The following is a 57,671-nucleotide window of genomic DNA, read 5'->3' on the forward strand; positions in this document are numbered from 1 at the left end:
TCCATCATCGCATTATCTGCGCATGTTGCTTTGCGAGACATGCTTTGGAAAATCTTGTTCTGCTTTCATGTTTTCACCCATTGGTTATGTTGATAGTGCCAACCTTGATCGGAATGAATTGTGGTACGATAGTCAGCTCGCTCTTGAATAACTGGGAGTGCTTGTTTCAGTGAATTCATCATGAAATCAAGTGTTGGGCGTTTAGACATACTAAATCCAATGATTTCACCGTTATATACATCAAGAAGCGGGCTCAAATACAACTTTTCATTATTTATACATTTGAATTCCGTTACGTCTGTCACCACTTTTTGAAGGGCATAGGGTGTAGTGAAACGACGATTCAAACGATTTTTGGCTACTTTTCCAACGGTCCCTTTATACGATTGATAGCGTGATTTCCGCATGAATTTCTCGCATTTCAAGTTCAATTTCCGCATGAGACGCTGTACCTTCTTATGATTAATCATGTAACCTTGCCCTTTCAATTCCGCATGAATTCTGCGGTAGCCATATCGACCTTCATGTTTCTCAAATACCTCTATAATCAACGTCTTCCAAGCTTTATCTGGATCTTCTTGATGCATTTGTTTGATGTGATAGTGATAAGTCGCTTCCGGCATGTCTACACGCTTTAACACATCTTTTAATCGGAATTCTTCTTCTTTGAGTTCAAAGGCAATCGCTGCTTGTGCTTTTCGAGAAAGGCATCCGGGTTCTCTCGAAAAGCCTTCAACTTGTTTAAATAGGCGACCTCTAGACGAAGCAGTTCATTTTCGCGTTCTAACTGCTCCTCACGTGACATTTCTTTTTGAGTTGGTGTAGCTTGTGGTTTTTTAGACATAGATGGGCGCCCCTTTGCTTTTTCTTGCAGGCCCTCTACCCCTTCTTTTAGAAATTTATCGTTCCAATTGGCGATTAAACTCGGATTGTTTAGCTTAAATTGAATCGCCGTCTCTTGATAAGAAGCACCTGTTTGTTTTATAAAGTGTAATACATCCACTTTGAATTGAACAGAATAAATCGCCTTCTTTTTCTTAACAGATAATCCTTTACGACCAAATTCCTTGTAAGCACGTACCCAACGTCTAACTTGAGACTCTGCACCAATCTGGTATTTCTTCGCCATTAATGGATAACCCAAAGTACCTTGAAGATACTCGAGTACCACCTTCAATTTAAATTCTTCACTGTATTTCGCCATTAAAAAACACCCCAAACAAGCTTCTTTTATTATTGCTATCTTTGCATGATTCGATATAAAAATGCGACAAATTGTGCTCTTGTGACAGGCTCATTCGGATGGAAGTTACCTTTATCGCCTAATGCAATACCTTCACGCTCTAACACTGCAATATAGCCCGCACTCCAATGCTTACTATCTACATCTGCAAATGAACTTGTGCCTTCTGGAGTTAAACCGAGCACTCCTACAAGCACTTTTGCTAATTGTGCTCTTGTCATATTTTCTGCTGGGAGGAACGCACCATTTGACCCATCTACAATGCCTGCTTGTTGTAATGTCGCAATCGCCTTATAGTAAGGATGATTTTTCGGTACATCTGAGAAATCCTCAGCGGTTCTTACGGTTTCAAGGGAAAAGGCTCTTGTTAGTAACACTGCCACATGCATACGGCTAATTGGTGTATTCGGACGGAAAGACCCATCCTCATAGCCTTGAATAATGCCATTCGCTGCCAGTTCCTCTATCATTTCTTTTGCCCAATGACTTTCCACATCACGAAATGTCACGATTGGCTTTGGTGATGGCGGTTCTTGTGGTTGCTTCGGCTCTTCCATAGGAAATGCTATCCATTTGGCATAAAGTGTTATGCTCTCCTTAACAAGTGTATCTTCCGCCCAAGGCTTTGTCAGTGCTTCATCCTCATACCAACCGGCAAAACGATAACCCTCTCTTGTTGGGGTAGGTAAGTCACTTATTTTTGTATTATAAGCAAGTTCAAATGGCGCAAGTACTGTACCACCATTTGTACGCAATGTGATTTGGACAGAGGCTGGTGCTGAATTATCATTGTCGTTTGATATTGGCGGTGGATTTATGTTACCTCCTGTTGATGGCATAGCAGTAAATTTGATTGTAGCACTAATCGCGGCGCTTATATTGCCCGCTTTATCCCGAAAGCGTACATAGACCGTCTTCATACCATTTCCTACTGTCAGATTCCAATTGTACGTTGATGCGATATTTTCCCATGCAGATGACCATGTAGCAGCTTCATTTGATACTTGCATTGCTTCTGTATCCGCACTGACTCCCGCAAACGATAATGTGACATTTCTATCCTTTGTCAATTCATCTCCATCATTAATTGTAAAGCTTCCCGTTGGCGCTTCCGTATCCAGCTTGATTGTAGCATTAACCGCACTACTGATATTGCCTGCGCCATCTCGGAAACGTACATAAACCGTTCTAGCTCCATCTTCTTGTAAAATACGCCAATTATAACTTGGTTCAATAACCTCCCATGTGGAGGGCCAAGTATCCACCCCATTCGATATTTGCATTGCTTCTACGTCTGAGCTGACTCCCGTAAATGATAGTGTGACATCTATCTCCGTTGTCCATTCATCTCCGCCATTAATTACAACGGTTCCTACCGGTGCTTCCGTATCCAGTTTAATCGTTTGATTTATAACATTACTTATATTTCCTGCTTCATCTTTGAAGCGGACATACACTGTTTTTACACCATCTCCTGCTGAAAAATTCCAGTTGTATGTTGATGTACTATTTTCCCATATAGCTGGCCAGATACCAGCCTCATTTGATATTTGCATTGCTTCTACGTCTGAGCTGACTCCCGTAAATGATAATGTGACATCTGTCTTCGTTGTCCATTCATCTCCGTCATTAATTACAACGGTTCCTATCGGTGCTTCCGTATCCAGCTTAATTGTTTGATTTATAACATTACTTATATTTCCTGCTTCATCTTTGAAGCGAACATACACCGTCTTTACACCATCTCCTGCTGAAAGCTTCCAATTGTACGTTGATGCGATATTTGCCCATGCAGATGACCATGTAGCAGCTTCATTTGATACTTGCATTGCTTCTACGTCTGGGCTGACTTCCGTAAATGATAGCGTTACATTCTTATCTGTTACCCACTCGTCTCCATCGTTAATTGTAAAATTACCTATTGGTGCTTCTGTATCTAACTTAATTGCAGCACCAATCGTAGTACCGATATTGCCTGCCTTATCACGAAAACGCACATATACCGTCTTATCACCGTCCCCTGTTGAAAGGTTCCAGTTATATACCGGCGCAATTGGCGTCCAGACTGCTGTGCTCCAGTCTCCATTCAGATTCGACACTTGGAATTCAGCAATACCATCACTAAGATTGTCGAAGGCAAGCTCTACTGCCGTTCCTGTCGCCCATACAGCACCGTTATTGATTGTTACTGTTCCAGTCGGCGCTGCTGTTAGAAGCTTTATCGAATCGTTTACGACGCCGCTAATATTGCCGGCTTGGTCTTTAAAGCGGACATATACCGTTTTTTCGCCGTCACCCGGCGTTAGGGTCCAGCCTACCGTTGCCGCTTTCGGCAACCAGCCGCTATGATCATCGAAATCCGCCGGATCATTGGAGATTTGCATTTCATGAGTATCCGAACTCAAGCCCGATAACATTAAAGTGACATTAACATTGTTCGTCCACTGATTCCCATTATTGATCGTAAGCACCCCGTCCGGTGCCGTCTGGTCAATCGTAAACGAAACAGTCGTTGTATTACCGGCACCGTCTGTAACAATGAGCGTATAATTCCCTTCTGTTGTGACTAGAGTACCAGAAACTACAAAGGCGCCGTTCAATGTTGCTATCCCTTCATTGAAGCTGAAAGCTACCGCCCTATTATAGATTCCGCCGTTTGTTACCCCGTCTACTTGAGGTGGAGTGGTATCCAAAACAATGCTTGCACTGACTGCTGTGCTTATATTGCCTGCAGCATCACGATATTCTACATATACGGTTTTAGTTCCTTCCCCGCCGGAAAGTGTCCAGCCTTTAGATGTTGAATAGGTTTCCCATGTACCCAAACCCGCAGGCTGGTTCTCATTACGCAACCGCATATGCGTAATACCAGATACGCTGTCGCTAGCCGATAACGTAAGGCTAACATTAGCATTTGCTGTCTGCAAAGCGCCTTCCGCAATCCTGATTGTACCAGAAGGGTTCGTCTTATCCAGACCAATCATATCGCTGATTGTGTCTGAACTAATATTGCCCGCCGCATCTCTGAACTGGACATACACAGTATTTTGGCCTTCTTGATTGGCAATATTCCAAGAGGCTGATGAGTTGAATGTTTGCCATGCTCCCCATGACAGAGGATCAAGCGGATTATTTGAGAAACGCATTTCTCTCAAGCCGCTCCCTGAGTCAGACGCCGTCAGACTCAGTCTAACCGTTGGGGAATTAGTCCATAATGCCCCCCTCATTAATTTGCACTGTTCCTGTCGGCGCAGATCTATCCAAATAGACGGACGTACTATAAACAGCCGAAATTCCACCCCGATTGTCCTTCAGTTGCATGTAAATAGTCTTGTTACCATCTCCAGGCGTTAGTATGAACGACTTAAAGTTTGCGAAATTCTCCCATACAGACGGCCAATTTTCTAGATTTTCTGTGAATCTCATAGCTGTCACATTATCACCCACATCAGGGTCAGCGGCAGTAATATCAAGTATAACAAAAGGTTCAATCGTGTATGCGCCTTCCCTAACACGTATCGTTCCAGTTGGCGGCTCGTTGTCTGAATAAGTAACAATCAGCTTAGGATGAAGCGTTGCGTTCGCGTGCTCAGCTGAATAAATAGAAAATCGCCCATTAAGTGGATTTGACTCGTTTCCAATTGCAACGAGCGTAATATCTCGGTCTGTGCTATCAGTATACGCCTTGACGAGGTCAGTCACATCTCTTGATATTTTGCCTCCCGGCGGTACCACTGGAAGACCGCTGTTAGAATCTGTCGGAGCTATGTAACGTACTGAAGTAGCCCCTTCTTCAACTACAGGGAAGATATTTAACCGTCCGCTAGTATTGGTGAAATTATTGTTGGGAGAACCATACACATCAACATATAGAGGATATCCCGAATTCACTCCCTCGACATCTTGAACATGCAACTCCAAAGTAGCAGCAGCGACCTCCTTCCCCTCATCTAACTTGAAACGGAAGGCCGCTCTACTTCTTGTATTCAAAGAATAAGGAGCTTCATTTGTCATGCCGATGTATAATCTACCATATTGGTCATTGTCATACACACCATCCGCAGTGCTTCCCTCGAATGTCATAACATCCGCCTCTGGCAAATGTGTTACTACATTATTCAATCCATTAGCCATTGTTTGCAGCATTGGTGGAGCAATGCGAATTGTATACTTTTGTATGTTACTTGCGCCCACTAGACGAAACCATAGCAAATGCTCCCCAATATCTTCTACCATAAATAGTTTTGCTACATCAAAAGGCTGCCATGTTTGCCCGTCCTGTGAAAATTCTACTTTAGCACTGTCTGCGGAAGTCGCTGTGACTTGAATAGCTACAGGGCTTGTCGCTATATCTCCTTCTACATACGGCTTGCCATCTGTGCTCATCGTAACCTGTAGTATAGAGGTGGTACTTACCGCCATAACTGGTAAACTACTAAATACAGTTTGCACTAGCAATACAACAATGGCGATGAGTACTAATGTCTGCTTATTTTTTTGTTGCATACCACTTCTCCTCCTTCATTTGATTTCGTTATCTCATAAATAGACTATAAAGACACAAGGTTAAAATTAGGTTAAAAAAACAAAAAGATTATCCCGTATTAATAATTTTTTGTATAGAAGGTGAAGCATCACCATTTTAAATCTTGAAGCTAATAGCTACGGGCTCTTAGCTTCATTTTATTTGCTGCATTACTATAATCTTAATTAATAGCAGTCCCCTACTCCTTATGGTAGACTTAGTTCAATCGAATAATCAGAAGGACGGACTATATATGACACAACAAACGAATAAATCCGCGCTCTACATATTAATGTTTAGCTTGTTTATTACAATGGGTGGTATTGGAATTATTATTCCTGTAATGCCCGATTATTTATTGCTTTTTGGCGTTGGTGGACAAGCGCTTGGTTTTCTTATTGCAGGCTTTGCACTAGCGCAGTTTTTATTTTCGCCAATTGCTGGCGATTTATCTGACCGCCATGGACGCAAAATGTTTATTATTGCAGGGCTTATTATATATGGCTGTGCGCAAATTTTCTTCGGTTTAGCAACAGATGTTTGGATGCTATTTGTAGCGCGTTTCTTAGCTGGACTTGGTGCCGCTTTAATTATGGCTCCAACTATGGCCTATGTTGCTGATATTACGACAGTAGAAGAACGAGGAAAAGGCATGGGCATGCTAGGTGCTGCAATGTCGCTCGGCTTCACAATAGGTCCAGGGATTGGTGGCTTTTTGGCGAAGGTTAATTTGCACTTTCCCTTTTATATTGCTGGAGGCTTTGCGATAGCTACTGCACTTATTTCTTACTTTGTTTTACCAAATGTAGCTGCACAGGTTAGACAACAGGTGAAAAAAGATAATTTATTCAAGCAATTAGCAAATTCCGTGAAAATGCCTTACTTTGTGATTTTAATTGTTATTTTCACATTTAGCTTTGGCATTGCGAATTTCCAAGCAACAATGGCTGTTTATTTAGGCTATAAATTCCACTATACCCCAACAGATATTGCAATTGTCTTAACAGTTGGTGGCTTCGCAGGCGTTATTTTGCAAATGTTTGTTATCGATAAACTATTTAAACGCTTCGGTGAAATGAAAGTAATTTTTGTTAATTTACTCGTTGCTGCACTGACGATGTTCTTAATGATTTATATTAGTAGCTTCTTTGTCATTTTAACGGTAGCTACTCTTTTCTCAATTGCGACGACATTTATTCGTCCAGCTGTAAATACACTTGTATCGAAGCTTGCTGGCGATGGTCAAGGCTATGCAGCAGGTATGAATAATGCCTACATGAGCTTAGGAAATATGGTTGGTCCTGCGCTTGCAGGTACTTTATTTGATTGGAATATGGATGCACCTTATATATTCGGAACAATTATTTTACTAGCGTGCTTGCTTTTAGCATATACATGGACAGCGCGCAAAGCCTCGCATTTAATGCATGCGAGTGAATAAATATTAAAGGAAGATGATGAATTATTGAAAGCGAAAAAAGTAATGCAGCAGTGCGAGCAATGTGGCGAAACTTTTACAATTGATTTTGCTACAGCCAATTTATCTGTCCAGATTGCTCGCATTCATGGAAAAACTATTGAAAATCGTTTATTTATAGAGGCTTGCCCTAACTGTGGAAAAGTGCATACAGTAACGAGTGATGATCCAAAGGAATGGGGCAATCGCAAAATTCCTTCACCAAAAAAGCTTATGTACGGCTTAACATTTAGTTGTCTGTTTGTTTTTCTTGGTATCATCGCTGCGCTCTTCTTTGCAGGGAGAGGCATTGCTGTACTTTGGAGCTGGCTATTTCAATAAGGAGGCTGTAACATGATTGATCCATTATTCCATACGAAACAAACATTTTTTGCCAAAGATACTACATTTATAAATGATAATAGCAATGATTTTTTCAATTCTTTAATGGATGCCTTTGATGCACGTGATTACAAGCAGCAAAAAACACAATCAGAGGCGATGTTCAATTTATTTTCACATGCAGGCTCTGTTGCGCTTGGTAAAGGGCTTTTATCAGGGACGAAAATACCAGAAGGCATTCACTCGTTTCTTGATACAAACAATAAAAATGGCGCTACAGCCGAAAGCTTTTTACAAGCAAAAATGTACAATCATCTACTGCAATCATTATCTGCTGCGAAAGGTCATTTAGAAAAACAAATAAATGCCTATCAAAAGAGCAGCAATGTGTCAAAAGAGCAATTACAAAAAATGCAAGGGAATATCACGCTTGTTGATCAATATCTTATGACAAAAAAGAATCAGCTTTCTATCAAGGGAGATAATAATATCCGATGAAGAAAATTTATTGTATCGCCATTTTATTCGTTTCAATTTTGTTAGTTGGCTGTAGCAGTCAAACAGCTAACGATGAAGCAGTAGAATTAACAATTTCCGCTGCCGCTAGCTTACAAGATGCTTTAGAGGAATTAACAGCGACATATACAAATGAGCATCCGAATGTGACAATCACCTATAATTTTGGTGGCTCTGGTACATTGCAGCAACAAATATTACAGGGCGCACCTGTCGATTTATTTTTCTCAGCAGCAGAAAATAAATTTGATGAGCTAGTAGATGAAGGCTTTATTGACCAAAAGCAAGGCACAAAATTACTTGCGAATGAACTAGTATTAGTCGTTCCAGCAAACAATACTAAAAACATTCAATCTTTCAAGGAATTAAAAAATGCAGAAAAGATTGCGCTTGGTACACCAGATAATGTTCCAGCTGGTCAATATGGAATGGAAGTATTACAAAACCTAGAATTGTGGCATGAACTAGAAGCTAAAGTCGTTTATACAAAAGATGTACGACAGGTGCTGACATATGTAGAAACAGAAAATGTTGATGCGGGCTTAGTTTATAAAACAGATGCGCTTATTTCAGATAAAGTTGAAATTGTCGCAACTGCTGCTAGCGACACACATACACCGATTATTTATCCAGTAGGCATTTTAAAGGATAGTAAGCAAACAACGGATGCCACAGATTTTTATGAGTTTTTACAAAGCGATGCAGCTATGGAGATCTTTGAAAAGTATGGCTTTAACAAGGGGCAGTAAGTAATGAGCATGGACTTTTGGTCGCCACTTAAGCTTTCCGTGGAGGTTGCCTTAGTTTCTAGCATCATCGTTTTGCTTATCGGCACTTTGTTAGGAAGATGGATGGCAAGACGTCATTTCTGTGGAAAATTATTTGTAGAAACTTTGCTGCTCTTACCATTAGTCTTGCCACCTACTGTTGTTGGCTTTTTATTAATTATCCTTTTCGGTAAAAATAGTGTACTAGGTAGCGCCATTATTTGGCTTTTCAATCAGCCAATTATGTTCACATGGTGGGCAGCGGTTCTTGCTTCAACTGTCGTTGCTTTTCCACTGATGTATCAATCAGCTAAACTAGGCTTTGAGTCAATTGATCAAGATATTGAAGATGCTGCACGTGTAGCTGGTGCCAGCGAAAGACAAGTTTTTTTCTATATAGCTATCCCTCTTGCTTTCAAAGCCCTTGTAGCAGGCATCATATTAAGCTTTGCAAGGGCCTTAGGTGAATTCGGCGCAACATTAATGTTCGCTGGTAACTTACCTGGCAAAACACAAACTGCACCAATTGCAATTTATATGGCCATTGGCTCTAACAATATGCCACTTGCATGGGCATGGGTAGCCTCTATGGTCGGGATTTCGTTTCTGATGCTGGCAGGTGTACATTTAATAAGAGCAAACGATTCATGATGAATTGTTTGCTCTTTTGAGCTTTGGGGATTTATTTGCGAATTTAATTCTCATCCCCCACTGATTGGCGGGATAAAGGCTACTGTGTCCTGTGGTTGAATAATCGTTGTATCTAAAGCGAACTCCTCGTTTACTGCAACCATCACTTGCTGCAAGGAAATATTCGGGTAATTGCTTGCCATCCATTGCTTCAGCTCACCTACCGTACATTGTGGTAAATCAACTGTTAGCTGGGGTTGCCCAATTACTTCTTGTAAATGAGCAAATAATAAAATATTCATCGTACCTAGTCCTCCTTGTTTAATGAGGGCATGCCTGTTGGATAAGGAATGTTTTCCAATTGATCGCCTATCCATTCTGTGCCATCTTCCCAGTGCTCTTTTTTCCAAATCGGCACAATCTGTTTAATACGGTCAATGGCATATTCGTTTGCTTCATATGCGGTTTTACGATGTGGTGAGGACACTGCAATGACAACCGCAATATCAGAAATGGCTAAATGCCCGATGCGATGACTAATGGCAATTTGTGCATCTCCCCAGCGCTCCTGTACCTCTTTCGCGATTTGCTCAAACATTTTAAGTGCCATCGGTGTGTAGGCTTGATACTCTAAATGTAACGTTTTTTTGCCCGCAGTCATTTCTCTTACAGTGCCAATAAAAACAGTAATCGCCCCTGCATTACGGCTGACTACTTTTCCCCTTACCTGTTCCACATCAATCGGCTTATCGGTAATTTCAAACATCAATCTTTCCTCATTTCTGTCATTAAAAAATCAATATATTGTGCAGTTTCATTAATTGAAAAAATGGGATAGTCCACTGCCAGTTGCTTATGCCAATAAATCACACAGACAATATTGGATAGCTGCTGCAATAGCACTTCATCTGCCTCTGTGCGTAACAGGACAACTTTTGGATAATGCGCCTTTTTATAGCCTTCAATCAACAAGCAATCTATAGGGAAAGCATCATAAATTGCCACAATATCTGCTAGCTCCCAGCATTGTTGTTGTATGCTTAGTCGCAAAGTCCCTGCCCCTTCGACAGCGGTTATAGTAGCACCAGCCGCTTCATGACGCGCACTATCCTTCATCTTATCTACTTGTGGCGCGCCGCCATGTCCATGATGCTTAATCGTTGCGACACGAAGCCCTTGCTTTGTTGCACTACTAATGAGCTGCTCCATCAATGTTGTTTTTCCGCTATTTTGATAGCCTACAATCTGTAGGATTTTTCGATGCTGTCCCAAGGCCATTCACTTCCTTGCGTATCTTCTAATAATAAAACGACCACTTGCATTCCTTTCTCATAGCCACGCGAACCGCCTGGCAGCACAATAAAGGCATTAGCTCCTTCTAGTGAAGATACGGCACTTGATTTATCAAAGCCACAAGGTACAGCTACTAGTTGCCCATTTTGGAAGGAAACCATTGCACGTACAAAGCGCGTAAATGGGTTCGGCTTTGGAAAATCAGCACCTAATACCGCCTGCTCACGTCGTAAATGAGGCCGTGGATTGTGAAAGGCTGTGCGAATAATCGGGCGTGCAAATAGCTCAAAGCCGACATAACAAGCAGATGGATTGCCTGATAAACCGTATAGTAGCTGTCCATCACGCATTGCCACTGTCGTCACACTGCCTGGGCGCATTGCTACTTTATTAAACAACACCTCTGCGCCAATTGCCTCATAAATCGCTGGTAAATAATCATAATCACCAACAGATACACCGCCCGTAGTAATCAATATATCTACTTCCTGTAAAGCCTCTTGCACAGCTTGAATGCATAGCTCCAAATTATCGCTTAATTGTCCAAAATATTTTGCCGTTGCTCCTGCGCGTTCTATTTGCGCCATCACCATATACGCATTGCTATTGCGAATTTTACCAGCTTGCAATGCTTCATCTGGCTCTAATAATTCACTGCCAGTTGCAATCACACCGATAATTGGCTTTTTAAAAACCATTACATGAGGATAACCGAATGTAGCTAATAAGGCCACAACACCTGGATTAATATACTGCCCTTTTGTGATTAAAATAGCATCCTTTTGAATATCTTCGCCTTTGTAAGAAATATTAGTACCTGCTTGTATTTGTCGTTTCAGCGACATATAGGCTTGCCCATTTTGCTCAAAGCTTTGTGTAATTTCGAGCATGACAACAGCATCACAGCCCTGTGGAATCATGGCCCCTGTCATAATGCGTACTGCTTGTCGCTCACCGACGATGCCATCATAAACATAGCCTGCACCAATCTCACCTACAACTTGGAAAATAGCGGGCTTTTCAGCATTCGCTCCCTCACTATCCATCGAGCGTATTGCATAGCCATCATAAGGAGAGCGGTCAAAGGCAGGGACATCTTGGTCAGCCGCAATATCTTCTGCTAAAAAACGTCCATAAGCTTGCTGTAATGGAATCGTTTCTGTTCGTGCTTGATACGCATAATTCATGACACGTTGCACAGCCTCTGCTACTGCAATCGGCTTTCTTTGTTCTATCATATGGAACACTCCTTTATCCTAAAAAACGATAGTAAATGCTTTTCGCTTGTTGAATGTCTTGCACACCATGAATGACAACTCGCCCATCTTGAAACAGTACAAAGCGATAATCTGTTGTTTGACAGGAAAGCAAATATGGATTTTGCTGGATATCTCCATGATGTTGAAGTTTTTCTGCGAGTTGCTGCAAGTCATAGTGAATTCGTTGGGACGGACGAATTTGCACAGCATCGCGGCCACATAATACTTCCAGCTTTGTTTGATTTTCATAGGATAAATATGGATATGTTGGATTTGTGCCACAGGATGGGCAATCGTGCTTCCTTACTTTATCCACATTGATTTCATAATGCTGGTTTTGCCAAACATCAAACGTTAAATAGCTTTTGCGTAAAGCTGTCATATTGCCTACTAAAATCTTTAATATCTCTGCCACTTGATAGGCTGCTACGATTTGCACTGTTGGGCTAATAATACCAACTGTATCACAAGTTGCCCCTGTATTTGGTATAACGGATAATAAGCAATGTAAGCAAGGTGTAACGCTTGGTATAATCGTATAGGTAGCACCATAGCTGCCAACACAAGAGCCATACACCCACGGTATTTGATGCTTTTGCGCAAGGTCATTCAGGAAAAAGCGAATATCGAAATTATCTGTTGCATCCATTATGACATCTACGCCATCCAACAATGCTACAAACTGCTCTGTATGTGCATCTACAATATGTACATCAATCAGCACATCGCGATTAATTTGCTGTAAGCGTTGCTGCGCTGCAATCACTTTCGGTATTTTATTACAAGCGTCTTGCTCTGTATAAAGCTGCTGCCTTTGCAAATTGCTCCATTCTACATAATCACGGTCAACTAATGTCAGCTTACCAATGCCCGCACGTACAAGTGCTTCTGCACTCGCACTACCTAACGCGCCAACACCAACAATCAGCACATGCTTTTGCTGGAGCTGCTGTTGCCCAAGTTGTCCAATGGGCTGAAATAATTGTTGTCTTGAATATCTATCTTGCATGGCACTTTTGCCTTTCTGTTTAGATTTTGATTATAATAAGCTTTAAAAAGGAGAATTAATATGACACATCCAACACATCAACATCTTGCTATACACGCTGCTGTTTTAACAGTAAGCGATACACGTACAGTAGTAGATGATAAGAGTGGGCAACGTATTCAAGCATTGCTTGAGGACGCCACCTTCTCCTTAGCAGACTATCAAATTGTACAAGATGAGCCTGCTGAAATTGCTCGCCATCTACAAGGCTGGTGCGCTGACCCGACGGTTCATGCCATTCTTATCACAGGTGGTACAGGCTTTAGCGCAAGAGACCAAACTTATGACACTATCGTCCCTCTTTTCGAAAAAGAAATGACAGGGTTTGGCGAGTTATTTCGCGCATTGAGCTACAATGAAATTGGCGCAAAAGCAATGTTTAGCCGTGCAACAGCAGGCAGCTGTCAGCAAACAGCTATTTATGTGCTACCAGGCTCAACAAACGCTGTTACACTTGCCATGACACAGCTCATTATACCGACGATTCAACATTTTGTTGGCGAGTTGCAGCGCTTATGAATATCGCAGGTGTCGTCTTAGCAGGTGGGCAATCTTCACGTTATGGTCAGCCAAAAATGTTTGAGCAATTTGCAGGTCAGCCCCTTTATCAATACAGCTTAAACGCTTTACAGCAAAATCAGCTACAGCCTTTAATTATCGCCACAAATGCGCACTTGCAGCAAGGCTTTGCACAAGATAATGTGCAGTGGCTAATTGAGCAACAGCCACATCAAGGCCCGCTCTTTGCCTTGCACAATATTATGGAAAACTTCCCTACTGTTGAATGGTTTTTCGTTTTAGCAAGCGATATGCCGTTTATGGATGCAGCGTTTGTTAAAACATTGCTATCCTTGATAGATGAGCGCTATGATGCCATCGTGCCACAGCAAGCTGGAAGATTGCAGCCGCTCGCCGCCTTATATCGCCGCACTGCCTACCCATTTGTAAGCGAGCTTGTTCAGCAAAATCGTCGCAGTATGCAGGCTTTATTAGAAAAGCTTCGCGTTTGCTATATCGCATTTGAAAGCGATACAATGACATTTACCAATATCAACACACCACAAGATTGGCAAAGGAGTCAAACAATGAACAATTTTACCCATTGGAATGAGCAAGGTCGTCCAAAGATGGTCGATATTTCGACAAAGGACGTGACACAGCGCACAGCTATCGCACATAGTATCATCACGTTATCAGATGAATTGTATCAAGCCATTCAGCAAGGTCACATTAAAAAAGGTGACCCAACACAAGTTGCACAAATTGCGGGTATTATGGCTGCTAAAAAAACATCGGATATTATTCCAATGTGCCATCCAATTATGCTGCAAGGTACTGATTTCCAATTCACGTATCAACAAGGCACTTCAGGCTATGAGCTACATATCGAAGCAACTGTCAAATGCAATGGCAAAACAGGTGTAGAAATGGAAGCATTAACAGCTGTTTCGGTTGCCGCACTAACGTTTTACGATATGTGCAAAGCTGTTGACAAATCGATGGTTATTAAAGAAACCTATCTTGTACAGAAAACCGGTGGCAAAAGCGGCACATATATGCGTGACTAATGCGAGGGGGCTGTCTGAATTCCAGACAATGCCCCTCTCTAACGGGCGAAAACAAACATTGGTTGAGCGATTTTACCTGTTCGTTGGGCGAATTTGACGATTGGTTGAGCGAATTTCTTCATTCGTTGAGCGAATCATTACCTTTGAACTAAATAATTTTCAACCGCCAATATGTGACATTTCAATTTTTGTGTTTCTTCTTTTTTGTATCGTTTGTTCTGTGCGTTCATCTGAATAACGATCTGTACGCTGCTCCCATACACTTGCAATTTTCTCAGTAATCACTGCATCATCTGCATCGGAGCGCAATAATTCTCGCAAATTGACACCGGTTGTAGCAAATAAACATGTGTACAATGTGCCTTCTGCTGAAATGCGAGCACGTGAGCATGTCGAGCAAAAAGAATCAGTTACAGATGAAATAACACCAATTTCTCCTTGTCCATCCTCGTATTGATAGCGCGTCGCTACCTCACCTATATAATTCGGCTCAACTGGTTGCAATGGTGAAGACTCCTGTACCTGTGTAAGAATCTCCTTTTTCGACACTACATCGTCTAAGCGCCAGCCATTAGAATTGCCAACATCCATATATTCGATGAAGCGTAAAATATGCTGTTTTTCCTTAAAAAAGCGCGCCATTTCTGCAATGTCTTGTTCATTTTTTCCTTTTTGAACAACCATATTAATTTTCACAGCTAATCCTGCTTCAACTGCTTTTTCAATTCCTTCTAGCACTGTTACCACTTTTCCACGTTGCCCATTCATCTCGGCAAAGCGTTGCTCATCTAATGAATCTAGGCTAACAGACACCCTCGACAAACCCGCTTGCGCTAAAGCCTGTGCATATTTTTTTAATAAAGTGCCATTTGTTGTTAAAGCAATATCCTCTACACCTTGTATTTGATGAAGGCGCTCAATTAATGTAGGTAAATCGCGACGCAGCAACGGTTCACCACCTGTAATCCGCACCTTTTTGACACCAAGTGCTACGAAAATTTTTACTACGCGTTCGATTTCTTCAAAGCTTAAAATTTTATCAGATGGCAAAAAGGCATAATCTGGTCCAAATATCTCTGCTGGCATGCAATACTGGCAGCGGAAATTGCAGCGGTCTGTTACCGATATACGCAAATCACGCAATGGTCTATTAAGCTTGTCATGTACAGTCATCATAGCCCCTCCTTTCATTGTTTTGGTAGCTGGATGCGCTGTGGGTGTGTATAAATATTAAGTGAATTGTATCTTATAAAGCCTACTGTCGTAATACCTAATTGCTCGGCTAATTGCAATGCTAATTCTGTCGGAGCCGATTTCGATAAAACAATGGCACAGCCAATTTTTGATACCTTTAATAAAATTTCAGATGAAATGCGCCCGCTAAAAACGATAATTTTATCACGCATATCAATTTGTTGTCGCAAACAATAACCGTATATTTTATCGAGCGCATTATGACGACCAATATCCATACGTGTCAATATTATGCCGTTATGATCACATAATGCGGCATTATGCACACCTCCCGTTTGCTTAAAGGTTAGCGCTGTATTTTGCATCTCTTGCATAAAGCGGAAGCAATCCTCTGTCGTAATTTGGATATTGCTATCCTTCATTGTTTTCGCTGTCAAAGCATCATTGGCAAAAACAAAGCCTTGTCTGCTCATGCCACAGCAAGAAGTAATATAACGCTTATTTTGTATTTGCTGATAATAAGGATTTAATCGCTTTGTTGTAATATGTACAAAGCCCTCCTCCTGCTGATACCAAATATTCTCAATGTCCTCAAAGTTACGTATAACACGCTCAGAGGCTAAATAACCAACGACCATATCCTCGACATATTCAGGTGTACAAACCATCGTCACAAATTCCTGCTGATTAATTTTAAGCGTCACCGCATACTCTGTCACAATCATATCTTCCAGCGTTTTCACTTGCTCGTTATCAACGCGTAAAACCTCTCGTATAACTGCCTTTTCCATCAGTCATCGCCTCTATTCGCTAATAGTATTTTCAAACATAAATACGGAGATTGCGATATCTTCCTCAATTTTAATATCTGTAAACAGATGCAGTAATTTCGTTCCTACTAATTCCTCTAATGCCGTTGGCGGTTCTTTGGCGTATAGCTCCTGAATCATATTGGTACGCGCAGCATGCACTGTTTTTAAGCCTTCTGCTGTACTTGCAATAAATTTTTCCGTCGGTGTTAAATTGCCATACAAAGTCGAAATCGCCATATTGCCAACGAAAACTGTCTGGATACGTTCAGGTCCTTTTCCGAATAAATCTTTGCGCAACTTGCGGATCATATCGTTAAATTCATGTATTTTTTTAGACATATTGCGATTCTCCTTACATCAAATAATTTTGCCACCCTACTAGTTTGTTAATAATATAGTACCTCGAAAAAAATTGAAAGGGAAAAATAAAGGATTGTTCATTCTAAATAAAGGGGCTATAATAAAAGATATACGAATGGGATTGAGATATTTTAATTCATGATGAATTTTAATGTTTGAGTGCTATTGTGAATTAACTGAACAGTAGATTGAGTTTTTAGCACGTTCTGCTAAGAGTTTTATCCACCTTGAATGACTAACATGCAAATAGCGTGTCATTTCTTGGTGGATTTTTTAGTTTCATGCGAAGATGCTAGCGCAAATGAGGGGGCGCACTTCTGAGCATTTTTAGTCGGAGAGAAAGAGGAGGAACTGACTTTGAACAATATTACAATTAACGGCGTAGCATATCCTATAACTGAAGGGGCAACAATTCTTGATACGATTAACCAAAATGGCATTGCGCATCCGCAAATTTGCCATGTACCAGCAGTCGATCCAATCGAAACATGCGATACGTGTATCGTTGAGGTTGATGGACAATTAGTGCGTTCATGTTCAACAAAGGCGCAACAAGGAATGAATGTCCAGCTAGCTTCTGCCAAAGCAAAGGCTGCCCAAACCGAAGCGATGGATCGTTTATTAGAAAATCACTTGCTGTACTGTACCGTTTGCGATAATAACAATGGCAATTGTACATTGCATAATACAGCTGAAATGATGGAAATAGAGCATCAAAAATATCCCTATAAACCGAAAGTAGAACCACATGAAGTCGATATGTCACATCCTTTTTACCGCTACGACCCAAATCAATGTATCGCTTGTGGTCAATGTGTAGAGGTTTGCCAAAACTTGCAGGTCAATGAAACATTATCGCTTGATTGGGAAGCCGATAGACCACGTGTTATTTGGGATATGGGCGTTGCGATTAACGACTCCTCCTGTGTAAGCTGTGGTCAATGTGTCACAGTATGTCCGTGTAATGCACTAATGGAAAAAACGATGCTTGGTGAGGCCGGCTTTATGACAGGGCTGAAGCAGGATATGTTAGACCCAATGATTCACTTAATTAAAGAGGTTGAGCCGGGCTATAGCGGTATTTTTGCGATTTCTGAAGTAGAGGCTGCAATGCGTAGCAAGCGCACGAAAAAAACGAAAACAGTTTGTACATTTTGCGGTGTAGGCTGTTCATTCGAAGTATGGACAAAGGGACGTAAAATTTTAAAGGTGCAGCCTTCTGAAGGGCCTGTTAATGCTATTTCCACTTGTGTGAAAGGGAAATTTGGCTGGGATTTCATTAACTCTGAAGAGCGCCTAACAAAGCCATTGATTCGTAAAAACGATGAATTTGTCGAATCCTCTTGGGACGAAGCGCTTGATTTAATTTCTAGAAAGTTAGGGAGCATTCATGAGCAATATGGTTCAGGCTCTATCGGCTTTATTTCTTCTTCAAAAATTACGAATGAGGAAAACTATTTAATTCAAAAAATGGCACGTCAATTGTTCCAAACGAATGATGTTGATAACTGCTCACGTTACTGCCAATCGCCTGCGACAGATGGCTTAATTCGTACAGTTGGCCTAGGTGGTGACGCTGGTACTATTAAGGATATTGCTAAAGCAGGTCTTGTCATCATTGTTGGTGCGAACCCGGCTGAAGGGCACCCTGTACTCGCTACACGTGTCAAACGTGCCCATAAGCTACACGGACAAAAATTAATCGTTGCAGATATTCGCAAGCATGAAATGGCAGAGCGCTCCGATATTTTCATGCGTCCAAAGCAAGGCACAGACCAAGTATGGTTAATGGCTGTGACAAAATATATGATTGACCAAGGCTGGCATGATGAAGCCTTTATCCAAGAAAATGTCAATCACTTCGGAGAATTTAAAGAGGTGCTTGAAAAATACACATTAGACTATGCAGAGCAACAAACAGGTATCAATAAAGAGACGTTAATTCAAGTAGCTGAAATGATTCGCGATGCAGATGGCACATGTATTCTTTGGGGAATGGGTGTTACACAAAATACAGGTGGTTCTTATACGTCTGCTGCCATCTCCAATTTGCTATTAGCGACAGGTAACTATCGCCGTCCAGGAGCAGGCGCATATCCACTACGCGGACACAACAATGTACAAGGCGCCTGTGATATGGGTACATTACCACATCTTTTACCAGGCTATCAAAAAGTAACAAATGATGAGGAACGTGCAAAATTTGAACAAGCATATGGTACAAAAATTCCTGCACAACCGGGGCGTACAAATATGGCGATGCTTGATGCTATCATGGAAGGTAAAATGAAGGCGATGTATTTAGTTGGAGAGGATATGGCACTTGTTGATTGCAATGCCAACCATGTTGATGAGGTGCTGTCACAATTGGATTTCTTTGTTGTACAAGATTGTTTCTTATCGCGTACCGCACAATATGCCGATGTTATTTTACCTGCTGCTCCATCGCTTGAAAAAGAAGGGACATTCACAAACACAGAGCGTCGTGTACAACGCTTATATCAAGCATTACCAACACTCGGTGAATCGAAAGCCGATTGGGAAATTTTACAGATGGTCGCACGTCGCCTAGGTGCAAATTGGACTTATAGTCATCCAAGTGAAATATTTGCTGAAATGGCTAGCTTGTCACCTTTATTTGCTGAAGCGAGCTATGATGTATTAGAGGGCTGGGGTAGCTTCTGTTGGGGTAGCTTAGATGGTAAAGATACACCTTTATTATATGAAGACGGCTTTAACTTCCCTGACAAAAAAGCACGCTTTTCTTTACAGGATTGGGTGCAGCCTGTGGAATATGAGGCACAATATGACTGCTTAATTAATAATGGACGTATGCTAGAGCATTTCCATGAAGGCAATTTAACAAATAAATCAAAAGGCATTCAAGCGAAAGTGCCTGAAATTTTCGTTGAAGTATCGCCTGAATTAGCGAAGGAACGTGGTATTGAAGATGGCGCTCTGCTACGCCTTGTCTCACCATACGGTGCATTGAAATTAAACGCGCTTGTTACAGATCGCGTTCAAGGTAATGAGCTATTTTTACCGATGAACTCTGTTAGCAAAGATTCGGCAATTAACTTTTTAACAGGTCCAGCTGCCGATATTAACACATCTACACCTGCCTATAAACAAACGAAGGTGCGCATTGAAGTGTTAAAGCCTAAAGGTAAAACGCCACTTCCTAGAACAAATCCGCGTTATAAGCAGCGCCATCCGCAAAATGGTGTTGAAGTACAGCGCAAATGGAATCGTCCAGGCTATGTGCATTTAACAACGAACGGGGGGAATTAAGCAAGTGGCAAAATTAATTTCTACTATTAAAAAAGAAGAGCTCACAACAGAGCAATTGCAGGCACAAAAATTAGAGGATTTAAAGCAGCTTGTTGCCAACAACGAGGATGCGGTGAAGCAAATTTTCACTATCTTAACGGAGTTAAACGACATTGGCGCACTAGAGGCAGCATCAAAGCTTATTGAAGCAAAGGAAGAGGTTGCCCATATCGCATTAGGGCAATTAACACGCAAGCCTATCACAAACATTATGAATAATTTAATGGGTGTGGCAGGAGCATTGTCGGATATGGACCCCTCCACAACAGCAAAGCTGATTGATGCTTTAAACAGTGGGCTAGATGAAGGAAATAAAGCTGTAGAAGCAGATGAAAAAATCGGGGTTTTACAATTAATGAAGCAACTAAAAGACCCTGATGTCAACCGCGCTGTCAATTTTGGCGTCCATTTTTTAAAAGGACTTGGCAAAGGATTGAAATAATATATAATCAAAAAGCGCAAGAAATCAATTGAAAAAATTTGATTTCTTGCGCCTTTTTTTTAAAGTTTTATTTTGCATCTTTCATTCCTATTTCTTAGAGAAAATCATTTACTGTCTGTAGCGTAAAAACATAATATCTTGCTCATTTTTAGCAACTTTCAATGTCACATAATCTAATCTTTCACTTATCGCTTCATTCTTCTCCATTAAAGAACATTTATTCTCATTATAATATAATACAAGCTTATTTGACTAGCTTAAATTAACATTTAATATTACCCATTATACAATTTTCTACGGCTAAATTTGAATGTTAATCATTAGAAAAAGGTGCTAGGAAAATTCATTTCCTAGCACCTTGTTTATCGATACCCTGCCTTCGCTAACACCTGCATAAAGTAAAAACGATACGTGTTTTGCACGAAGCTTTCTAAAGGTAAGCCAACATCTAGCTGATATTTTGTAAAAATAAAATGAAATCGTTTATCCCATTTTAAACGTAATAGCTCACCAGCTTCATTGCCATATTTCTCTGTAAATTCTATAATCAAAGGCTCAATCATATGGGCACATTCATTTTTCAAATGGGTTAATGCCTTGATATCCTTCTCTTGCTGAAAACGTCTTATCCACTCATTCAGCTGTTTATCCATTTAACAACCATCCTTTTTATGAGCGTTTTTTCATGCCTTTCAACAGCTGTGCAACATTTGTATCCTCGGCTTGTACCAGTGCTGATTCAACAGCTTTTGCTTCCTTTCTCGGCTTAACAAAGAAGCCCCAGCCAAAGCGGCGTATCGTAATATCGATAAAGAATAGCAGCATCCCTGCTAACATTAGCCAGGCAGCAATATTTTGGCGCTCAGCACCTTTCGTTGTAAAATCACGAAATACTTCAGTAGGCTCTTCCAAAATAGCGCCACCTGTTTGTGCTGTTAGCTCCTCAAGCATACTATTATTGACAGGCTTCAGCTCGTATTCCGTGCTATATGGAACCGTTAAGCCTGCTTGATAAATCGTTTGCTCCTCATCTGCAATACGGAAGAAAATTAGCCCTTGTTCAGTATCTACGGTCGCTCTTACTTGCGATGCAGAAATCATTTCGAGCTGTGTATCCAGCTCCTCTCCCACCTCATTGACAGCGACAATATCTAAAAAGGCTGCTTCATTTGTCGGATCTGTAATCATAAAGGAGCCATCTGCCTCTAAACGAACATCGTAGGCAATATCATTATAGCTTGGCAGCATTTGTGACAGCATCGTTTGCCAAAACATGCCCCAATCCTGCCATCTTGCCCAATCGCCTGTCCATTTACCTGTAGAATCAGATGTGAAGGCAAACGTTTTTCCTAGACCATATTGCCATTGTGCAAGCACTGGGTCCTCTTTTTCACTTTCCGCCACAACAATTGCACCTTGCTTCGCTGTTGTACCAATATAAGCATTCATTTGCGGAACGCCTTGTGCGAACAATGCATCCCAGCCTGCTGCACTATAAATTGTCGGATAAAATGGATTATCCTCAATATAAGTACGTGAAATCATTGCAGTTTCTCGTGATAAGATCGAAGGAATTGTTTGTTCATCAATAACATCATAAAAGCGTCCACTTCCCATTTCACTTAATTGCTGTAGTAATGCTCCATCTGCATCACTACCAATCGCTACTGTAGAAAGCGTAATATTGTTTCCTTTACCTTCCTCAATTAATTCTTCATAATTACCAGGCTGTGACTGACCATCTGTTAATAAAATAATATGCTTACGCTGTAATTGTAAGTCGGCTAAATTTTCATACGCTAATGCTAAGGAACGATAAATTTCTGTGCCGCCACCTGGCGTTACAGATAAAATTGTATCGACCGCCTCATCCTTACTTTGTAAAGGGCCTGTTTCAATAATTTCCCACGGACGATCATCAAAGGCGATAAAGCCTAATGTATCTTCATCACGTAGTAATTCTACTGAGCGTGCAGCTGCCTCTTTAGCAAGCTCTAGCTTGGAACCATACATACTGCCAGAGCGGTCAAGTACAATGACAAGGCCTAATGAAGGAAGCTGTTCTTTTCCCTTAATTTCCATTTCAACAGGTAGCAATGCTTCAATCGGTGTTTTAAAATAACCACCTAAACCAAAGCTATTTTCTCCACCAATCATCGCAAAGCCAACACCGAAATTTTTAACAGCTTGCTCAATAACGAGCATTTTTGCTTCACCGACTAAATGCCCTGGCACATTATCGAAAATAACCGCATTGTATTGCAAGTAGTTAGAAAGGTCATTCGGTAAACTTTCTGGTGCTATCACATCATGAGCAATTGCCTGTTGACCAAGTGCTGCTGCAATAGGAGATGCGATATCATGTCCGTTGACAATTAGTAAGCGTGGCTCACTTTGCACCATCGTAATACTTGTTAGCTTATTATTTTCATAAATCGCATCCTCTCCGACTTGTACGACCGCCTCATATTTCACAAGCCCTTCCGATTTCATGCTATGCTTGTACGTAAAAACATTGGAGCCCTCTGTTAATACAACTGCCTCACGATGAATTAATTGGTCATTTTCATAAAGTAAAAGCTCCCCTTGCCCTTCCTCTGTCGCATAAATTTCTGTAACAAGCTGCTGTTGCTCTCCTGCATAAGCCACTTGCGGCGAAACAAAGCTTTTCAATGATACATCATTTGACACTTTTTGCTGGAATGGTACGACATCAATACTCATCGTAGAGCCTTTAAGCTTTGTTGCAAATTCCAGCACATCACCCTTTGTCTCATTGCCATCTGTTAATAATACAAAGCGCGTTGCCTTTTTTGGATCAACAATGCCTGTTGCAATTTGCAAGCTTTGCTCGATATTCGTTTCACCATTATTTTGTAATGCTGAAAATTTCGGCACTTCTTTTAAATCTGTCGATAAAGTTGCCTCCGTTTGCACAGTGGAAGCAAAGGAATAAATACCTGCTGCTTGATTATCTTTTTTCGATTGCAGGCTTTCGATAATAAAATCAGTTAACTCCTGCTCTGTCGTATTCATTGACGCTGAGCGATCGGCTAAAAAAATCACTTGCTCTTCTTTAATTGGTAGCAAAATATAAGGAGCTGCTAGGGCAAATACAAGACAGCAAACTGCCGCAATGCGAATACATAATACGATAATATGACTCTTTTTTAGACGTTGTCGTTCACGCCAAAATGTCCATATAAAATAAATGAGCAATGGAAGTAATAGCAACAATGCAAGCGGTATATCAATTCGTAAATCCACGACGTCGTTGCACCTCCCATTCTACAACTAACAATAATAAAACAAGCAATACTATCCACGGTACGATGGATGATTTTGATAACTCCTCTTGCTCGTTGTCTGGCAATGCACCAATCGTATAGCTTGTTCCTTCTTCAATTATGCGCTCCTGTGCCTGCAGCTGCACAATAAAGTGCTTCTCCTCATCCGCAGAACGCACAATATAAATATCAGGCTTCATTGGAGCAGTTAAAATACCATTTGTCACAGTCGATAAAAATTCATCTGTCTGTGAATAAACAGACCAATCATTTTGTGCTAATGCGACAACGCGACTCTCATTCGGTGCGAAAATTCCTAATGAGCTTGTAGATTCTAGTAGCTGCTGCTCAGCACTCCACAAAAATAGCGGGAAAGATGGATGCAGAGGCCAATCTGTATCTTCAATATCAGCTAAAACAATAATATCCCCTTCAGGCGATAGCTGAATAAATGGCTCCTCACCAACCGTAGCAATCGTTTTATAATTGTCAAAGCTCTCATATAATGCACCAACATAAACATCCTTTAAATTGCTAAAGGCAAACAATGCATCATTTGTCGTATTTATATGGCCTGCTACTTCAAACTTTTCTACATCATCCCGCCCGAATAAAATGACAGGCTTTTTCATTTCTCCAAGCAATGCTGCTTGATTTGTAACAATAACTGCATCTTTATTATCAGCTAGCTGCGATGCAGGTACCATTTTGACATTTGGCTGTATCGCTTGAAAGCCTTTTTGAATCAATTGATGTAGGCTTTGATCAACAACTAATGCAGCGCTCGTTGTTTGCAGTAATGCGGTTTGTGTATTGTCCACAGTGTAATGATCTTGCGCATCAATTTTGGCAGTGATCGTTTGTGTCACAGGCAGCTCTTTAAAGGTTGTTGTGACGATTTCCTTGGCAGGTAAGGCTACTTTTTCGTTTACTAGCTCCTCATTTTCAGCATCATACAATGTTAATATTGTTTCCTGTGCCTCGTTCGTATCATTGCGAAGCTGCACGAGCGCCATCGCTGTTTGCCCATCTGTCGTTGCAGCAAAGCGTGTAATCGCAATATTTTTTAAATCCTTTGCTGCTCCTTTGACAATCCACTGTACTGTTTCCTTTTCAACTGGCAATTGCATTTTATCAAGTACATCAGTAAAAATGTAAACAGAGGTTGGGACATTTCCAATAAATGCTTGTGCTACATCAAGCGCTTTTGGCATTTGAGCTGTTTCATACGTGACTTGTAGTGCTTGAATTGACTGCTCAATCGCATTGATATTCGTCTCCTGCTGTAAAACTGCTGTTGGTGCATGCCCTGTTACAATCAACGTTATTGGTCTACCATTTAAATCATTGATAAGAGACAGCATTTCCTGTTTATGTAGCTCAAATGTCGCTTGCTCTTTCCCTGCAAGCATTGTTGCTGACGTATCCACGATAAATACAACTTGTGACCCTGCAATTTTAGATTGCTGAATAAATGGATTCATGAGTGCTAACATAAGAAGTAGTAATGCTAACAATTGCAAGTAGAGCAACGTATTTTTTTGCAAATGCTTTAAATAGGGTGATACGCGTGTTTCCTGCATAATTTCTGCCCAAAAGAGCGTTGAGGAAACGGGTTGATCCGTATATTTTTTACGAAAGAAATAATAAAGAAGGACAATAACTGGAAAGATGGCCGTCCAGCTATAAAGTATTTGACTAAAGCCCATACGGCTCACCTCACCTAATCCAATGTGCTTTTAATAATTGATGGAATATAGCATGCTGCAAGCCATCCTCCACCTTTAATTGCAATTTGCGAACGCCAAAGCGATGACAAATTGCATCAAATTGTTGTTCATGTAATAAACGTCTTTCTGTATATGTGTCTAACACTTTTGTTGACATCGTGACATTGACGTCGTTACCTGTCTCGCTATCAAGCAGACGCATATCTCCTGTATAGTTCGGTGCAAGCTCCTCCGCTGTGACAATTTGAATAATGCGGACATCTCCTGCAAAGCGTGGCAATCGCTTTAATAGCTGCTCCCACTCTTCAATAGGCTCTAAACCATCTGTCAATATAAATAGCACCGTGCTATCCTTCGGTAAGGCTCTTAAAGCACCTTGTGCAAAGCCTCCACTATAATTCGCTTGCTCAATCGCTGAAACAATTTGGAGAAAAGCCCGTCTATACGTTGCTCCTTTACGGCGAAACGGTGGCACTAGCTCCTCCTGTAAATAAGAAAATGATAGTCGATCATCACGCCCAAGCACCATTAAACCAAGCGCTGTCGCAATTTGCCTTGCAAAAAGCCATTTTGCCTCTTCTGTCATTGATTTGGTCGTATCAAGCAAAATATGCACACGCATTTCCTGCTCATCTAAAAAGCGTTTAATAAAATATTTATCTGTTCTTGCAAAGACATTCCAATCGACTTGTCGCACATCATCACCTAAATGATATTCACGAAAATCTGAGAAGTCTAGCGATGCTCCGAAGCGCTGTGAACGGTGCGAGCCCTTATGCTGCCCACGTAATTTGGAGGCCGTTGCTACTTGGAAGCGACTGATTTTGACGAGCCAATCCTCAGGCAAAACATATTTATTTGTCACTTGCTAGCACCTTGCTGCACTTTTTCTAAAATAATATCGATAATATCATCTGCTGTTTTACCAGAAGCCTCCCCTTCATAATTCAACAGCATACGATGACGCAGCACAGGCTTAGCAACTGTTTTAATGTCCGCTACGGAAACATGGAAACGCCCATTGATTAAGGCACGTGCCTTTGCGAGCTTAATCAAACTTTGCAAACCACGTGGTCCGCTACCATATAATGCGTATTGCTTTACTTCATCAATCGCATAGTCACCTTCAGGATGTGTTGCAACAATCAATTCTGTCGCATATTCAAGCATTTCATCAGCGACTAACACTTCTTTGACCATTTGCTGTGCTTCAATGAGTTCCCCAGCATTCATTATTTTTTGTAAATCAATCTCTATAGCACCTGTTGTGCGCTTCATAATTTCCATTAGCTCTTGCTTTGTTGGATATGGCACAAGTATTTTACAAAGGAAGCGGTCCATTTGCGCTTCAGGCAATGGATATGTTCCTTCCATTTCAATTGGGTTTTGCGTAGCTAATACGAAAAAGGGTTTCGCCATTTTTTTCGTGTCCCCTAAAATTGTTACGGTTTTCTCTCCCATTGCCTCTAATAAAGCACTTTGCGTTTTTGGTGTTGCACGGTTAATTTCATCGGCTAATACCATTTGGCTAAAAATGGGCCCGGGTTGGAATGTAAATTGCTGCTTGCCATCTGCTGTACGCTCAATCATGCTCGTTCCTGTAATATCTGCTGGCATTAAATCTGGCGTAAATTGAATACGCGAAAACGATAAATCCAACACCTCTGAAATAGTGCGAATTAGCATCGTTTTCCCTAAACCTGGAAGGCCCTCTAACAATGCATGCCCATCTGCTAAAACCGCATATAATGTGTAATCAATCGCTTCCTCCTGTCCAACAATAAAGCGATGAATTTCTTCCTTTACTTGCTGTAACTTTTTGCTCATTTCTGTATATTGCTGTTCCGTAAATGCCATCAAATTTCCTCCTAGCGCGACTCGATTGACGTAAAGTACGATTGTATAACCGATTGCAAATCCTTCGGTAATTGTAAACGCTCCGAGCTCTCTAAATAGCTATCTTTATATGTGCCAACTACTTCTTCATATGGGCGAATATTTCCTTTTAAAACCGGGCCATCCGCTTCTCGCTCCTCAACATGTGTTCCTTCTCCTAATGTCCCTCCATCAGTTGTCGTTTCACTGGAGCCACCGATGCGCTCAGGAACCGTTACTAAATCGCGACTTCCTTGCCCTGTTCCTGCACCTTTGCCGTGTCCTTGACCTGTTCCTTGTCCCTGACCTTGCCCATTACCATTTCCTTGACCCGAACCTTGACCTTGTCCTTGCCCATTGCCTTGTCCTTGTTGGTTTCCTTGACCTTGCTGACCACCCTGCCCTTGTTGACTACCTTGTCCTTGCTGACCTGACTGCCCCGCCTGTCCTTGCTGACCTGCTTGACCTTGTTGCCCCGTTTGCCCCTGTTGACCAGACTGTCCTTGTTGTCCTTGATTGCCGGACTGATTGTTTTGATTTGTACTATTCGCATTGTTGGCGCTAGCAATTGAATTTTGTAAAGATTTACTTAAAGGCTTTCCAAGCTTGCCCATTGTCGTTTGTGTAGCATTCGCATTTTGTGCTAGCTGCTGCTGAGTTTTAGCTAACTCTTTTAGTTGCTCCACTTCCTGCTCTGTTAAACCTTCACCTGTTTCGCTACCATTTTCCTTTGCCGTTTGCTTATCCTTTAGTTGCTGCTCTTTTAATGCGAGCTCCTTCTGCTTTTTCACCATTTCGCGCAATGCTTCCTCAGCTGTTTTCGAATCCTTTAATTTGCTTTGCAATTCCTTTAGCTGCTCTTTTACTTCCTTGGATTCAGCCTTTTTCTCTAGCTGCGCAACTTCCTTTTTTATATCTTGTATAACGGCACGCTCTTTTTCTGCTTCGATTGCCTCCATTTGTGGCTTAGCAGGAAACATATACATAACCGCTAACAAGCACGCAGTGAGTACTAATCCAATAAACGCTTTAGGTCGAAACAAATTTTTTTCGCGCTGTTTAAATGCTGTAAAGACCTGCTCCATATTATGCCATGCCTTTTGTAGCAACGATTGCACTAAAGGCTCCTCGTCATTTTTAAAAGACAGCGCTGTCACAAGCTCATTATGCGCAAAATAGCTATCGAGCTTAAATAAAGCCTCCTGCTCATGTACGCGCTTCCACCATATGACGGCAAGTGTCACAACAAGTCCGACCGCAAAAGCTGCAAGGGCAATTTGGCGATAATAAGGCCAAACGAATAATCTTGAAACAATCATGATGACAGCGCTCGCAAGTAAGCCATAAAAGAAGCCATATTGCGCAAGCGGTATGCTTTTTTCTAATAACAAACTTCTTTTTGCACGTTGAATATAGCTTCGTAATTGCTTACGCTGCTCCATATCCATCCCTCCTTATCGATTGCTCTTCATATTGGCACGTAATTTCTTAATAGCAAGCGTTAAGCAAAGTACAATAATAATGCTATAAAAAATTAAATAGGTTACCCAAACTGGTAGTTTAATTCCTGATAGCTCCGCTAGTCCTCTGCCCATTTCAGGCTCAATTAGCGTCAATATTAATGCACCTGGATTAATCGATGCCCAGAAATAAGCCATAAAGGATTGCGTAGAACCTGTTGCTGCCCCCATCTGGCTAAATGCTAGTGTAATGAAGAAGAAAAACGCCGTAATACCTCCTAAAAATATGATAGAGCCATATGTCGCAATCATTGCCACAATCGTTCTTTTCGTAATCGTTGAAAACATAACACCGATGCTTCCAATCGCTACAACCGTTAGTAAATAAAAGGAAAATATTGATGCAATCTGTGATGGCGATACACCGCCGAATAAAAATACTAAGCTATATAATGGCAAGCCTGCTACGAGCATTAACACAAGAAATGCTAATGATGATAGCAATTTACCAACAATAATTTGCATAGAGCTCTGTGTTGTTGTCAGCAAAATATTTAATGTTTGCTTTTCACGCTCGCTGCTAATTGCTCCAGCTGTTAAGCTTGGCGTAATAAACAGTACAAGTGCCATTTGAATAATTGTTAATACAGCAAACATCATAAAGCTTGTATCGGGTCTAAAAAACCCTTTACCTGTAAAGCCTGTTGTAATTAATAAAAAGCCTGCAATAAAAATCGTTAAAACCGCTAAGTAAAAGATTAAGCCTGAGAAGCTTTTAAAGGAACGGAAACGCAGCTTCAGCTCCTTCACAAATACTGGATTATATAAGCGTTCCATCATTCCGTATCCGCTCCTTTCGTAATTGCCATGAAGACATCCTCTAAATCTTTCTCTTCCTCAATTAAAGCATAGATTGGTAAATCTGCTAAAACAGCTCTTTTTAGCAATGCAACTTGCTCCTCATCTGTCCCACGATAATTAAACTCGATTTCTAGCTTGCTTTCGATTAAATCAATTGAAGATATTTTTGGGTCTTCCTCTAAAAAGGCACGCACTTCCTGCAAGCGCTCTGTCACTTTTATCACAATGCGCTTCTCACCTTGAAGCTGCGCTTGGATTGTCGCAACATTGCCATGTGCAATGAGCTTACCATTATCAATCACACCGATTTCATCACACATTTCCGCTAATTCAGGCAGTATATGTGAGGAAATTAAAATGGTTTTACCCATCGTTTTTAAATTGCGCAAAATATCGCGCATTTCCACTCGTGCACGTGGATCTAACCCTGATGCAGGCTCATCTAAAATCAGCACTTTCGGGTCATGAATCAGTGCCCTCGCTAAGCATAATCGTTGCTTCATCCCACGCGATAATAAATCCACATATTCATAACGCTTACTCATTAAGTTAACAAGCTCCAGTAGCTGTGGAATTAAAATAGCCCGCTCTGCTGCCGCAATACCATAGCTCGCTCCATAAAAATCTAAATATTCATCTACCTTTAATTGATCGTAAACACCGAAAAAATCAGGCATATAGCCAATTTGCTTGCGCACCTCTTTTGGCTCCTTAACAACGCTTTTTCCATTAATAAGCGCATCTCCAGAAGTAGGTGAAAGCAATGTTGCTAAAATCGAAAAGGTTGTAGATTTCCCGGCACCGTTCGCCCCAACAAAACCGAATACTGTTCCTTCAGCTAATGTTAAATTTAATTGATTTAATGCAATAAAGGAGCCATATTTTTTCGTTAAATTTTGAATTTCAATCATTATTTCGCCACTCCTTTCAGCTCAATATTCGGTAATGTTGTGTCAATTCCACCCTGATTTGTCGTAAAGATTGCCTCTAAACGAATTTCACCAAAGTCATTCATATAATCTTCAACATTGCTTGTTAACTGTACTTTATTTTGCTCTAAAGGCTCATAGCTTTCCATTTTATTATTCCAAACGGCTAACTTCATATTAATTGTATCTTTATTGGTAATCGTTATTTCATCAAGCTTCTCAATATGCTCGGTAAAATTAGATGGCAATGAAACGATGATTTCATATGATCCATCAGATAAATACCATTTGTTCATTTGTCGATCATACGGCTCAAAATAACCATTGACTGTTAAAGGGAGCACATCATAGTTTAAATTGCTTTGCTTCATTGTAAACGGTCCAGTTAATTCCACTTTCCCTTCAAATGGCTGTACAAAATAAGAAATCGCTGACATATTTGCTCCTGTTTCCATCTCTACACCTACTAATGCTTGTTCAGCCCATGCGCTAATAATCGGCTGATTATCTTGTGCTGAGACGGAGTCTGTCATTGCTTGTAAACGCTCAATTCGGATTGGATCGATATCTTCTTTTGTTGTTGGGTAAGTATAGTTTGATTGGTTATAATATATCGGCTGTTGCAATGTTGTTAGTTTCACATCTTTTTCAACTGTCATTGTGCCATTTGCTTCAATATCACCTAATTCAACTGTCTTTAAGCCTGATTGTAATGTGACATCCTTTAAATCAAATGGGAAATTATTTTTAATTGTACCTGTTAGCTTTTCATTTTTTAATGTTAAATCAATATCCATCTTGCCAACATCCTGCTTTGCTGTGGCACCCGCAAAAGATTGCACAGACCAGTAGCTTAAATTGCGCAATGTTAGTGTCGTACCATCTGCATGCTCCTTAATATAGGCATGTTCATATAAATTGCTCGCTGCTCCTGTAAATCTACCATAATTGCGTAAGGCCATCGCAGTTGTATTTTTATCTGTGTTAATAATGAAATCTCCACCGCGATTCGTTAAAATGGATTCAATATAATGACCATTTACACTACCATCTTCATTGACTTTATAAATAGCTGATTGCTGTGCCTGTGGCTGCATAATACGCCCTTGTGCCCCTATAATAAACAATGCTATGGAAACAACAATTGAGACGAAAGGAATAACCCACCAAGCATGCTCACGTTTGTCTAGTTTTTTCAACACAAAGTAAAGAATAGGTCCAATAAAAATAATGTAAATAATAATAACGATTAACGTAAAGCCCATCGATACTTCGAATGACGGGAATAATTCATTAAACGAGCGCATGTCGTACATCATTCGTTCCAATGGTGATTGATTGTACATTCCTATACTGTTAGAATTAGAAATTTTTTGGAGATTAAATAGCTTTGCTGTTAACGCTGCATAACCATCCATTGAGGCAAGCGGCTCATCCCCTAGTGAAAAGGCCGATTGAATAATCTCTCCACTACCTACTTTTTTGCTCGCTGCAAGCACATTGTCTCCATCAGCAAATATAGGCAAGCTGCCTTCACTCATCGTCGCTGCATATGCTTGGATAGAGGCTGAAAAATCCCCACCATTGGCTAAAGCTGATAACGCTTCTGCTGGCACCGTTACCATTTCATTTGATAACGTTAATGGCAAATAATCCTTAAAAATGCCAGCTGCTGTATTGATTTGCTCCATTGCACCAACCACAAGCGTACCACCATTTTGTACCCATTTTAGTAATGCATCTTGCTGCTTTTGCGACAAATCTGCAATGGACACTTCATCAAACACTATAATGTTCGCCATAGACAAGCCTAGTGGGTCCTCTGGCAATGTATATTCTTTAATTTGATTTAAGTGGAATACTTCCATTTGACTATTCATTGAATATTGCGATAGCTTGATATATTCACCAAGACGGTCACTGCTGTTTGTAACAGTAAAAATAAACGTCGACATTGGGTCTAAAAAATTTGTTTGTAGACGCTTCGTTCCTTTATATTTTACTTTCTTATCCTTTTCAATTCCGCCTTCAAAGAAGGTGAATATCTCCTCATCTGAGTAGCTGTAATCTGTTAATCCATTTAAATATAATTCAAATGTTTTTTCCTCACCACTCGCAATAGACACTGGAATAACAAGTGCTGTAGCTGCCTCATAGGAATAGGAGGCATTAATCACCATATCCCCGTTAAAATCATCTCCGCTATTTTTAATCGTCACATACAAAGGCGTCGGCTGCATGTGCTTTGCTTTGCCATTAATCCCTGCTTTCGCATTTACTTCTAATGCAGGTGCTGCACTCGCTTGTCCAGCTGGGAAAAACATGCTGACCATGAGCATCATGACTGCTATGTATGCTGCAATCTTTACCTGTTTCAAAAACTCAACCCCTTTTCATTAGTTACTATACATAATTATACGTTTTTTATTGCCGTTAGTTCCCATAATTATGAAATTTTCAGAAATTCTTAAGAAATGCTTCATATTATCTCCAAAAAACAGAATATTAAGATATTTATTTATTAGACGTAATATAAGGCACTTTGTTACATAAAGCACTTTCCGTTTTATGCTAAAAGGCTACCGAGAAAGTAGCACTTTTCGATAGCCTTTATCTATATTCATATAAACATCTCGCGCGGTCTTGAACTAATTCTACAAAGGCGGCTACTTGACGTAGCTCAAAGGAAGATTCATAGCCGATTAACCATGTATCACGTGTTAAGCCTAAGTCGTTTTCTGTGTTCGTTAGCGGGATTTTATTCATATGTTCCGCACCGTTCAATGTAATGGATGGTAAAATCGCATAGCCAATGCCATTCATCACCATTTGCTTACATGTTTCAATTTGGTCTACGACAATTTGATGGCGAGGATTGGAATGAAAATGACGCTGCCACCATTGCTGAATTTCTTGATAATAATTCGAGTCGCTTTTAAATTGAATAAACGGACGATCTGTCGTTTCGATTTCCTGTAAATTTGTAATTTCAGTATCGACAAAATACATCATATCACGGAATAAATGCAGCTTTTTGCCTTTCCAATCTACTTGTCCACGTACAATGCCAACATGGGCTTCTCCCTCATAAAGTGCCTTGACAATTTCAGAGCTCCAGCCTGTCATTAATGAGATTTTCGCATCTGGATATTGCGTCACAAAATCCTTTAGCACTTTCGGCAACCAATTTTGCCCTACAATGGAGGCGCAGGCGATTTTCAATGTACCATGTACCTTTGAGTTCAATGCTTGAATCGTTTCGAAAACTTCTTCACGTTTCGCTATCGAATCAATCGCATATTGAATGACAAGCTCGCCAGCAGGGGTTGGTGCTAAGCCTTTAGGGGAGCGCAAAAACAACTGTATTCCCCAATCTTTTTCGATTGATTGCAGTCGTTGAGATAATGCAGGCTGCGTTAGAAACAAACGCTCTGCTGCCTTGCGCATGTTGCGCTCCTCTGCCAGTATTTTAATAATTTCAGCCTCTGTCGCTGTCATTCACTTCACTCCATTCATCAAAAAGCTGCCAGAAAGTTTCACACTTCCTAACAGCCTCTCGTGTTTGTCTATAGTTCATTTGAATAAATATGTTTTTTCAGCTGCTTTAAAATAACTCGACGTGTCATAATCCCTGCAAACGTACCATCCTCCTCAATAACACAAAGAAATGCATGATTGATGACTAAATCTAACGCCCTACGGAAAGTGTCCGTTATTTTTAAATAGGCAATTTCCTGATCCATTACATCCTCTACCTTAATTGAAGCAAGCCGATCATATTCAATTCGCTCTAATCCTAAAATCTCCTCTGTAATCATCTTTGTACTCAACATGCCTTGTAGACGATACTTTACATCTAATACTGGTACGGACGAATAACCTGTTTTCGTCAAAACTAGCAAGCCATGTTCTGCGCTATTACCACTTTGGACATGTGCAACCTTCTCTGCTGGAATAACTAGCTCAGCTATTGGCATGTCAAGTATAGCTTTGTTGTTTATTGAAATCATGACATCATAACTCCTTTTTGCGTTCTTTCTCCAGAATCGCACCCTTACTACTATCATATCATACTTTATTTCATTATGACTATGCGAAGGGCGGAGAAGTTCCCATGAAAAAACTGTCTGAACGTGGAACATTGCATCCACATTCAGACAGCTCTTTTTCTAATAGCTTGTCGTTGCCCAGTAATAAAAAATAATAATTCCTAAAAACAGGTTCATAATAAAGTACATGACGATAATTGGATTTAACAAAAACGGATGGTCTTTAATTGCTTCATGAATTGGCGTATCTTCCGTAGTTGCTTGTTGCTCCGTTTCTTTTGCTACACGCATCGTCACATAATAGCTCCATGCAAGTAATAAAACGCCTGTAATAATAGCTGGATAAAGCCATATACCCAACAAAAACACCCCTTTCGTTTTTTGTTAGTATGCGCTACTCCAGCTAAAATCTATTCAGCTAAAATGGAAATTGATTTAACCATGCACCGCCATCTAGTGTTACACATTCACCGTTCATATACCCAGCTTTATCCGATAAAATAAACGTTGCTAAATTGGCAATTTCTTCTGGTGTGCCAAGACGTTTTAACGGAACGGATTCAATTGTACGACATGCTTGCTCCTCTGATTCCCATAGCTTATCTGCTCCGCCTGTTCGCTCAATCGGTCCTGGTGCAATGGCATTGACACGAATTCCGTACTGTCCACCCCATTCAACGGCTAATGAGCGTGTTAACGATAAGACGCCTGCTTTTGCTGCTGCTGAATGAACAACACCTGCACCTGCTCCCCAAGCATATGTCGCAACCATATTTAAAATGGAGCCTTTTATATTATTTTCAATCCAGTAGCGCCCTAGCTCTGACGAACAATAAAACGTACCGTTTAAGACGATATCGATAACCGCTTTCCAGCCGTTTGGTGATAATTGCTCTGCTCGAACTAAAAAATTACCTGCTGCATTGTTAACAAGTCCATCCACTTGTCCAAACTTCTCAACGGCAAAAGCAAGCATCGCTTTTACATGCTCAGGCTCACGTACATCCATTTGAAATGTTTCGATTGCCTCACCATATATGGCAATTTCCTCCTTTGCTTTTGCTAATCGCTCTACATCACGCCCTGTGATCACGACATTTGCCCCTTCTTGTACAAATTGCTTCGCCATTGCAAGCCCCATCCCACTAGAGCCACCTGTAATGATCATTGTTTTTTGCTGCAACATAGAAAATCCCCCTTATAATGAATAGTGATTCATTTTTAAAGCATAGTGAAACCTTTATCATCTATACTTACTTATTATATTACTATGAACCAAAATAAAAATACACAATAAAGAAGGTATATATAGGGATTAAGGCTGAGCGAAAAGAAAAATCTTTTCACACAGCCCTTTAATGAAAGTATTGCTCCACAATTTGCTTTGCAGGTAGCGGGCGATTATATAAATAGCCCTGTACCTTTTGACAGTTATTTTCCCTTAAAAATTGCTCTTGTCCACTTTCCTCAACACCTTCTGCAATCACTTCTAATCCTAGGTTTTGAGCAAGCAAAATAATCGTTTCAACAATCGCTTTGTTTTTCTGATCCTTTTCGATATCTACAATAAAGGATTGATCAATTTTAATAATATCAATCGGATATTCCTTTAAATAGCTAAGCGATGAATAGCCTGTACCAAAATCATCTACTGATACATAAACACCAATTTCCTTTAAGCGCTTTAAAATAGATGTCGTTTCATGCAAATCTGTCATAGAGCTCTCTGTAATTTCTAGCTCCAAATATTTTGGCTCAATAGCATATTCTTTCAATAAAGCTGAAATACGTTTTACAAAGCTCTTTTGCTTAAACTGCTTTGGTGATATATTGACTGCTACCCGTACAGGCTTGAATCCACATTCTCGCCACTCTTTTTGATATTGACAAACACGCTCTAGCACCCATTCACCGATGCTAATAATTAAGCCTGAGGATTCGGCAATCGGAATAAACTGTGCTGGTGACACCATGCCAAATTTACGATTTTCCCAGCGTATTAATGCCTCAAAGCTGTCTATTTTATTTGTTTCTAAATTAACCTGTGGCTGAAAATAAATCATTAGCTCATTTAACTCAATCGCTCTGTGTAAATGTGCCTCCATTAAGGCTTCATTCGGGAAATAATGATTAAGCTCCTCACGATAATAGCAATAATGTCCTCTGCCATTATTTTTCATATAAAATAACGCTTGATCTGCTTGATGGAGCAAGGTATCTAAATCTCTATCCACAGTTTTTGCTATAGCAATTCCAATGGAAGCCGTCACAAAATATTCTTGTTCATCGACGATAAATGGTTCTTGCAAGCTTTGCAAAATGTTATAGGCAATCGTTTCTACTTCACTCAGCTCTTCATAATTGAAAATAATGACGAACTCATCTCCATTATGTCGAAATACTTCACAATATTCGCTGCGCAAGCTTTTAAATCTTTCACTTACTTCAAATAATAGTTGATCAGAACGTTGCTTTCCTAAGGATTCGTTAAATTTTTTAAAGCGATCTAAATCCACGAGTAATAATGCAACATTGGATGTTTTTTCGAAACGTTCCTCATCTGTCCATTGCTTATTTAATGCTCTACGATTATAAAGCTCTGTTAATTCATCATAGTAGGCTGAGCCAATCATATGCAAGCCTTGCTCGTCCATCATTGGTGATGCAATTAAAGAACGTATAATGACAACTACATATTCCTCACCTTGCTCCACAATTGTTTGTAAAACGACAGCTATATCCACATCGTCCAATTTCATTCTTTTAATTTCTTGATCATTTTGTGAAATGAATTGCTGCATTTCAAACCAATTAATTTGATGAAAAAACTGTTCTGCATCCATTTCTTCTTCGAATAAGCAATTAAATAAACGCAGTGCCTTACAATTTGCATGTTGAACAATATATTTTTGTTCAACATGCTTTAAAACAACAACTGCATCAAATGGATTTAGCTGAATAACTTTTTCGAATAAATTGTTTACATTATGTTGTATCATGTTGTTATCGAATCCTCCAGACAACTATTATTGCGCGCTTGCCTATTCGTCAAGTTTCACTGTACCAATCGCCTCTTTTAAAAACGATTCCTGACTGTTAATACGTTCTACGCTCGTATGTCCCTCTTTATAATGATATTTCCCATTCGCATCTTGAATACGTGCCTTTTGATTATCGCTTAATTGTAAATCCATAATATCCATAATACGCTGTTTAATATCAAGCGAATAGATTGGGAATAAAATCTCTACACGATTAACCATATTGCGGGTCATCATGTCTGCCGATGATAAAAATAGCTTATTTGCTCCATTATGATGGAACCAGAAAATACGTGAATGCTCTAAAAAGCGTCCCACAATGCTCGTTACACAAATATTTTCACTCACACCTTTAATACCTGGTCGCAAGCAGCAAATACCTCGAATAATTAACTCTATTTTGACACCTGCTATTGAAGCTTCGTATAGCTTTAACATTAAATCCTTGTCTGTTAATGAGTTCATTTTTGCTTTTATAAAGCCATTCCCATGCTCTTTATGACAACGAATTTCTTCATCAATTAATTGAATAAATTCATCGCGAATATCGTAGGGTGATACGACTAGATGATTGAATTTTGGCTTCTCTGTATAACCGCTCAAATAATTGAAGAAGTTTGTTGCATCTATGCCAAAATCTTTATTCGATGTGATAATGGCCATATCGGTATATATTTTAGCTGTCGCATCATTATAGTTTCCTGTTCCTAAATGCACAAAGCGCTCAATTTTTCCAGCTCTTCTTCGAACAACTAGCGTAATTTTAGAATGTGTCTTCAAGTTGTTCATTCCATAAATCACTAAGCAGCCTGCTTGTTCAAGAAGCTTTGCCCAATGTACATTGTTTTCCTCATCAAAACGCGCTTTTAATTCCACTAAAACAGTCACCTGCTTGCCGTTTTCCGCCGCCTGCTTCAACGCTTGAATAATTGGCGAATTTCCACTTACCCGGTATAGCGTTTGCTTAATTGCTAGGACAGATGGGTCATTGGCTGCTTCCATAATAAAGTCCACAATCGGCACGAATGATTCGTATGGATGATGGAAAAATAAATCTTGCACTAATGCTTTTTCGAATAAATTTTCATCCGAGCTTAAATCTTGCGGCGGCTGTGGGATAAAGCTCTCATACATTAGATGCTCAAGCCCTGGAGAAATTGCCTTCACAAAGGGGAACATAAATGTTAAATCAAGCGGTCCATCAATTTTAAATACATCAGACTCTTCAATTTCGAATTCCTCTAATAAATATTCAAGCACATCGTCGTTCATTTCTCCATCACGTACTTCAAGACGGCTACCAACGCCCCATTTGCGCTTTTTCAGCTCTTTTTCAATTTCTACTAATAAGTCCTGTGCACCTTCCTCATGAATTGTTAAATCTGCATTGCGCGTTAGGCGAAAGGCTTGTGAAGATTTCACTTTATAGCCGAAAAATAGCTTATCAATGTGACTTGTAATGACATCTTCTAGCAACACATAAACCGTTTCATCATTATGACTAGGTACTTTAATAACGCGCTCTAACACTGATGGTACTTGTACTATCGCTACTTTATCTACATTTTCAAGCTCTACATCTGTATTGCTCTCTAGCATCACAAGCAAGTTTTGCGTCCCACCTAATAAAGTTGGAAATGGGCGATACGCATCTACAGCGATAGGTGTCAAAACAGGGAAAATCGTTTCTTCAAATAATTCATTAATATATTTCTTTTGCTCTGCTGTTAGTAGCTTTAAATCACGAATAAAGACATTTTCTTGTGATAGTAGGTCATCAATCAAGTAGCGATATATTTCCATTTGTCGACGCACCAATGCCTGTGTGCGCTCAGCAATTTTGGTTAGCTGTTCCTTAGGTGTTAAGCCCGATTTATTTTCTGCTTTATGGAAGCCTGCTCTTACTTGATCCTGTAATCCAGCTACACGCACCATAAAAAACTCATCTAAATTCGAGCTGAAAATAGCCAAAAATTTTAAGCGCTCTAATAATGGGTTATTCGTATCTTCCGCCTCTTCTAATACACGCTCATTAAAAGCTAGCCAGCTTAACTCTCTGTTATTATAATATTGAGGCTTGCTAATTTCCTCAAGCAAAGTTTCTTTCGATAATGTAGTATTGACATTTTCAAGATTATTATTCATTTCATTTGCGCTAATATTTGTTGACATTATTCATCCCGTCCTTCTACTTCAAATTTAATCATTAAATTACGTTTAAATAGGCGCTCAAGATGCTTTTTTTGTCTGTTTGCTTGATATTCCTCCGCAACAGCATTTCGCTCTGTTGTGACAATCGCTACAATTTCCTCTCCCATTCTTTCCAATGTTATTTTGCGCACGATATTTCTTTTTGAAATGTTTAATCCGTAAATGAATTTCAGCAATGCGCCAAAATCTCGTAAAGCCTTTTGCTCTTCCTTGGAAAACCATGCTGTAAATGGCTGTATAAAGCGTTCAAAATACTCCTTATTTTTATAGGAGGCTAAAAGCGCTATTTTAATACGTTCGATTTGTGTAATTCCTGGAATCGATTGATTTGAAATTAAGTAAAACGTATGCTGACTTGCTGAATCTAGCTCAATATACTCCCCAATCGCATAAAGCTTCGCTGCTCGTGTAATAAGCTCTAAATGCTCCTCATTGGAATGAAATAATTCTAAAAGACAGGCTTCTCGATATAATTGTTCTGCTAAGCTGCTGAGTGTTAAGGCCTCCTCTTCAGAGCGCCCATATTCAAAGGCGATACGTCGTGCGTTAATATTAAATACATTATATTTATCAAATGCAGTTGAATTGCTTCCCGCAATTCGATTAATAATTAAGCCTTCACGTAGTCCTTTTTTACTTAGCTGAAAATGCTTTGAGCTCACTACATCCATTAATGCCGCAAATGCTTCAAGCGCTAAGACAATAATATCTGCACGGTCCGCTGATAAACCGTTTAATTGTTTCAACTGTTCAAAGCTCATGCCGCCAAGCTCTAGCTTTAATGTGTCAATATTCTGTTTAGTTAGCTCGTAATGGTGTACGTCTGAGATTGGATAGCCAATTTGTTGCTGATGCACTTGCCCAATATTACGTGCACTTCCCCCAATACCAATAACAGGTAGATTCGTATCGACTATCCATGGTAGCGACATAAATTGCTCACGCAGAAAGCTGCGTAATTTATGTTTTTCGTCTTCTGTAATCGTTGTATTATTGACATAGTTTTGCTTAAGAGATACCGTTCCAAATGGAAAACTATGCGTTTTTAGTAGCTTTTTATTTTTAAACAACGTAATTTCTGTTGAACCGCCACCGATATCAATTGTAATAGCTGATGGCGTAACCATTGAATTTACTACAGCTACAAAGCCAAAGTATGCTTCCTCTTCCTCTGTTAAAATATCAAGGGTCATCCCAAGCTCTCGCTGCATACGTTCAACAATTTCAGCATTATTTGTTGCTTGGCGAACAGCTGCTGTTGCAGCAATTTTAATATCTGTCACCTCATAGTCCTCTAATATTTGCTTAAATGACGCTAATAAATCTTGCAATAGTTGAATGCCCTCTTCAGACATCTCACCGTTTGGTAAAAGATATGTACGTAGACGCGCCACTTTTTTCATATTTCCAAACTCTCGCAAGCCTTCATTTTTGCTGTAGCGATACATAACGAGACGGACAGTATTTGAGCCGATATCAATAATCGCTGTTTTCATATCTTTCATACTTTTTGCTCCTTTTCGTTCTCTTTATTCAGCCTAGCCAACGTATTTACTACTTATCCGTCACTTGCCTTTTACGTCTCGACATCATTACTAATCCAACTCAAAAAGTCGGAATACCTATTCGTAAGCATCCGACTTTTCATTTACATATGATTGGATAGGTGCTTACTACAAAATAAATTGATCTACGCGTAAAATAAGCTCTGCGATTTCTGGTTTTGAAATTTGATCCTCCGCACCAACTTGATCTCCTTTATGTCGCAAATCATCTGTAATTAAGCTTGAGAATATGATAACAGGTAATATTTTCAAATCAGGATTTGTTTTAATTCGCTTCGTTAAATGGTGACCATCCATCTGTGGCATTTCAATATCTGTAATAACAAGCTGAACATGCTCTTCGATATTTCCACCAGCTTTCGCTAATGCTTCTAAATAATTTAAAGCATCTTGACCATTTTCAAAGAAGTCAATATTATCATAGCCTGCTTCATGCATCGTATCATGTAACAGCTTGCGCAATAATGGCGAGTCTTCGGCAATGATAATTTTTTTCTCAGAGCGCTCACGCTTCCCTAATTTTTTGACAGATTCTACACTAATTCCTGAATCTGGGTTAATATCAACCATAATTTTTTCGAAGTCAAGCAAAAGTATCATTTCTTCGTTATGTTTAATAACACCGATAACCTGTGATACACCACCTTGATACATATCAGAAGGCTTTTCAATTTGATTCCATGAAATACGGTGAATTTGTGTAACATTGTCCACATGGAATACAACACGCTGCTTATTAAATTCTGCAACGATATACTTTTGCTGTGGACCATGCTGTAAATGATTAAGTCCTAATACTTTCAACATATCAACAACGGGCAAAACCTCTCCACGTAGCTGAATGATTCCTTCTACATGTGGATGCACATGTGGGATAAATGTCACAGGAATTGGCTGAATAATTTCTTTGACTTTAATTACGTTAATACCAAATTTATTATTAGCTACTTCAAATTCTACGATCTCTAATTCATTAGTACCACTTTCTAATAAAATACCTTTATGATCCAAGGTTACTCGCCCCTCTCTTAAAGCCCCATTTTTTATATACCAATTGTATCACAGCGCAACTATTTGGCATATCACCGTTTTAAAATTTTTACAATTGTCATACTTCTATCTACTAGATAAAATAAAGCCCGAACACTCGTAGCGAAATTTTATAAAAATCCGCTACAGGTGTTCGAGCTTTCAATATTGATAGAAATTTATTTCTCTACATAAATACATTAGCTACTAATAGGACAATTAGCCCTGTAAACCACATTAACGTCGTTGGCACTGACCATACTAAAATTTGCTCCTTAACATTGGTAATGCCTGACATACGATTTACTACCCAGAATAAGCTATCATTAAAGTATGAGAAGACAAGTGCTCCCATCGCAGCTGCTTGTGCAGCTAACGCCATATTGACATCCATTTGCGATAAAATTGGTGCTGAAATGGATGCAGCCGTAATCATCGCTACTGTACCACTACCTTGAACAAGTCGTACTAATGTCGCTACGAAGAATGGAATTAAAAATGCTGGTAACGGCAATTCAGCAATCATGTTTGCAATATAATCACCCGCACCATTTTCACGTAAGACGAAGCCTAATGCGCCACCAGCACCTGTTACAAGAAGAATAATCCCTGCTGACTGAATGCCTTCCTCCATGCGCTCAAGTGTTTCACCACGTGGCATTTTTCTTGCCAACCCGTAAATGGCAAACAATAAACCGATTGCTACCGCAATAATTGGTTTTCCTAAGAAAATTAAAATTCCATAAAAACCTTCCTGTAAATCTAAAGCAACTAAAGTCGTATTTAAGAAAATTAAAATAATTGGCACTAAAATTGGCAGTAAAGATAACATTAAAGAAGGTAATGCTTTGTCATTTTCTCGCTTATCCATCGCATCGCTTAAATCTGAATAACCTACTTTTTCTGTTGGACGAACAAAGCCAGTTTCTGAGTTTTCATCAGGCAATTGATAAATTTTATTGCCTAACCATTTCGCATATAAAATACCGACAATCATTAATGGAATACCGAATAATAAACCGAGACCAATCATAATCCCCATGTCAACGCCAAAAATACCTGCTACGCCTAAAGGACCTGGAGTTGGTGGTACAAGGGAATGCGTAATAACAAGCCCTGATGCTAATGCGACACCAATTGCTACAACGGATTTACCTGTTTTTTTCGATAATGATTTCACTAATGGATTTAAAATAACAAACGCAGAATCAACAAATATCGGAATTGATACAATAAAGCCTGCAATCCCCATTGCCCATTCTTCTTTTCTTTTCCCAACAAAGCGAATTAATGCATAGGCTAAGGTTTCTGCGGCACCTGATACTTCTAGTATTCTTCCCATCATAACGCCTAACCCAATAATAATACCGACAGAAGCTAATGTACTACCAAAGCCTGCTGAAATTGTATCGGCTACAGCGGCTGGCGCCATTCCTCCCACAATACCAGCTATTGATGCAGCAATAAGCAATGCTAAAAATGCGTGAACTTTTGTTTTCAAAACTAATAAAATTAAAACGATAACTCCTAGTATAAGCCCAGCCATTAATTGCGTACCTGATACTGTATCCATCTCTTTTCCCCCTTGAATGTAAGTGTTTTCATTTTAATGGTAAAACGGACTGCCGGGAGAAGTTCCCGACAGTAATTTTATAAGCTATTTTTTGTGAAATTCGGTGCATATTGTGCCGCAACTTTAATACATTCTTCCATGCTAACACTTTCTGCAATGTTTTTCCCTGCGATATCAAATGCTGTCCCGTGGTCAACAGATGTACGTAGGAATGGCAAGCCATTTGTAATCGAAATGGTACGATGGAAATCCGTCATTTTTGCTGCGATATGTCCTTGGTCATGGTAAAGCGATAATACCGCATCGTATTTGCCATTTAGCGCTTGGAAGAAGACAGAGTCTGCTGGTACAGGACCTACTGCATCAATTCCTTCTGCTACAGCTAATTCAATACCTGGTTTAATTTCTTTTACTTCTTCCCAGCCGAATAAGCCGTTTTCACCACTATGTGGGTTTAAGCCTGCTACCGCAAAATGACGACGTTCTACCCCAAGTCGTTGTAGCGCTTTATCACAACGTACTAAATAATCACGCACACGCTCTTTTGTCATCGCATCAATTGCATCCTTCAATGATAAGTGGCGCGTTAAGAAGAAAATGCGCATACCTCTTACTTCAAACATTGTTAATGGGTCTTCTGAGCCTGCTAAATCTTCCAGCATTTCTGTATGCCCAATATAGGGCACTTTTGCAGCCTTTAAAGATTCTTTATTAATCGGTGTTGTCGCAATTGCTTGTACGTCACCCGCCATTGCAAGCTCCACTGATTTTTTAATATATTCAAATGCACCTTGCCCACATTGTGCAGACACTTCACCATACTGTAATTCATTGATATTGATATTGTTTAAATTAATAACGTCCACTGTACCTAGCTCATATTTACCTTCAGCAGGTGTCGTTACTTCATTAATAGTTAAATTTGCACCTACGATTTCAATCGCTTTTTTTAGCACAGCTGCATCACCGATTACTAATGGTTTACATACATCATAAATTTCAGCCTTTGCTAAAGATTTCATCGTAATTTCTGGTCCAATCCCTGCTGGATCTCCCATCGGAATGCCAATAATTGCTCTTTCTTGTGTCATAATTTATTCCTCCTCAATCTTGTTTTGATGTCCATTTGCTGCCATCATCATTAAATGGCGAACACTTGTATAAATCGCTTTTTTATCACCAGCCATACCACCCTTTGTCACGAGTGGAATGCCATCAAAGTAACCACCAATAAATTCTCCATATGCAACGAGCGGTTGAATTTCATCATGTAGTTTAATTCCTTCTACATGACCTAACGAACAAATAGATGCCGTAACATCGCCACCGCTTGAGAAGCAGCCCCCAATTTCAAATTCGCTTTGTTCAATAACAAGTCTTGTAATTTTTCCGAGCCCATCTGCAATGCGCTTAGCTAAAAACTCCTGCTTCATATTTTGCTGCTCAGCGATTTCTTTTAAATCAAGAGGCTCAGAGCCAGGGATATATGTTGTAATAATCAATATTTCTTGCTGCTTCATTTCCTCTAATACTGCTTCAACAACTCGTTGTACTTCCTGCTCCCACATGTCTGTGCTTGCTGTTAGCTTAGCTGTTTCAACGTAAATTGGATGCGCATTCGTCTTTTCCATTAAATAATGTAGCTGATTGGCACTATTTGCCGTTACGCTACCGACCGTTACAAGTATTTTTTTATTGGATAATGCCTGGCTAAAATATGCTCTTGAAAAAGCTGCTGTTAGTGGCCCTGGGTCACATGGAATCATTTTCTGTTCCTTCAATGCTGCCATTGCATTGGCAATTACTTCAATATCTTCGTTTGTTACAGCATCTACAACGACAATGCGAGTACCTGCCTGTATTTGTTGCTTGAAAGCTCGTGCAACCTCTTGCTCGCCTGCTAGTACAACTTCCAAGCCGATATGTGCAACATGATATTCGCTTTGTCCTTGTACAATCGCAGGGACATAGGATTTTGTTAATGGAGCGACAGGGTCCCTTGCTACATCTGTCGATTGTAAAGGTACACCATTCACTAATAAATACCCACCTGAAACGACGCGATCTGAATCGGGAAATGATGGTACAACAACGGCTATTGCGGTTTCGCCCAGTTTATTTAATATTGTATCGATTTCGATGCCAATATTGCCACGCACTGTACTATCAATTCGTTTACAAACAACTTCCACTCCCCAAGCAGATAAATTATCTAGCACTTTAGCAACTCTCATTTGCGCAACATCGCTTTTCGCATAGCGACTATCTGTATCTACACATACCGAGGCTTGTGCAGCAGTTGGGGCTTGATTGTAATGCACCATTGTCGATGTTTGAAATCCCGATTTTGTCAATCTAACACCTGTTGCATTTGCACCCGTTAAATCATCTGCAATCACACCTATTTTCATAGCTCATCGCCTCCCTCCGCAATAATGACACGACATGTTTCTCTTAATTTTTCAATATAGTGTGTAGGCACACCATCATCCGTAATAATGCCATCTATTTGAGATAAATCGCATACTTTAGCAAGTGATTTTTGATCAAATTTGCTTGAATCTGCTACGAGCAATGTGGTTTCTGCACACTCAATCATCAATTGCTTCATGGAAGCCTTTTCAAATGTTGGCGCTGTGCTTCCTGCCTCCATGTGCACAGCATGAGAGCCAAGGAAAAATTGATCGACATGAATATTTTTTAATATTTGCTCTGTCAATGGTCCAAAAATTGCTCCTGTATTATTTTGTAATTCACCACCAGTGACAATCACTTTAATGTCTGAATCCATTAATTCAACAGCAATGCGAATATCATTTGTTAAAACAGTTAAATGCCGCTTGTCCTTTAATCGTTTAGCAATTTCTAAATTTGTTGTGCCTGAATCAAGTAAAATCGTCGAATGATCTTTTATATATTGCACAGCGGTTTGGGCAATTTTCCTTTTTTGATAGCTGTGCTTCGTTTCCTTAATTTGAAACGAAACTTCATTTACAAGCGGCTGATTTAATACCGCCCCACCATGTGTACGGATAATTTTTTCTTCCGCCTCTAAAATATTTAAATCTCTGCGAATCGTCATCGCTGAAACATTTAACGTTTCTACTAACTTCTCAATTTCTATTTTTTCATTTATCGTAAGCTGTTCTAAAATAAGCTCTCTTCGATCTTTTGGTTGCATAAAAGCACTCCTTCCGATAATTTCGAACAACTAATAATCATATTATGTTCGTTTTTAACATGAAAAGCAATCATTTTTTGTTCGTTTCAAACAAAAAATTCAATTATTAAAGAAAAAAGTGTAGGAGAAGTAGATGATTCCTACTTTCCTACACTGCTCTTTAACGCTCGTAATATTTAATTAAGGCTTGTGTGCCTTTTTCTCCATAGCCTTCTGTTAATAAAATATCATACATGCTTTTTGCTAGCTTTAAACCTGGCAATTGTAAATTCATTTGCTGCGCCTCATCTAAAGCAATTTTCATATCTTTAATAAAATGCTTAATATAAAACCCTGGCTCTAAATCTTGCTTTAATATACGCGGCGCTAAATTCGACAACGACCATGAACCTGCTGCGCCCGATGAAATAGATATCAATACATCCTCCATCGTTAGCCCTGCCTTTAAGCCGTAAATGATAGCCTCACATGTACCAATCATCCCACCTGCAATCGCAATTTGATTACACATTTTTGTATGCTGCCCTGCACCTGCCTGTCCTTGGTACACGATATTCGCTCCAAATAGCTCAAAAATTGGTCGAACGGATGCTACAATTGCCTCATCCCCACCAATCATAATTGATAACGTGCCATTTTGTGCCCCAATATCGCCACCTGATACTGGCGCATCAATGCTATGTACCCCTTTTTCCAAAGCTAATGTATAAAGCTTTTTTGCTAATGATGGTTCAGAAGTTGTCATATCGACTATAGTTGCGCCACTTTTGGCTGTGGATAAGATTCCATTTTCCCCACAATATACTTGTTCCACATCTTGTGGGTAGCCAACCATCGTAAAAATAAGCTCTTTATTTCTTGCTGCCTCTGCTGGAGAGTCGGCCCACTTTGCACCAAGCTCTAGTAAAGGTAATGCTTTTACTTTTGTTCTTGAATAAATTGTTACATCATGCTCCGCCTTTAATAAATGCTTTACAATACTTGCACCCATAACGCCTGTTCCAATAAATGCGATTGTCGTCATCGTCCATTCCTCCTCATTTTGTATAAAAGTTTTAAGCTACTTTATTGTAAGTAAAAAATAAGAATTATTATAGTAGCTAAACAAAAAAAGAGTAGAAGCTTTAGTTTGCTTCTACTCCAAAAGGGGGAAATGAGAATGTTGCTGTGTTCATTCATATTATTCCCACGATTTTATGAGCTTAAACATATTTTTTAAATATTTTTTTAATTCATAAATTGATCATTTATTTTATTCTGTTGCTTTTGTTCCTCATATTTGTTCATCAATCGATCTAGTTGTTTACTCAAGCGAATTGTCTTGGCATTTCGCAGTCCGTTTTCGATTCCTGAACGAATCATTAATTCTCTCGTACGTTCAAGCTGCTTCAAAATACCATCGTCCACTTTTGTCCCCCCTCGTCATCGATACAAATAATTTACTTATGTTCGAGCAATATCTAAATAGGTAAATACAATATTTCCACCTTGCTTTGCTTCTCCTCGGAAATGCTTAAAGTCAGGCTCATTTACTAAAATTTGACGAAATGCTAAAAATTCATCTTTTTCAATTTCTATTGATTGTACCTCTCTATTTCGCAAATCCTCTATCTTTTTTCTATATAATTCCATAAAAAAATCATATCTCCTTCTAAACACATACTTCTTTATTTAAAATGAATTACCTAAAATTTCATCATTCAAGTTTACTTCATCATTTTATTTTGAATTCAAAATGACTTTTTTGTTATTATACAATATTTGTCTTCAAAATACATCACTAATTAAACATTTTAGTAAAATAATCCAAAACCATATCCGTATAATTGATTTATACGCTATTAATATGTTATTCTTACAACAGTTATGGTAATGACATTAATTATGAAGTCATTAAAGGAGTTGACTGCCTGTGAAAATTGCCGAAGTTGGAAATATTATCGAGTTTAAAGATGGCTTACAAGGTGTTGTTGAAAAGGTAAATGAGAATTCGGTTATCGTTGACTTAACCATTATGGAGAATTTCACTGACCTAGAAATAGAAGAAAAAACAGTCGTTAACCATAAACGTTATAAAATTTTATCTTGATTTAGCTGCAATAACAATGCATAATTTTTACCACAATTTTAAAAATTGTGCTATTTTAAATGTCATAGGATTTGCTATAAGCTAGCTTTTCAAGCATTACTAACACTATAATATGGCATTACTTACAATTATTATACAATATAATTTAGAAAAATGTCCTTTCATTATAAAATTGATGATGAAAGGGCATTTTTTTGTTAGTATTACGTTAGGGGGTTGATACATTTTATGAAATTCGTTAAACAAGCTCCAATACTGTTGCTTTCTTTAATTTTCATGTATGCAATGCTATTTTATACATTTTCTGAAAAAGCGATTTTCTGGTACTTATACACATTTACTCTGCTAGTAGGCATTGCGATTTCACTCGTTACAGAAAAATTCGAAGATAGCTTACCGACATGGCAATATTTAATATTCGGTATTGGTTATGGAACCATCACATATGGAATTGTAAAAGTAGGCTATTTAATCCTTCCGTTTATAAGCCCAAATGCACCACAACAAATTGCGAACTTTTTAGCAAAATATGGCCCATCTACAGTTTGGCATTATTTACTGCTTATTTTTATTATCGTCGTAGGAGAAGAAATGTTTTGGCGTGGCTTCGTTCAACAGCAATTAAAACGCTTCGTTAAAAGCAGCTATGCAGTCCTTATTACAGCGCTTTTATTCTCCATTTCAGTTGCGATTAGCGGCTTTATACCAGGCGTAATAGCTGCCTTTGTTTCAGGTCTTTTATGGGGTGCTTTATATGAATGGAAAAAAAGCTTACCATTAATTATTGTCTCCCATGTAGTGTTTGTTTTATTATTATTTTTAGTTTTACCACTCACATAACTACTTTTTTGCAGGAAACTTATTTAAATTAGGTACGTCCTTATATTATAAGGAGGAATGTTAAATGAAAAAATATTTATTAATTCTCTCTATTTTAACTGCTCTATTATTAGCAGCATGTGGTACAGAATCACAAACTGAAGAACCATCTCCAACCGATGATTCCAATGGAGCTCCAGTAGAAAATCCTAGCGAGCAAGAGGAAACAGATGGAGATGATGCAGTAGAAGAAGAGGAAACAGAAGAAAATACAGAAGACCCAGCAACAGAGGAAAATCCAACAAACGATGTACAATCTATTACGTATAAATCAAATAATCAAGAAATAAAGGGTTCTACAACAAACACACAAAGCCCACAGCAAGATTATCATATCGATTTAATGGACGGGTTTACCATTACTGCTGAAGAGCCTGGTCGTGATGTTGTGATGGCTGACGTTGACCCAGATGTATCTATGCGTATTGAAGCATTCCCAAAAGCAGATATCGTATTTGAAGAGCTGTTAACAAATACAAGTGATATGGTCGAGGCCTCTCTCGCTGGGGAAGACTATAATGAATATGATTTATCATCTATTCAATTAGACGAGCAAATTACGAATATGCATACATTTTTTGTAGAATATGAAGGCGAAACGGTATTAACACTTTTATATGAAAGACCAGATAAATTTATTCGCTTAACTATTTTTGATAATGATGCTGATTTAAAAGATGCCCTTGTAAAAATGGGCCTAACAATTAAATAAAGAAAAGGGGCTGTCCAGAAAGTGAACTTTCTGAACAGCTCCGCTTTTTTACATAGTCAATTTTTGTTTAAAATTGTGCGCCTGTGGTGGTCACAATAGAGCTTTTCTTCGACGAGTATTGTCACATCCTCGTCGTAAAGGGGGCGTCCCAAAATGACTTTCGGACGCCCCCTTCTTTGTGCCTTAAACATACATATTCTCTTAATAGGATAGATCTTTCACAGATAAACCTAGCTTTTTTAACAGCTCAATTGCTTGTTCCTTTTCCTCAGAAGATAATGCACTAAGTAACTCATGTAAATGCTTTTCATGCTGTGGAAATATTTCTGCCATAAATTGTGCGCCTGCCTCAGTAATATCCGCATATGTCACACGGCGGTCTTCTGGACAAGATACACGCATTATGTAACCTCTTTTTTCAAGCTTATCAACTACATAGGTAATTGAGCCGCTTGCCAATAATATTTTATTGCCGATATGCTGTAAAGGCTGTCTTCCTTTGTGATAGAGAAGCTCTAATACTGCAAATTCAGTTGGATTTAATCCATTTTTTTGAAAAAACTGATTTGTTGTTTCATTAATTGCTTTATATGCACGTGACAGTACGATAAATAGCTTTAATGATTGTTTAATTTCTTCTGAAGCCATACAATCCATCCTTATCTAAAATCGATTACGCCTTGACTAATGTTCTACATTTTGGAGTTTATCCGTTAAAATGTGCGACATTACTAGATGCTTTAGTTTGATTTAGTGAATTACTCATCGCCTCGCCAAAACACAAATTCCGCTAAATCAAGATAACTTATATACAAAGCATTATAGCCATTCCTTAAAGTACTTGTCCAATATTTAAATTTCTTTTTCTATTTAAAAGGCTGCAATAGTGTTGTCTGAAAAGTACTATCTTGTCAGACAACTCTATCACAGCCTTGTTTTAGCAAAATCAAGTTAGACTCACCGATTCCTGCAACGGCATATTCATTACATACTTATATGAATCAACAGGGATTGTAAATGTAAACGCCGTTCCAATTCCTTCCTTACTCCAAACACGTACATTGCCATTATGCTCTTCAATTACTTTTTTAACAAGAGGTAAACCAAGACCAGAACCTTGCTTTTTCGTTGTAAAGAAAGGTGTAAATAATCCGTTCATCGTTTCCTCATTCATACCTTGTCCCTCATCTTTTACAATTAGCTCAATGTCGCCATCCATATTATAGCCTATTGTAATTGTAATCGTTCCACCTAACGGCATCACTTCAATGGCATTTTTTATAACGTTGATCAATAGTTGCTTCAATCGTACCTCATTGCCAATCATTTTATATTCATCTACAAGCGAATGTTCAAGCATTAACAAAATATTACTTTGAATTGCTTGTGGCTGCATAAGGTCAACAATTTGTTGAACAATTTTAACTAAAGAAATTTCCTCCATTACATATCTTGGTGGCTTTGATAAATATAAAAAATCCTCTAAAATAAGCTCTAATCGCTCAAATTCAGCATCAATAATAGAAAAATACTTCTCACCATCATCGCTCGTATTCAATCTTAATAAATCTAAAAATCCTTTTAGTGAAGTCATTGGATTTCTTATTTCATGTACAATTGACGCCACAAGCTCATTTAAATTAGACAGCACTTTTTCTTCTTTCTCATCCTCCATCTTTCTTTCTTCAGTTACATCTTTAATAATCGTCACAATGAAAGGATCCATGCTTCCCGCAACCGCTGTCATCTCATAAATTATTGTTTCACTATCGACTTCCTGCTCAAAATCTATTGCACCGACTGAGCACTCGTCCATTTTTTGAATATACGCTAAAAATTCCTCTTGTGAAAAACCTACATCATACAATAGTTGCTCATATGTTTTAGCTATTATTTGTTCATTGCTATATCCGAAAATATTTAAAGCACCCTGTGATGCATCTATAATATCTCCATGCTCGTCCGATAAAATCGCTCCTGAGTATGCGTAATCTATAATAGAGCATAAAATCTTTTTATTAACTACCTCTTCAATATTTAGCCAAATAATAAAGGATTGCTCCTGTTTACAATAACAGCCAAATATAGTTGTAGAAATTAAATTATTTTTTACAATAATGTTTACATTACAAAATGCTATTCCTAAATTCTTCATTTGTTCTACAAATGCATCCCATATTTTAATGGACATGTCATCAAGTAGCAGCTGCTCCACTACATAATTCTGACCTAATAACTGCGCTGCTTCTTGATTCATTTTTTGAATTTGACCTGATTCGTGCATGACAATAATTGACTCTTTACACTCGTCAAAGAGTCTATCAAGCTTGGAAATATCAATATAACTCAAGTAAAACGAACCTCCTGTTGTAAAGTAATCGCGCTATCAATTAGTATGCTATTTATATCCTATTAACTATATTACATTTTTATTACCTAATATTCTATATTTTCCGAAAAAATATTTAGTAATCAAGATATTTTATTTCAAAATGCGAATAAACGTTTCTTTTTTTCGGAATTTTATTGTAGAAAAAATAGATTTATCATCGAAAGATATAATTGACAAAATAAAGACAATTCTTTTGAAGAGATGAGTTTGCTTGTCTTTTTATAGAAAACTAAAAATATCGTTGATATCTATTTGTTACGATGGATTTGCTTTCTAATTAGTTGGGGCCAAATGGTGTTTCTAGCCTCCTCCAAAAATAGACAGCCACATCACACGCTATTTATCTTGTCATCCCTAGCTTATGACGCTGAACGAAAAATGATGTATTTTGTTATTAAACGTTAGTCGCAATTTTTAGTAAGTTGTCGCATTTACGCTACACTGCTACAATAATAACTAGAAAAAAGGAGAGAGTTTATGAAAATTGTATTAGCTACATTAAACGCCAAATATATTCATACAAATTTAGCCATCCGCTATTTAAAAGCAAGTGCCTATCCTGAATTCATCCCAGAGCTTGCTGAATATACAATTAAAGACCCAGCCTTCAACATCGTGTCAGATTTATTTCAAAAGCAGCCCGATGTTGTCGGCTTTAGCTGTTATATTTGGAACATCGAAGAAACTTTGCATGTGATTAAAATGTTAAAAACAGTTTTACCTAACACTAAAGTTATTTTAGGTGGCCCTGAAGTATCCTATGATGTGCACCATTGGCTAAAAAATCATGCGGAAATTGATTTTATCGTCATGGGTGAAGGTGAAACCTCCTTTAAGGAGCTGCTGCACTATTTAGATGGTGATATATCGTTAGAGGATGTGCGTGGTATTTGCTATTTAGAAGATGGCAAAGTGAAAATCCATGCACAGCCACCGAAAATTGATTTGCGTGAGCTTGCTACACCGTTTCGCTTTGAGGAGGATTTGCCACATCTCGGCAAGCGCATCCAATATATCGAAACGAGCCGTGGCTGCCCTTTCCAATGTCAATTTTGCTTATCAAGCATCGAGGTAGGCGTACGCTATTTTAATCGTGAAAAAATTAAAGAGGACATTCGCTTTTTAATGGATAATGGAGCAAGAACGATTAAATTCGTTGACCGTACTTTCAATATTAGCCGCAGCTATGCGATGGAAATGTTCCAATTTTTAATTGATGAGCATAAGCCAGGTGTTGTGTTCCAATTTGAAATTACAGCAGATATTATGCGTCCTGAAGTTATCCAATTTTTAAACGACAATGCACCGAAAGGCTTGTTCCGTTTTGAAATTGGTGTACAATCGACAAATGATTTAACAAATGAGCTTGTGAAACGCCGTCAAAACTTCGAGAAATTAAAACGCACGGTGACAATGGTTAAAGAAGGTGGTAAAATCGACCAGCATTTAGATTTAATTGCTGGCTTACCAGAGGAGGACTACGCTTCCTTCCGTGATACATTTAACGATGTCTTTGCAATGCGCCCAGAGGAATTACAGCTAGGCTTCTTAAAGCTACTGCGCGGGACAGGCCTACGTCTAGAAGCTAAAAAATACGGCTACACATATGTCGATATTGCACCATACGAAATCTTCTCAAATAATGTGCTAACCTTTGATGATATCGTTCGCATTAAGCATGCAGAGGATGTACTTGAAAAGTATTGGAATGCCCATCGCATGGATTACACAATTGAATATTTAGTAACAGAGGTATTCGAAACACCATTCGACTTTTTCCAAAGCTTCGGCACTTACTGGGAAATGCGTGGTTGGTCACGTATCGGACATCAGCTAGAAGATTTATTCCAGCGTTTACTCGAATTTTTACAAACAGTGCCAAACGTCGATTTAGCGATTGTACAAAATATTATGCAGCTTGATTATTTACAGGAACAGCAATTCCAGCCACGTAAAATTTGGTGGAAAGAACGTACAGATAAAGAGCAGCAAAAAAATATTTATACACTATTGCGCCAAAACCCTACAATTGCTGGTGAGGAATTTGCGGCAATGAGCATAACAGAGCGTGATTTATTCAAACACTCGCTCATTATCCCAACAACAATTTCTTATCAAGATTTCCTCAATGGGCGAATTAAAAAACATAAAGGTTATTTATTTACTTATTTCCGCCAAGGACAGCAGCCTTACTTTGCGGATATTCAGGAAAATTTAAAACAGTAATATGGTTCGTCCAGCCAACTAAAAAGGCGTGTCTGAAATATTTTTCGGACACGCTCTTTATTTTGTAACGAATTGCTACGCCATGGTACTAATTAGTTGAACGAAAGTTAGAAAACTATTTGCAGGTGCATTATCCAGAGGAAAATTATTCATTACAGACGAGAGGCTATACTTTTAAAGATGCCTCTTATGTATTTGATTTTATTTATCAGAGTGATATAGCTCAAAAATCGTAGACATATACGGTGTCTGTAGGCACAGGGCTCATGCCAAAGAACATTGTCGATTTCACATTGCATTATGATTCGACAGATGGAGACATATCTCAACAATGGAGCGAAGAAAGTTCAAAATATGTACAGGATTTATTACAAGAGCTACCAATCAGAGTTTCTGTTACATATAGCATTCAAGTGCCTATTGATCTGATCAAATCACAACCTTATTGGAAGCCAAATATTTCCCTTCCAGTGAAGCCTTCTATTTACATTGAATCGAGCTTCTATGATGGCGAGACAAAGGAAGATTTTCTCCAGCTAGCAAATGAAGTACAACAACGTTTAAATAACAGTGATATGCTTTATGACAGTGTTTTGATTATGACGGATGAGGAATTTGATAACTCTGATGGCTCAAAGAAAGGCTACGCATCAACTTATTATGAAAGTCGTTATCGCGTTTTATTTAAAGCAACTGACAAAATTACAGCGCGAATGCTGTATTAAAAAGCTTACGACATTCCATCAGCAACTTTCTTTGTTCTATCAGCAACTTCACATAAAAGGCTAGCCAGAAAATTCGGCTAGCCTTTTATGATTTACCCAATAATTACCCGTTTTAATGGCGGCTATTTTTATGTTTTTTTATTTGTTTTTCTTCTATTAATATATGATTACTTTAATAGGTGTTGTTTTTTAATATGTTTTAATGTGTTTAGTTCAGGGGTCATATTGGGGGACAAAAAAACACAAAAGTTATCAAGCGTAAAAACCTCAAGTGAATTTACTTGAGGTTTTAATATATCTTCATTAAGCTAAGTGTCCTCCGATTTTATTATTCCTTTGGATTGCTGTACCACTCGGCGTATATGATGCAGCACGTAAAATGGATGATGGACCAAAGCGCTCACGAATTTCATCTATAGTATGAGCTAGCACTTGCCGCTGCGCTTTTCGCTCATCAAACAAATCTAGTTGTATACCCTGGACTTTTTCGAGATTGGAAATCCGCACAGCAAGTTGTCTCGCTGGTTCACCCGCAAAATGCTCATCTAACAAATCCACACACGTTTGATACATCGTCATCGTTTCACATGTTGGCTCTTTTAAAGTTGTTGATCTGTAAAAGCCCTTTTCTTGCGCTCTCCTACTATAAGACACACCTAAACTTATCGTACGCCCGACGAATCCAGCACGTCTCATCCGCATCATTACATCCTCGCACATCTCCAGCAACACAATAGATATTTCCTTACGTGTTGGATAGTCTCGCATGAGCATTTGCCCTTGCCCAAAACTTTTGGTTTTTTTAATATCGATATTCGGCTCACCGAATGTTGATAAATCTACGCCCCATGCATGGTAGTACAACTGATTGCCCATCACACCAAACTTTTTCTCCAGCTCTTTTAAATCGGCTCTAGCTAAATCGCCAATGCTGTATATACCCATAGCATTTAAGCTTGCCTCTGTCTGCCTACCAATCCCCCACATTTCGGATAGTGGTCTGATTGGCCATAACTTTTTAGGTATATCCTCAAACGTCCATTTCGCAAAACCTGTACGCTTAGCCTCCAAG

At 39.1% G+C, this 57,671-nt stretch carries 54 protein-coding genes and 1 pseudogene (2 of these 55 cut by a window edge); 15 read left to right on the forward strand and 40 right to left on the reverse strand.

From position 1 onward, the window contains the following. The 5 genes in view from R6U77_RS00315 to R6U77_RS00335 are tightly spaced (at most 58 nt apart) and all read right to left on the reverse strand, a layout consistent with a single transcriptional unit that may run on beyond the window. Positions 1-41 carry the 5' end (the start) of an IS3 family transposase gene (locus R6U77_RS00315; RefSeq protein WP_319836962.1) on the reverse strand. 181 nt of this gene lie to the left of the window's left edge, so only the first 41 of its 222 coding nucleotides appear in the window; its start codon is at positions 39-41; its stop codon lies beyond the left edge, outside the window. Positions 42-65: 24 nt separating this feature from the next. Continuing rightward, positions 66-683 carry an IS3 family transposase gene (locus tag R6U77_RS00320; protein ID WP_319838406.1) on the reverse strand — a complete coding sequence of 206 codons (618 nt, stop codon included), beginning with the start codon at positions 681-683 and terminating at the stop codon, positions 66-68. After that, a complete protein-coding gene (locus R6U77_RS00325; RefSeq protein ID WP_319836963.1) occupies positions 647-1,204 on the reverse strand; it encodes a transposase in 558 nt (185 codons plus the stop codon). The genes R6U77_RS00320 and R6U77_RS00325 overlap by 37 nt, the downstream gene beginning before the upstream one ends. Before the next feature lie 35 nt (positions 1,205-1,239). Beyond that, positions 1,240-4,389: an S-layer homology domain-containing protein gene (locus R6U77_RS00330; RefSeq protein WP_319838407.1), complete on the reverse strand. Its 3,150-nt coding sequence runs from the start codon at positions 4,387-4,389 to the stop codon at positions 1,240-1,242. Positions 4,390-4,447: 58 nt separating this feature from the next. After that, a complete protein-coding gene (locus R6U77_RS00335) occupies positions 4,448-5,749 on the reverse strand; it encodes a DNRLRE domain-containing protein (protein WP_319836964.1) in 1,302 nt (433 codons plus the stop codon). A 272-nt stretch (positions 5,750-6,021) separates the two neighbouring features. On the opposite strand from R6U77_RS00335, the gene R6U77_RS00340 reads away from it, so the two are divergent. From R6U77_RS00340 to modB, 5 genes are read left to right on the forward strand one after another with little or no spacing between them, the layout of a single operon-like run. Continuing rightward, positions 6,022-7,209, forward strand: coding sequence for an MFS transporter (locus R6U77_RS00340; RefSeq protein ID WP_406601066.1), 1,188 nt, complete (start codon positions 6,022-6,024; stop codon positions 7,207-7,209). 24 nt (positions 7,210-7,233) lie between these two features. Continuing rightward, positions 7,234-7,566: a CpXC domain-containing protein gene (locus R6U77_RS00345; protein ID WP_293922388.1), complete on the forward strand. Its 333-nt coding sequence runs from the start codon at positions 7,234-7,236 to the stop codon at positions 7,564-7,566. A gap of 12 nt (positions 7,567-7,578) precedes the next feature. Next, complete coding sequence (locus R6U77_RS00350; protein WP_319836965.1) at positions 7,579-8,064, forward strand: hypothetical protein; 486 nt, start codon at positions 7,579-7,581, stop codon at positions 8,062-8,064. Then, positions 8,061-8,831: a molybdate ABC transporter substrate-binding protein gene (gene modA, locus R6U77_RS00355; RefSeq protein ID WP_319836966.1), complete on the forward strand. Its 771-nt coding sequence runs from the start codon at positions 8,061-8,063 to the stop codon at positions 8,829-8,831. Before R6U77_RS00350 ends, modA begins: the two co-directional genes overlap by 4 nt. A 3-nt stretch (positions 8,832-8,834) precedes the next feature. Next, entirely contained in the window at positions 8,835-9,500 is a 666-nt protein-coding gene (gene modB, locus R6U77_RS00360; RefSeq protein WP_319836967.1) for a molybdate ABC transporter permease subunit, read from the forward strand. A gap of 50 nt (positions 9,501-9,550) precedes the next feature. Here modB and moaD read toward each other — a convergent pair whose 3' ends face one another. From moaD to R6U77_RS00385, 5 genes are read right to left on the reverse strand one after another with little or no spacing between them, the layout of a single operon-like run. Next, positions 9,551-9,781: a molybdopterin converting factor subunit 1 gene (gene moaD, locus R6U77_RS00365; RefSeq protein ID WP_319836968.1), complete on the reverse strand. Its 231-nt coding sequence runs from the start codon at positions 9,779-9,781 to the stop codon at positions 9,551-9,553. Between the two features lie 5 nt (positions 9,782-9,786). Then, complete coding sequence (locus tag R6U77_RS00370) at positions 9,787-10,245, reverse strand: molybdenum cofactor biosynthesis protein MoaE (protein WP_319836969.1); 459 nt, start codon at positions 10,243-10,245, stop codon at positions 9,787-9,789. After that, on the reverse strand, positions 10,245-10,757 hold the full coding sequence (gene mobB / locus R6U77_RS00375) for a molybdopterin-guanine dinucleotide biosynthesis protein B (RefSeq protein ID WP_319836970.1): 513 nt from the start codon (positions 10,755-10,757) through the stop codon (positions 10,245-10,247). Before mobB ends, R6U77_RS00370 begins: the two co-directional genes overlap by 1 nt. Then, positions 10,718-12,010, reverse strand: coding sequence for a molybdopterin molybdotransferase MoeA (locus R6U77_RS00380; RefSeq protein ID WP_319836971.1), 1,293 nt, complete (start codon positions 12,008-12,010; stop codon positions 10,718-10,720). The genes mobB and R6U77_RS00380 overlap by 40 nt, the downstream gene beginning before the upstream one ends. A gap of 13 nt (positions 12,011-12,023) precedes the next feature. Beyond that, positions 12,024-13,040: a MoeB/ThiF family adenylyltransferase gene (locus R6U77_RS00385; protein ID WP_319836972.1), complete on the reverse strand. Its 1,017-nt coding sequence runs from the start codon at positions 13,038-13,040 to the stop codon at positions 12,024-12,026. Between the two features lie 60 nt (positions 13,041-13,100). Here R6U77_RS00385 and R6U77_RS00390 point away from each other — a divergent pair, with 60 nt between their 5' ends. The 3 genes and pseudogenes from R6U77_RS00390 to moaC all read left to right on the forward strand — a co-directional run bounded on the left by R6U77_RS00390 (position 13,101) and on the right by moaC (position 14,647). Continuing rightward, positions 13,101-13,598 (forward strand): MogA/MoaB family molybdenum cofactor biosynthesis protein, encoded by a 498-nt coding sequence (locus R6U77_RS00390; protein ID WP_319836973.1) that lies wholly within the window; start codon positions 13,101-13,103, stop codon positions 13,596-13,598. After that, positions 13,595-14,065: pseudogene (locus tag R6U77_RS00395) on the forward strand (molybdenum cofactor guanylyltransferase); the annotation flags it as partial. The gene R6U77_RS00390 and the pseudogene R6U77_RS00395, both read left to right, overlap by 4 nt. Positions 14,066-14,164: 99 nt before the next feature. Continuing rightward, entirely contained in the window at positions 14,165-14,647 is a 483-nt protein-coding gene (gene moaC / locus R6U77_RS00400) for a cyclic pyranopterin monophosphate synthase MoaC (RefSeq protein WP_319838409.1), read from the forward strand. Positions 14,648-14,806: 159 nt separating this feature from the next. Here moaC and moaA read toward each other — a convergent pair whose 3' ends face one another. From moaA to R6U77_RS00415, 3 genes are read right to left on the reverse strand one after another with little or no spacing between them, the layout of a single operon-like run. After that, positions 14,807-15,820 carry a GTP 3',8-cyclase MoaA gene (gene moaA, locus R6U77_RS00405; protein WP_406601067.1) on the reverse strand — a complete coding sequence of 338 codons (1,014 nt, stop codon included), beginning with the start codon at positions 15,818-15,820 and terminating at the stop codon, positions 14,807-14,809. 14 nt (positions 15,821-15,834) lie between these two features. Then, complete coding sequence (fdhD, locus tag R6U77_RS00410) at positions 15,835-16,632, reverse strand: formate dehydrogenase accessory sulfurtransferase FdhD (protein ID WP_319836975.1); 798 nt, start codon at positions 16,630-16,632, stop codon at positions 15,835-15,837. 12 nt (positions 16,633-16,644) lie between these two features. Then, positions 16,645-16,992, reverse strand: coding sequence for a Na-translocating system protein MpsC family protein (locus R6U77_RS00415; RefSeq protein WP_293922363.1), 348 nt, complete (start codon positions 16,990-16,992; stop codon positions 16,645-16,647). A 378-nt stretch (positions 16,993-17,370) separates the two neighbouring features. Between R6U77_RS00415 and fdhF the strand changes: the two genes are divergently transcribed. Then, on the forward strand, positions 17,371-20,304 hold the full coding sequence (fdhF, locus tag R6U77_RS00420) for a formate dehydrogenase subunit alpha (protein WP_319836976.1): 2,934 nt from the start codon (positions 17,371-17,373) through the stop codon (positions 20,302-20,304). Between the two features lie 4 nt (positions 20,305-20,308). Continuing rightward, positions 20,309-20,785 carry a helical membrane plugin domain-containing protein gene (locus tag R6U77_RS00425; RefSeq protein ID WP_319836977.1) on the forward strand — a complete coding sequence of 159 codons (477 nt, stop codon included), beginning with the start codon at positions 20,309-20,311 and terminating at the stop codon, positions 20,783-20,785. 362 nt (positions 20,786-21,147) lie between these two features. Here the strand turns inward: R6U77_RS00425 and R6U77_RS00430 are convergent, their stop codons facing one another. From R6U77_RS00430 to R6U77_RS00545, 24 genes are all read right to left on the reverse strand, one after another. Further along, complete coding sequence (locus tag R6U77_RS00430) at positions 21,148-21,438, reverse strand: hypothetical protein (protein WP_293922357.1); 291 nt, start codon at positions 21,436-21,438, stop codon at positions 21,148-21,150. A 16-nt stretch (positions 21,439-21,454) separates the two neighbouring features. Beyond that, complete coding sequence (locus R6U77_RS00435) at positions 21,455-24,052, reverse strand: VWA domain-containing protein (RefSeq protein WP_319836978.1); 2,598 nt, start codon at positions 24,050-24,052, stop codon at positions 21,455-21,457. Then, on the reverse strand, positions 24,036-25,781 hold the full coding sequence (locus R6U77_RS00440; protein ID WP_319836979.1) for a vWA domain-containing protein: 1,746 nt from the start codon (positions 25,779-25,781) through the stop codon (positions 24,036-24,038). The genes R6U77_RS00435 and R6U77_RS00440 overlap by 17 nt, the downstream gene beginning before the upstream one ends. Positions 25,782-25,791: 10 nt before the next feature. After that, positions 25,792-26,667: a DUF58 domain-containing protein gene (locus R6U77_RS00445; RefSeq protein WP_319836980.1), complete on the reverse strand. Its 876-nt coding sequence runs from the start codon at positions 26,665-26,667 to the stop codon at positions 25,792-25,794. Further along, a complete protein-coding gene (locus R6U77_RS00450) occupies positions 26,664-27,659 on the reverse strand; it encodes an AAA family ATPase (RefSeq protein ID WP_319836981.1) in 996 nt (331 codons plus the stop codon). The genes R6U77_RS00445 and R6U77_RS00450 overlap by 4 nt, the downstream gene beginning before the upstream one ends. A gap of 11 nt (positions 27,660-27,670) precedes the next feature. Further along, entirely contained in the window at positions 27,671-29,119 is a 1,449-nt protein-coding gene (locus R6U77_RS00455; protein WP_319836982.1) for a hypothetical protein, read from the reverse strand. 12 nt (positions 29,120-29,131) lie between these two features. Then, on the reverse strand, positions 29,132-29,977 hold the full coding sequence (locus tag R6U77_RS00460) for an ABC transporter permease (protein WP_319836983.1): 846 nt from the start codon (positions 29,975-29,977) through the stop codon (positions 29,132-29,134). Next, complete coding sequence (locus R6U77_RS00465; protein WP_293922344.1) at positions 29,974-30,909, reverse strand: ABC transporter ATP-binding protein; 936 nt, start codon at positions 30,907-30,909, stop codon at positions 29,974-29,976. The genes R6U77_RS00460 and R6U77_RS00465 overlap by 4 nt, the downstream gene beginning before the upstream one ends. Next, entirely contained in the window at positions 30,909-33,305 is a 2,397-nt protein-coding gene (locus R6U77_RS00470; protein ID WP_319836984.1) for a DUF7408 domain-containing protein, read from the reverse strand. Before R6U77_RS00470 ends, R6U77_RS00465 begins: the two co-directional genes overlap by 1 nt. A gap of 232 nt (positions 33,306-33,537) precedes the next feature. Further along, on the reverse strand, positions 33,538-34,425 hold the full coding sequence (locus tag R6U77_RS00475; RefSeq protein WP_293922340.1) for a transcriptional regulator CcpC: 888 nt from the start codon (positions 34,423-34,425) through the stop codon (positions 33,538-33,540). 68 nt (positions 34,426-34,493) lie between these two features. Continuing rightward, entirely contained in the window at positions 34,494-34,937 is a 444-nt protein-coding gene (cbpB, locus tag R6U77_RS00480; protein WP_293922338.1) for a cyclic-di-AMP-binding protein CbpB, read from the reverse strand. Positions 34,938-35,096: 159 nt separating this feature from the next. Then, positions 35,097-35,336, reverse strand: coding sequence for a short-chain dehydrogenase (locus R6U77_RS00485; RefSeq protein ID WP_319836985.1), 240 nt, complete (start codon positions 35,334-35,336; stop codon positions 35,097-35,099). A 58-nt stretch (positions 35,337-35,394) separates the two neighbouring features. Beyond that, entirely contained in the window at positions 35,395-36,162 is a 768-nt protein-coding gene (fadH, locus tag R6U77_RS00490; RefSeq protein WP_319836986.1) for a 2,4-dienoyl-CoA reductase, read from the reverse strand. A 169-nt stretch (positions 36,163-36,331) separates the two neighbouring features. Beyond that, entirely contained in the window at positions 36,332-37,975 is a 1,644-nt protein-coding gene (locus tag R6U77_RS00495) for a putative bifunctional diguanylate cyclase/phosphodiesterase (protein ID WP_319836987.1), read from the reverse strand. Between the two features lie 42 nt (positions 37,976-38,017). Next, positions 38,018-40,189, reverse strand: a complete 2,172-nt coding sequence (locus R6U77_RS00500; RefSeq protein ID WP_319836988.1) for an RNA degradosome polyphosphate kinase — start codon at positions 40,187-40,189, stop codon at positions 38,018-38,020. Then, positions 40,189-41,733 (reverse strand): Ppx/GppA family phosphatase, encoded by a 1,545-nt coding sequence (locus R6U77_RS00505; protein WP_319836989.1) that lies wholly within the window; start codon positions 41,731-41,733, stop codon positions 40,189-40,191. Before R6U77_RS00505 ends, R6U77_RS00500 begins: the two co-directional genes overlap by 1 nt. 168 nt (positions 41,734-41,901) lie before the next feature. Beyond that, positions 41,902-42,804: a chemotaxis protein gene (locus R6U77_RS00510; RefSeq protein WP_293922326.1), complete on the reverse strand. Its 903-nt coding sequence runs from the start codon at positions 42,802-42,804 to the stop codon at positions 41,902-41,904. Positions 42,805-43,009: 205 nt separating this feature from the next. Beyond that, positions 43,010-44,395, reverse strand: a complete 1,386-nt coding sequence (locus R6U77_RS00515) for a GntP family permease (protein WP_319836990.1) — start codon at positions 44,393-44,395, stop codon at positions 43,010-43,012. A 77-nt stretch (positions 44,396-44,472) separates the two neighbouring features. Beyond that, a complete protein-coding gene (pdxA, locus tag R6U77_RS00520) occupies positions 44,473-45,486 on the reverse strand; it encodes a 4-hydroxythreonine-4-phosphate dehydrogenase PdxA (RefSeq protein ID WP_319836991.1) in 1,014 nt (337 codons plus the stop codon). Between the two features lie 3 nt (positions 45,487-45,489). Continuing rightward, entirely contained in the window at positions 45,490-46,806 is a 1,317-nt protein-coding gene (locus R6U77_RS00525; RefSeq protein ID WP_319836992.1) for a four-carbon acid sugar kinase family protein, read from the reverse strand. Continuing rightward, positions 46,803-47,576, reverse strand: a complete 774-nt coding sequence (locus R6U77_RS00530; protein ID WP_319836993.1) for a DeoR/GlpR family DNA-binding transcription regulator — start codon at positions 47,574-47,576, stop codon at positions 46,803-46,805. Before R6U77_RS00530 ends, R6U77_RS00525 begins: the two co-directional genes overlap by 4 nt. A gap of 160 nt (positions 47,577-47,736) precedes the next feature. Continuing rightward, complete coding sequence (locus R6U77_RS00535; protein WP_319836994.1) at positions 47,737-48,600, reverse strand: NAD(P)-dependent oxidoreductase; 864 nt, start codon at positions 48,598-48,600, stop codon at positions 47,737-47,739. 203 nt (positions 48,601-48,803) lie between these two features. Beyond that, on the reverse strand, positions 48,804-48,983 hold the full coding sequence (locus R6U77_RS00540) for an aspartyl-phosphate phosphatase Spo0E family protein (protein ID WP_293922315.1): 180 nt from the start codon (positions 48,981-48,983) through the stop codon (positions 48,804-48,806). Between the two features lie 36 nt (positions 48,984-49,019). Continuing rightward, complete coding sequence (locus R6U77_RS00545) at positions 49,020-49,208, reverse strand: hypothetical protein (protein WP_293922313.1); 189 nt, start codon at positions 49,206-49,208, stop codon at positions 49,020-49,022. Between the two features lie 280 nt (positions 49,209-49,488). Between R6U77_RS00545 and R6U77_RS00550 the strand changes: the two genes are divergently transcribed. The 3 genes from R6U77_RS00550 (at position 49,489) to R6U77_RS00560 (ending at position 51,256) form a co-directional block, all read left to right on the forward strand. Continuing rightward, entirely contained in the window at positions 49,489-49,665 is a 177-nt protein-coding gene (locus tag R6U77_RS00550; protein WP_293922311.1) for a YkvS family protein, read from the forward strand. 228 nt (positions 49,666-49,893) lie between these two features. Continuing rightward, entirely contained in the window at positions 49,894-50,505 is a 612-nt protein-coding gene (locus R6U77_RS00555) for a CPBP family intramembrane glutamic endopeptidase (RefSeq protein ID WP_319836995.1), read from the forward strand. Between the two features lie 64 nt (positions 50,506-50,569). After that, positions 50,570-51,256: a hypothetical protein gene (locus tag R6U77_RS00560; protein WP_319836996.1), complete on the forward strand. Its 687-nt coding sequence runs from the start codon at positions 50,570-50,572 to the stop codon at positions 51,254-51,256. Between the two features lie 201 nt (positions 51,257-51,457). Here R6U77_RS00560 and R6U77_RS00565 read toward each other — a convergent pair whose 3' ends face one another. Beyond that, positions 51,458-51,904: a MarR family winged helix-turn-helix transcriptional regulator gene (locus R6U77_RS00565; RefSeq protein ID WP_293922303.1), complete on the reverse strand. Its 447-nt coding sequence runs from the start codon at positions 51,902-51,904 to the stop codon at positions 51,458-51,460. Positions 51,905-52,202: 298 nt separating this feature from the next. After that, positions 52,203-53,606, reverse strand: a complete 1,404-nt coding sequence (locus tag R6U77_RS00570; protein ID WP_319836997.1) for an ATP-binding protein — start codon at positions 53,604-53,606, stop codon at positions 52,203-52,205. A 519-nt stretch (positions 53,607-54,125) separates the two neighbouring features. Between R6U77_RS00570 and R6U77_RS00575 the strand changes: the two genes are divergently transcribed. Further along, a complete protein-coding gene (locus R6U77_RS00575) occupies positions 54,126-55,874 on the forward strand; it encodes a B12-binding domain-containing radical SAM protein (protein WP_319836998.1) in 1,749 nt (582 codons plus the stop codon). Positions 55,875-56,140: 266 nt separating this feature from the next. Then, positions 56,141-56,599: a hypothetical protein gene (locus tag R6U77_RS00580; protein ID WP_319836999.1), complete on the forward strand. Its 459-nt coding sequence runs from the start codon at positions 56,141-56,143 to the stop codon at positions 56,597-56,599. Between the two features lie 303 nt (positions 56,600-56,902). On the opposite strand, the gene R6U77_RS00585 is transcribed toward R6U77_RS00580, so the two are convergent. Beyond that, positions 56,903-57,671: the 3' portion of a Y-family DNA polymerase gene (locus tag R6U77_RS00585; protein WP_319837000.1), read on the reverse strand. It continues 494 nt past the right edge of the window; 769 of the gene's 1,263 nt are visible here — the last part of the coding sequence; its start codon lies off the right edge, out of view — the gene reads right to left on this strand; the stop codon is at positions 56,903-56,905.

Source organism: Lysinibacillus louembei (assembly GCF_033880585.1).
Taxonomy (GTDB): Bacteria; Bacillota; Bacilli; order Bacillales_A; family Planococcaceae; genus Metasolibacillus; species Metasolibacillus louembei.

Coding starts and splice junctions, on each gene's coding strand:
- R6U77_RS00325 (WP_319836963.1), bottom strand. CDS start 1,204: ATGGCGAAATACAGTGAAGAATTTAAATTGAAGGTGGTACTCGAGTAT.
- R6U77_RS00330 (WP_319838407.1), bottom strand. CDS start 4,389: ATGCGTTTCTCAAATAATCCGCTTGATCCTCTGTCATGGGGAGCATGG.
- R6U77_RS00335 (WP_319836964.1), bottom strand. CDS start 5,749: ATGCAACAAAAAAATAAGCAGACATTAGTACTCATCGCCATTGTTGTA.
- R6U77_RS00340 (WP_406601066.1), top strand. CDS start 6,022: ATGACACAACAAACGAATAAATCCGCGCTCTACATATTAATGTTTAGC.
- R6U77_RS00350 (WP_319836965.1), top strand. CDS start 7,579: ATGATTGATCCATTATTCCATACGAAACAAACATTTTTTGCCAAAGAT.
- modA (WP_319836966.1), top strand. CDS start 8,061: ATGAAGAAAATTTATTGTATCGCCATTTTATTCGTTTCAATTTTGTTA.
- modB (WP_319836967.1), top strand. CDS start 8,835: ATGAGCATGGACTTTTGGTCGCCACTTAAGCTTTCCGTGGAGGTTGCC.
- moaD (WP_319836968.1), bottom strand. CDS start 9,781: ATGAATATTTTATTATTTGCTCATTTACAAGAAGTAATTGGGCAACCC.
- R6U77_RS00370 (WP_319836969.1), bottom strand. CDS start 10,245: ATGTTTGAAATTACCGATAAGCCGATTGATGTGGAACAGGTAAGGGGA.
- mobB (WP_319836970.1), bottom strand. CDS start 10,757: ATGGCCTTGGGACAGCATCGAAAAATCCTACAGATTGTAGGCTATCAA.
- R6U77_RS00380 (WP_319836971.1), bottom strand. CDS start 12,010: ATGATAGAACAAAGAAAGCCGATTGCAGTAGCAGAGGCTGTGCAACGT.
- R6U77_RS00385 (WP_319836972.1), bottom strand. CDS start 13,040: ATGCAAGATAGATATTCAAGACAACAATTATTTCAGCCCATTGGACAA.
- R6U77_RS00390 (WP_319836973.1), top strand. CDS start 13,101: ATGACACATCCAACACATCAACATCTTGCTATACACGCTGCTGTTTTA.
- moaC (WP_319838409.1), top strand. CDS start 14,165: ATGAACAATTTTACCCATTGGAATGAGCAAGGTCGTCCAAAGATGGTC.
- moaA (WP_406601067.1), bottom strand. CDS start 15,820: ATGACTGTACATGACAAGCTTAATAGACCATTGCGTGATTTGCGTATA.
- fdhD (WP_319836975.1), bottom strand. CDS start 16,632: ATGGAAAAGGCAGTTATACGAGAGGTTTTACGCGTTGATAACGAGCAA.
- R6U77_RS00415 (WP_293922363.1), bottom strand. CDS start 16,992: ATGTCTAAAAAAATACATGAATTTAACGATATGATCCGCAAGTTGCGC.
- R6U77_RS00430 (WP_293922357.1), bottom strand. CDS start 21,438: ATGGATAAACAGCTGAATGAGTGGATAAGACGTTTTCAGCAAGAGAAG.
- R6U77_RS00440 (WP_319836979.1), bottom strand. CDS start 25,781: ATGGGCTTTAGTCAAATACTTTATAGCTGGACGGCCATCTTTCCAGTT.
- R6U77_RS00450 (WP_319836981.1), bottom strand. CDS start 27,659: ATGGCATTTACGGAACAGCAATATACAGAAATGAGCAAAAAGTTACAG.
- R6U77_RS00455 (WP_319836982.1), bottom strand. CDS start 29,119: ATGGAGCAGCGTAAGCAATTACGAAGCTATATTCAACGTGCAAAAAGA.
- R6U77_RS00460 (WP_319836983.1), bottom strand. CDS start 29,977: ATGATGGAACGCTTATATAATCCAGTATTTGTGAAGGAGCTGAAGCTG.
- R6U77_RS00465 (WP_293922344.1), bottom strand. CDS start 30,909: ATGATTGAAATTCAAAATTTAACGAAAAAATATGGCTCCTTTATTGCA.
- R6U77_RS00475 (WP_293922340.1), bottom strand. CDS start 34,425: ATGACAGCGACAGAGGCTGAAATTATTAAAATACTGGCAGAGGAGCGC.
- cbpB (WP_293922338.1), bottom strand. CDS start 34,937: ATGATTTCAATAAACAACAAAGCTATACTTGACATGCCAATAGCTGAG.
- fadH (WP_319836986.1), bottom strand. CDS start 36,162: ATGTTGCAGCAAAAAACAATGATCATTACAGGTGGCTCTAGTGGGATG.
- R6U77_RS00495 (WP_319836987.1), bottom strand. CDS start 37,975: ATGATACAACATAATGTAAACAATTTATTCGAAAAAGTTATTCAGCTA.
- R6U77_RS00500 (WP_319836988.1), bottom strand. CDS start 40,189: ATGTCAACAAATATTAGCGCAAATGAAATGAATAATAATCTTGAAAAT.
- R6U77_RS00505 (WP_319836989.1), bottom strand. CDS start 41,733: ATGAAAGATATGAAAACAGCGATTATTGATATCGGCTCAAATACTGTC.
- R6U77_RS00515 (WP_319836990.1), bottom strand. CDS start 44,395: ATGGATACAGTATCAGGTACGCAATTAATGGCTGGGCTTATACTAGGA.
- pdxA (WP_319836991.1), bottom strand. CDS start 45,486: ATGACACAAGAAAGAGCAATTATTGGCATTCCGATGGGAGATCCAGCA.
- R6U77_RS00525 (WP_319836992.1), bottom strand. CDS start 46,806: ATGAAAATAGGTGTGATTGCAGATGATTTAACGGGTGCAAATGCAACA.
- R6U77_RS00530 (WP_319836993.1), bottom strand. CDS start 47,576: ATGCAACCAAAAGATCGAAGAGAGCTTATTTTAGAACAGCTTACGATA.
- R6U77_RS00535 (WP_319836994.1), bottom strand. CDS start 48,600: ATGACGACAATCGCATTTATTGGAACAGGCGTTATGGGTGCAAGTATT.
- R6U77_RS00545 (WP_293922313.1), bottom strand. CDS start 49,208: ATGGAATTATATAGAAAAAAGATAGAGGATTTGCGAAATAGAGAGGTA.
- R6U77_RS00555 (WP_319836995.1), top strand. CDS start 49,894: ATGAAATTCGTTAAACAAGCTCCAATACTGTTGCTTTCTTTAATTTTC.
- R6U77_RS00560 (WP_319836996.1), top strand. CDS start 50,570: ATGAAAAAATATTTATTAATTCTCTCTATTTTAACTGCTCTATTATTA.
- R6U77_RS00565 (WP_293922303.1), bottom strand. CDS start 51,904: ATGGCTTCAGAAGAAATTAAACAATCATTAAAGCTATTTATCGTACTG.
- R6U77_RS00575 (WP_319836998.1), top strand. CDS start 54,126: ATGAAAATTGTATTAGCTACATTAAACGCCAAATATATTCATACAAAT.
- R6U77_RS00580 (WP_319836999.1), top strand. CDS start 56,141: ATGCCAAAGAACATTGTCGATTTCACATTGCATTATGATTCGACAGAT.